Below are 57,671 nucleotides of genomic sequence, written 5' to 3'. Positions count from 1 at the left end.
CATTTTTCCAGGATATTCAAGAAATACAGCAGCACCACCTTTATAAACTTCCTGAACCGCCGCAGGATAAAAGCGGCAGAGCTGCTTCTTCTCGAAAGCGGCAGCTCCATAACCGACGTGGCAATGCAGGTAGGCTTTGCAAGTCTCACCACGTTCAACAGAGTGTTCAAAAGCATAAACGGCTGTACTCCCTCGGAATACAAGAAGCTCTACAGAACAACGGGAACCTCGGAAAGCTTCAAATAACATATCTGACCCGCATACTCGCAAAGCTATATTTTTGCGAGTATAGTTATTATAGCACAAACGTTCTGAAATGTCAATACCTTTTCCGTAAAAACTGTATATCAAAATATTTTTGTAGAAACAAACAAATGAAAGTGCGAATTGTTGTCATATCATACAAAAGCCCGAAGCCTCTGCACGCCGCAAAGCCTTCGGGCTTTTGTCCTTTACCTGTCACCTTCCGAGCGTTTCACCCGTTTAACAGCGTACATCTGCTCATCGCCCAGCTTGAGAAGCTCCTCAAGGGAGGAATGTGCGGAGATGTCCGCTAAATAAACGCCGCAGCTTGCGCTCAGAACGTAAGGCTTGCTTTCGGTGCGGTTAAATTCATCGAGCCCCGCCATCAGCCTGCTTTGGAAAAGTTCAGCCTTCTTCGCGGAATAATCGGGAGCAAAAATATAAAATTCATCGCCGCCCGTTCGACCCGCCGTTTCTTTTTCGGTGCAGCAGCCCGAGATTATGCGTCCCAGCGCCCTGATCGCATAGTCGCCCTCAGCGTGACCGTAAACATCGTTTATGTGCTTGAGCCTGTCCATATCTATCACAATGGCAGCCGCCTCGGCAGGGGATTTTTTTGCTTTTTCAAAGGCAGCCTGAGCATTTTTTTCAAAGCCCCGCCTGTTGAGCATACCCGTAAGCTTGTCGTGGATGCTCTCGCTTTCAAGCTCCCGCATAAGCTGACGGATATTATTTTTATGGAGCAGCGACTCCAGCGAAACTGCAATATTCAGGAGCCAAATATTGTAAAACTCGTTGAAGGGTTCGTCTGAGACCATTTTTATGGCACTGTACCCGAAGCAGTGGCTGCCGAAATGAAGATGTGATATGTAATAGCAGGAGGTGTCATCGCCTGTCTCGGGTGGGAGAAATTCGGAAACGGGGAAAATGCCCCGGGGCCGTTCCGAGGTGCCGTACATATCCATCCATATGGCAGGCAAGGTCTGAGCGGAAGGGGAGTCAAAGGCGTTTTCATATGAAACATTTCCGTTTTCATCGCAGTAAGCAAACAGGAAAAATTTTTCAAAGCCGCCGAAATTGCAGCAGTATCTTGAAAAAGTGTCGGCTATCTGACCGATATCGGAGACCCGGTTCATTTCAAGCATTGCCGCCTCTGTGTCATAAATGTGATATCTGAAATTACGCGACCCGGTAAGAATACCGTTTCTCTGAACACATTCGTCTCTCAGCTTATCTCTGCAGCAGCCGCAGGAATATCCGTAATTATTTCTTGTGGGAAGAGTGACTGTCCTTTCTCGTTTTTTTCCTTTGAGCAGATCGTCAATGATCGAAAGAGCGGCATATGCAGCGTCGGAGACCTTTCTTTCGATGGTGGAGATACGGGGAAAGAATATTTTTCCCTCGTCAGTACCGTCGCAGCCCGAAATGCATACGTCCTCGGGCACTCTTACGCCCCTTTTTTCAAACTCTGTGCAGAGCGAGACCGCCATATGGTCATTGGCGCAGATTATTGCCTGGGGCACACCCCTTTCAATAAAGAAGTCAGCAGCCTCTTTGCTCCTGCCGTACCAGAAATCCCCGTGGAATATCCCTTCGCCCTCCTCGGGGAGACCGTTATCCTTCATGGCGGCTTTGAACGCCGAAAGTCTTTCAACAGAGTCGGGGTGCCCTTCGATACCAGACATATAGCCGATTTTTGTAAATCCGTGGTGCTTAGCGAAATGCTCCACCATTTCCGTAATACCGATCTTATTGTCAAACAGCACCTCGTAAAAATCCTCACAGGGCTGGCTTATAACAACAACGGGGCAGCTGCATTTTGCGACACGGCGATGAATTTTTTTCCTGATATCATCGGAAAAGATGTTGCTGTTTTCAAATATGATGCCGTCGAGGCGGTCGAAGGGGATAATGTCAAGAAGCCTGTCCTCGTATCTTCCGTAATCGTCATATTTTTCGCCTATCCTGCCGATAAAGTTGAATATAAGTACATTAAATCCGAAGCTTTTTGCAGCGATATTTATGGAACAGCACAGTTCTTGTTTGTAATCTCCGCCGATGCCGCATAAAAATACACCGATAGTTTTATGTGAATTTATCATATTATTCATCTCGCTCCGCTTGATTTGTATTATTTGTACAATATTATATCATATGGTGGAATAAATTTCAATACAAAAAGCTAAAAAAAGCTGCCCGAACGGACAGCTTTTTCATATTCATCATTCCTTGACGCCGCCAATCGTAAGACCTGCAACGAAATATTTCTGCAGGAAGGGATACAGGCAGATGATGGGCAGCGAGGTGATGACCGTAGCAGCCGCACGTACAGAGGTGGGCGTTACCATACCGCTGGCGTGTTCCATTGTCTGAGCATTCTGTCCCTTGCCCGAGGTGGTAACAGCGCTGAGCAGCTTCATCAGCTCGTATTGCAGAGTAGTGAGGTTGTCGCTCATACGGTTGTAGAGCATAGCGTCGAACCAGGAGTTCCACTGACCCACAGCGGTAAAGAGAGCGACCGTTGCGATAACAGGCATACAGAGGGGGAAGATTATCTTGATGAAAATGGTCATATGTCCCGCGCCGTCTATCTCGGCGGACTCGCTGAGGCTTTCGGGGAGACCATTCATATATGTACGGATCACCAGCATATTGAATGCGCTGACCATTCCGGGGAGAATGTACACCGCAAAGCTGTTAGTGAGTCCCAGTGCCTTATATACGAGGAACACGGGGATAAGACCGCCCGAAACGTACATCGTGATAACGTAAAGCAGTGAAAGCTGCTTTTTGAATATGAAATTCTTTCGGCTGAGAACATAAGCAAGAAGAGCCGTAACGAATGTAGATGTGACCGTACCGATAACAGTTCTGAGGACCGATATCTTAGCCGCCGTAGGCATAAGCTCCTTGCTCAGCACCGCCTTGTAGTTATCCAGGGTGAACATTCTGGGGAAAAGATGGATACCGCCTCTCAGAGCGTCCGTTCCGTCATTGAAGGAAACAGCCACCGTATTCAGAAGAGGGTACAGCATGGTGATGGTGAAAACTATCATTATGATAAGGTTAACTGTGTCGAAAATAATGTCGCCTGTTGTTCTTCGGCTGAGGAATGGGTTTTTGCCCTTGCCGATGTCCTTTGCAGATTTGACATTATGCTCTATCTGCTTGGGGACCTTGTATTTGTTTGTCATAGCTTGTCTGCCTCCTTCCTTTAGAATAGGTGTTCCTCTCCCATTTTCTTAGCAAGCTGATTTGCTATCACGATGAGGATAAGGCTTACAACGCTCTTGAAGATACCTGCCGCCGTACCGAGGGAATAGTCCGCCTGGCTGATACCATACTTGAGCACGTAGATATCGATGGTCTGTGAAACGCTCTGCACAAGTCCGTTGCCCAGGAGGTACTGTACTTCAAAGCCTGCATTGAGCACATTGCCTATGTTCATAATGAGCAGGATAAAGAAGGTGGGCTTGATACCGGGGAGAGTGATGTGCCAAATTTTAGCAAGCCTGCCCGCACCGTCAATGGAAGCCGCCTCGTAAAGGTCGGGGCTTATGGAGGTGATGGCAGCGAGATAAATGATACTGTTCCAGCCTGTTTCCTTCCAGACATTTGCAAATCCCACTATCCACCAGAACCACTTCGGGTCGGCAAGGAAATTAAAGGGCTTGTCTATGATATGAAGATTTACGAGCAGCTCGTTCACGATACCGTTCTCGGTGGAGAGAACGTCGAAAACGATACCCGTAACAATTACCCAGGAAAGGAAGTGGGGCAGATATGAGATAGTCTGAACAAGCTTCTTGCCCCTGTTGAACCGAAATTCGCTGAGCAGTATGGCAAAAAGGATCGCCGTTACCGTACCCAGCACAAGGTTGATAACGCCCATTGCAAGGGTGTTTCTGATGACCTTTAAGAACTGGTCGTTTGAGAAGAGAAACTTGAATTTGTCAAGTCCCACAAACTGCGAGTGCAGAAGACCCGATTTGGGCTTATAATTCTGGAATGCCATAAGCCAGCCGCCCAGAGGCACATAGCAGAAAATAATAACATAGATTATAAACGGTATTGAAAGCAGGATCAGTACCTTCTGATTTTTGAGCTGCTTCAGACTGATCTTCTGCTTCTTTTCCGCATTAAAAGGATTTCCCATAGCGAATTTTGCTCACTCCTTATTGTAAGCGGGCGGAACCGCTTTTTGGGAAACGGTTCCGCCGGACTTATACTGCCGTATTATTCAGCTGACTTATCAGCTTCCCTGTGCGACCTCAATTCTTCTCTGTACCTCTTCGGTAAGAGCGTTGAGATATGCCTCGGTATCGCATCTGTCATTGTAAACTGTGAGATATTCGCTCCATGCGGACTCGAAATCCTCGGAGATAACGACCTTGGGAAGGTACTCATGCTTTACCTCGTCCATATTTACCTTTGCAAGACCCCAGGGAGTTTCTGTGGTGAATGCATTGGAGTAGGACCACATGGGGAACCAGGGAGAATTTTCTCTTGAAGGATTGAGCATCTGAGTGTAGGTCTGAACGCCGTATGCGTCAAAGCACTTCTTAACGGGTTCGGGGAGAGCCTCATAGAACTCGGAGGGCTGGTTGTTTGCGTTGCAGGCATTGATGCCGTCGTGGTTCATACCCTCATAGTTGGGGAAGTAGGAGTAAGGACACATATTTGCATTGAGGTAAGACTGGTCAACAGCATTCTTGCGCATTTCCTCATTTCTGTAGAAAAGACCGTTCTCGTCAACCAGGTAATCTATGCCTTCCTGACCCCAGTTGCGGAGTGTGAGTATCTCGGGAGAAAGAAGATCGTCGATAAACTTCATAGCGCCTTCAATGTCATCGCAGCTTGTGGTGATACCGATACCGCCTGTTGCGTCAAGAGCGGACTCGCTGTGGTAACGCTCCTCAATGCCCTTGTCGATAACAACGCCTACAGGTACGTATGTGCAGTTGTCAAGACCCTGCTGCTTGATAGCGTTCTCGGCGTCCTGGAAGTTCCAGTGCTGGTCAACCATACCGCAGACACGTCCGGAAGAAAGCTTAGCGATGTACTGGTCATAGTTGAGGGTGAAGGTCTCGGGGTCGATAATGCCCTTCTTGTATTCTTCGTTGAGCTTTTGGAAATATCTCTTTGCGGTGGGGGTGGTGTTGTAGTCGATAGCCTGATGTGTGGTCTCGTCAACTATGCAGCAGCCGTCGTTGGGATAACCGTCAAGGAAGAAGGGAGCATTCTCAAGGCAGAAATATCTCCAGTCATCGGTAAGTATCTCATAGCCGATATTGGGAGTTCCGTCCTCCATTGTGGGGTTAGCTTCAATGTATCTTTCGATAACGTCGAAGTATTCGTCAAGTGTCTCGATCTTGGGATAGCCTGCCCACTCGAGAACTCTTGTCTGTATCCAGAAGGCTTCATCGTTATGTATCGTGCCTGTATCGTACATATAAACATTGCCGAACTGAGGGATAATGTAGATGTGACCGTCAGCATTTCTGATCTGGTTCCATTCGGCGTCGGAGTAGAAATTCTTGATGTTGGGGTAATTGTCCCAGTACTGGTCGATGGGGATAAGTGCGCCTGCGTCGATAAGAGTTGTGCTTCCGCTGGAGCCTACGATAAAGTCGGTGTACTCGCCGCCTGCTATCATAACGCCGATAGCCTCCTCAGCGGTCTGACCCGTGAGCCATGTTTCCTTGCACTTTGCGCCGATCTTCTCGGCAATTACGTTCTGGACTCTGTTGTCCGAGTTCAGCTCATTTCCCGGAACCGCAAAGAATGCTGTAAATTCCTTTATCTCTCCCGAAGAAGCTGTGCTGCCGCCTTCGGAAGATGTGCCTGCGTTTGCGGCTGTTCCGTCACCGTTTCCTCCTGCTGTGCTGCCGCAGCCTGCCATTCCTGCCATCATAAGGAAAGCAAGTGATAAAGCTGCGATTGACTTGATTTTTTTCATTTTTCCAACCTCCATAGTTAAATTAAAAAATGTTGTGACCAAAATAACCAAATCTTGCTTTTGATTTATGATTTGATTATAGCATTATAGATTATATTTGTAAATATCAAAGGCAAAATCAAGCAAAAATTGGTAAATTCTCGTATGGTTTAAACAATATTTGATAAATAGACATATAAGGTTAAAATATCATCGCAATAAATGATTAAAAAGCCGCAAATTTTGGATAGCAATCATTATGAAAAATGTTTATAATAATAATTGCCAATAAATCAATGCACTGCTAATAAAAGCATTGCTAATTCTTTCTTCATTTCTTCTCTTTCTCCTAAAAAACCGAGGGGCTGCTGCTATTTTAAGCAACAGCCCCTCGGTTTTTTGCGGATAAAAATATCATTCCGGTCTGTCGGAAAATCTGCTCTGAAATGATTTCAGGTCGGAGTTCAGCTGCCTTGCAAGATCAAGGTCAAGCAGCCACCCTATTACATGAACAAGGCAGAAAATTATAAGTACGGAAAGAGCAAAGCTTGCGGTAAGAGGGAGATCTTCGGGGTCAAGGCATTGTTTTCCCAGCCCGAAAAATATGAGTATTATCTCTATCGCAATAAGCTGCAGTATTTCTCTTGCGACATACTGCTTTAGTGTAAGCTCTTTTTTTGAGTACGTACAAAGCATAGGGATAAGAGCGACAGCTGCATAGATAAGCGGAGAAAGAAAGGCTTCATATCCGAATTTTTCATCGGGGCGGAATATTTCTCCCAGAATGAAGGTAGCCGCGTTTATCAGCGCAGCAACAATGAAATAAACGGACAGCACCGACCTTAAATGTTCTTTGAAACTCATACTTCATCACCCCTTAATGTCCTTTTCAGCTCGGGCACATATTTGCGTGAGATGATAAGCTCCTCGCCGTTTGACAGAACTGCGCTGAAACGTCCGCCCAGCGCGGGCTTTACGGAGCTTATCTTCATAAGATTAACAAGTGCGGCTTTGGATATCCTCAGAAAATGCTTCGGTTTTAGCTGCTCCTCAAGCTCGTATATCCTCTGCTTTGATTCGTATACCTTTGACGATGTGTAGATAAACGTCCTGTTGTCTACAGACTCGATATACAGTATTTCGGAGACACCGATGCCGTACTGCCTGCCCTCGAGCATTCCCGTGAGCTGTCCCTGCCTTGAGCTTACAAAAGCTGCTATCTCGCGGACGGTGTCGGTTTCCTTGTGGCAGCGTATGTCCACAAGCTCCCTTTCGTCCTCGGGGATCCTGCTGATTTTAACGTCCATATCATGATATGTCGGTGCATTCCTGTACAATAAATTCACCTTCGCCTTTCAGATACCTGTCAAAAAATCCAAGTGTTATACTGTTTACAGTCATCATACATTCGGAAGCGTCCACCGTGCCTGTTCCCAGCATTGCTGCAAGAGGGGGAGAGTACATGGGGAGGTCGGTATAGTTCATATGACCTGTTCCGGGAATGTAAGTCCTGTAGCCGCATACCGTATTATCGTGTACGGTATTGTTTGCATAGGGGATATCTTCTGCTCTCGCCTGCTCTGCGGAGAAATGATGCTCCTCGTTATCGAAGGATAAAAGGGGAGTGGTGTAAGGCTCCTCGTTTATGATATCCCGCTCGTTCTCAACGCCCAGCACCTCTCCTATCATTGTTCCGTCAAGGTCGATGACTGCGCTTATATCGTCTCTCGTCCTGCCCAGAGACACAGCAGCCGCTCCGCCCAGGGAATGTCCCATAACTCCGATTTTTTCGGTATCGGTCACAGAAAGTGCGGCGAGGATATTCTCATTCTGTCCTTCTTCTGTGTACCAGTATTCGGGAAGTGCGCTTTCGCCCGCAGCTGACTTTACCGAATTTATCACAAGATCAATATCGTCGCAGCGGAGCTTCACCCACCGGGAGGATAATTCAAATATAGTCTCTTCGGAGGTGCCCTCTGTATTGATGAGAGCGATGCTGTTTAAAAATTCGGGGTCAACGGTTATGGTATTTCCGCCGGTATCCTTTGTAAAAAGAGAATGATAGGGGTGCTCTGTGCTTATGACCACATAGCCGTTTGACGCAAGCTCGGTGAAGGTGGAGAAATTGCTCTGATTATATCCGAATGCGCCGTGGGAAAAGATGACAAGGGGAAATTTTTCGTTCTCGCCGGCATTTGCGGGATAGTAGAAATAAACGGGTACCTCACGCTTTGAGCCGTCAGCTTCAAATTCTTCTGTCCTGCTCTGGTCAATGAGAATGGCATTTCCCTCTGCTATCTCATATTCCCCCGAAACGGGCAGTCCGCTGTAATCGCTTATCACAAAAGACGGTATCAGGCTGCCCGAGATAAGAAGTACCGAAAGCAGCGCACTGAGTATCATCATTGCGGGGTGCTTGCTTTTTTCCTCTTTATTTCTTATTATCATCATGCCGATAAAGGCAATGATAATGCGGAGCACAAGCAGGATAAACAGCCCCGTAAAACGGAAGCTCATATCTATCCCCGGGGCGATGAGCATAATAAGAAATAATGCCAGCTGACCCCCGCTGCAGATAAGTCTGCCCGTCTGCCAGCCCTTTTTATCCGCTCTGCGGCGTATTGCCGTGAATGCGAAGGCTGCTTCAAAAATGCAAAGTAAAATAAGTAAGATGGTGTTCATAATAGCTCTCCTTTTATGTTGATGTTCTGATTATAACAGCAACGAAAGGGAGAATCAAGCTTATGACGTGTGAAATGCAATTATCCGCTGTGAAATGCAGAATGACTGATTTTTATTATAATAGGCGTTGCGGAGTTTGTCAATATACACCCGGAGCTATATAGTTTCAAAGCTATATGCATATCTGATTTTAATATTTGCCAAAGTATAAAAGCGGTGGTATCATATTATCGGGGAGTTGATGAAATGGCACTGATGATACTTGACCGCATAGCTGTAATGCTTGCCTATATGATACCGGGGTATGTTCTTTATAAAAAAAGAATTATCTCGGACCAAGGCGCAAAGGATATCGGAAAGCTGCTTATCTATATTATCCTGCCCGCTGCTATCATAAATTCCTACAATATGGGATACACCCCTGAAAGAGCCATGGGACTGCTTTTGTCTTTCCTTGCGGCTGCAGCGGCACTTGCATTGTCGGTCATATTGTCGCGGCTGCTTTTCGGCGGAAAGCAGCCCATAGAAAGCTTCGGCGCGGCGTTTTCAAATGCAGGCTTTATGGGGATACCCCTCATATCATCTGTCATCGGACAGGAAGCGGTATACTATGCCGCAGCATTTGTGGCTATCCTGAACATTCTGCAATGGACATACGGCGTGTATCTCATAACGGGGAATAGGTCAGCGGTATCCGCAAAAAAAATTCTCTTAAATCCCGTTATCATAAGCTTTTTCATCGGCGTTATTTTATTTTTCCTGCCCGTAAGGCTGCCTGCTTTCATATCGGATATCCTCGGGACTATCTCGCAGATGAATGCTCCCATATCAATGCTTACAGTGGGAACTTATCTTGCGCAGGTGCCCATCGGGGAGATATTTACCGATAAGAAGGGCTATGCTGTTTCCGCTGCAAGACTGCTTGTTATCCCGCTGCTGACGGCTGTTATGCTTGCGGTGCTGCCTTTTGGCGATGATACTATGAGGCTTACGGTGATAATTCTTGCGGCGGCGCCTGTGGGCTCAAACGTGGCAGTCTATGCGCAGATATACGGGGGAGATCACAAAAGAGCTGTACGCGAGACAGTGCTGAGCACCCTTCTGTGCGTCCTGACAATGCCGCTTGTTATCGGAATTTCCGAGCGTATTCTGCAAAATATCCCATAATGATATCGCGGCAGCTTTTTACCGCTTCGGAGACATATTTATTTTCATTTGCCGCCAGATGGACAAAGCGCTCCATAGGCATATCGGAAACATATCTGAATACGAGACCGTCACAGAAAAGGTCTGCCCATGTGAATTTCGGAACAAAGGCGGCTCCCATATCCATTTTCAGCAGCTCACGCATAAGCGCGGGAGAATCAACATATGCAGAGATATTCGGACGGAAATTTGCATTTTCGCAAAAATGTGATATGATATGATATAGGCTGCATTCCCTGCTCAGACTTAAAAAACTGCATTGCCCGAGATCGCGGCGGCATATCTCGAATTTGCAGGCAAGAGGGTGAGACTCGGGCAGGACAATGCCCAGGGGCTCTCTCATAAGCAGCTCCGAAGAGCCGCTGTGCTCCGCAATATCCGAGTATATCATCAGGTCCGCGTCCTCGCAGCCGCTCTGGAAGATATGGGGCATGATACGGCTGTCCTTTTCGCGTATCTTCTTGATTATCTCGGGGATAAGCAGCGAAGCGGAGCGCACTGAGATATTAACGTCGGATGTCCCTTCCCCCTTTAATTCCTCAAGCTCAAGACGGGCATTTTCAATCGAAGCGGTTATTTCATCGCAGTATTTCAGAAAGACCCTGCCTGCTTTGTTCAGAGTTATCTTCCTGCCCTTCCTGTCAAAAAGAGGGACTCCAAGCTCGTCCTCCAGCCGCTTCAGAGTCTGGCTCAGTGAGGGCTGGGCGATATATAGCTGCTCAGCCGCCTTTGAAATATTTTCTGTCTCTGCGATAACGCGAAAATATTTTATCTGCAAAAGCTCCATATAAAGATCACCTGCTAATATAATTTCAAAGCTATGTAATACCTGATATATTATATCATATAACCAATATAAATTCAATAGGGAGGAAAATAAAAATGACCGACAAGGAGATCAAGGTTGAACGCTACAGAGAGGAAAACAAGACTGCCGTAAAGGGTCAGACCGTTTTCACAGGGTCGTCCCTTATGGAGATGTTTCCCATAAACAAGCTGCTTAAAGAGCACGGAGATGATACGATCATCTATAACCGCGGAGTGGGCGGATTTCTTTCCGACGAGCTTCTTGCAGTCATAGACGTATGCGCCATTGATCTTATGCCCTCAAAGGTATTTATCAATATCGGCACCAACGACCTCAGCTGGTCAACTATTCCCATAAGCAGCCTTATGGACAACTATGACAGGATGATCACAGCTATCGAGAGTGCCGTTCCCCATGTGAAAATTTATCTTATGGCATATTATCCCGTAAATTATGAAGCGGCTGCCGAGGAGATGAAGGAATGTCTCAGGATACGGACCAATGAGAAAATAACCGCCGCCAATGTCTGCGTAAAAGAGCTGGCAGAAAAGCACGGGCAGCGCTACATAGACATCAACCGCAACCTCAAGGACGAGCAGGGCAGGCTCAGGGCTGAGTTTACCATAGAGGGTATGCACATCAACGAGGACGGCTATCGTGCGGTGTACGATGATATTATGGCATATGTGAAGGAATAATTTGGAATAAAAAACGGTATCTCGTCCGCGGAGGAGAGGTACCGTTTTTTTCTCATTAACAACGTTAAGCCCGACTATCCCGGTCATTTTCCTTCTTGGTATTATTTGACATTATATGCACCTTGCTGCAAATGGTTTTTAAAACTATTTACAAAAATAATTTTTTTCTGTAATAAAATGTTGCATTTTGGCGAAAAATAGGGTATAATTTATATAACCAAAAGTTTGGGTCATAAAAATAAGTTAGGGGTATATGTATCATGGCATCAAATAATGAAATTGCCGGGAAGGCGGCGGCTTCTCTCGGCTTGAGCTTTGACAAAAAAAGGGGAGTGGGCTACGGACAGTACGGCGGCTTTACAATGCTCATAAAGCCCTGTGAGCCAAATTCAGCGAAAAATATCATCAGCCTGTATTTCTACGCACAGAAGGACGGTATGGCTGCTGACAGGGACATTGTTGCAGGCGCGGGGCTTCCCGACGGAGTTACATATGATGTAATAGATTTCTTTCATACTTTTGATGTGAAGGTCACATTCAAGTCATCGGATGTAATTCAAAAGCTTGTGCAGACCGCTGAAATATCTGCCGCGGCTCTTTCCTCCGCGGGCTATGTCAACTGCAGCGGCAGGGGCGAGGAGGGGCAGACCGATATTTATTCCCATAAAGGAAGTTATCTTTTCCTGACTCCCGCAAACGCTGCTGAAACAGCTTCCGGGCTCAACAGCGCAAAGACCGAATACGATGAGATAGTTGAAAATCGTCTGATGGGCGTTATCGGCGGACTGGTCGGCTCTCTGGCAGGCGTGCTGGTGATACTTCTTATCGGAAGGCTTGGAAGAGTTTCCATGCTTGGCGGTCTGGTGATGGGCTTTGTATCTATCCTCGGCTACAAGAAGCTGGGTCACAAGCTTTCGGCGGCAGGAGCTGTTATATGCACCGTTATCGCGGTCATAATGAGCTATCTTGCATTCAGGGTAGATACGGCTATCGACCTTTGGGATATGTTCAAGGATGTTGAAGATGCGGCTGATTTCCCGTTTTCCTTTTACTTATTAAATTCCAAGCTCCTCTTCGAGATAGGCGAATCTCTTTCAACATATTACACGAATATGTTCCTCATAATGCTTTCGGGCGCAGGCGGAGCCGCAGCTGCTATCTGGGCTGACCATTTAGAGACTAAAAACAGCTTTAAGCTTGAAAAGCTGGGCGAATAAAAGGAGAATAAATTTATGAACGACAATAATATGAATTTCAAGGAAAAAGTTGACGATATCATAGCCGACCTGCTTTGCAGGATAAAGGATATCACCGACAGAAAGAGCTTCACGCCCATATTTTTCGGAATTGTTCTGGCGCTTGTTATCATAATATTTGCCATTGCAGGCAGCGGCTCAAGAACGCCTAAGCAGGAGATAACATTTACTTCATCGGCTGCAGCGGGATTTGAGGATTACGAAACAGAGCTGAAAAAGGATAAGGTCAAGATAAGACTCAGGATATCCGACATAAAAACACTTGACAAAAAAGGAAATGAGCTGCGTACAAGCAGCGTTTATGAGAATGAATATGACAGGAAAAGAATAATTGCCGATCTTATCATTACTAACAACAGCAAGAACGATATTGATATCGTATCTCCGACATATAGCGGCGGGATCGCTCTGGGCGGACTTATAAATCTGTCCGACAAGCAGGGCAAGGATGACTGCATGGCTCTCGGCAGCTTATATGACAGAAATGAAAATGCTCCCGTAAATAACGGCGAAGCAAGGGTGGGCAGCAAGGAAACAAAGGAGATAACGGTCTGTTTTGATTATCCTGCGGGATATATCAATAAGATAAACACCCTGATGTTCTGTTCGCCATGGGAGGACGGCGCAGGAGAAAAATGGGAGATAGCGGGAGTAGGAAAGCCCTATCTGTATTACAGATTTGAGAATGAAAAGCTTTTCCCCGAGGTCGTGCTTGGAACGGAGGTCACTGAGCCGCCGCTCACCGAGACTGCCCCTGCCGAAACAACAACTGCATATCACGGACAATACCCCTGGACAAAGATAAATGCAGACGACGGAGCGCTGTATTTTTTCAATAATAATGCCTCGGGAGAATATGAGCTTTCCCTTGAGCTCGCCGCGCCGTCATTGGTAAGAAACAGTCTGTATGTTCAGGAAAGCGGATATTCCAACTATCTTGACAGCGAATCTATCGTCGGTATCGTGCCTGAGATATCCAGTGAGGAGAGCGGTACGGAAAGGCTCAGGGTATATTTCAAGATAAATGACAGGCTGAAGGATAACACTCTCGGAACATATACAAAAGTATCCGATGAATTTAAGGGCATCAGGCGTCTTAACGTGTTTATGTATTTTGAAGACATGAATATGCTCCTGCCCGTGGAAACTCATCATGATGAGCAGAATGGACTTGTATGGGCTGAGACCGACAGCTTAGGTACATATGCTCTTGTAGATATGGAGCTCTGGCTTGACGGCCTTGGCATTTCACCCGAGGATGCACTTGAGCAGTAATAATAAAAAAAGCAGATACTTTCCCATAAAGGAGTATCTGCTTTTTATGTTCATACAAGATTATTTTTCACCGCAAAGACCGCCAGCTGAGTGCGGTCTTTAAGCCCCAGCTTTTCGAGCAGTCTTGAGATGTTGTTTCTTACCGTACCCTCCGCAAGAAAAAGCTTTGCCGCTATCTCCTTGTTGTCGCAGCCGTCGCAGATAAGCGCCATCAGCTCTTTGTCCCTTTCGGAAAGCTCAAAGCCTGCGGTACGTGTCTGAGGAGCGGGCATGGTCTGCTTTATTGAGGAAAATACGCTGGCGCCGAATACATTTATGCCGCTGTGAACGGTCTTTACGGCGTTTATTATCTTCTCATTCTCCATTTCCTTGAGGATATATCCGTCCGCTCCGCAGGCAACAGCCTTCTGCACCGTTTCGCTGTCGTCAAAGGTGGTGAGGACAAGCACCTTTATGTTCGGGAAATGGGTCTTTATCTGCCTTGTGCCGTATTCGCCGTCATATTCGGGCATACGCATATCCATGAGCACCACATCGGGGGAGCGCTTTATGCACATTTCAAGAGCTTCCTTTCCGTTGGCTGCCTGCCCCGCAACACTTATCCCGCTGTCCTGAGACAAAACCGCTTCAAGCCCCCGTCTCAGTATCTCCACATCATCGACAATAAGTACCTTTATCATGACTGTGCTCCTTTCTGCGCTTCGGGAACGGGTATTTTTATCACCGCCGAGAAGCCTATCCCCTCACCCGATTTGAAAAGGGCAGTGCCGCCCAGCTCCTCTGTCCTTTCCGATATACCTCTCAGTCCGTTATGGGCGGTTATTTCTTTGCAGCCTCTGCCGTTGTCGAATACATAAAGCTCAAGAGACGTGTCAAGGAATTTCACGATAACATCTATCCTGTCCGCGCCCGAGTATCTTACGCTGTTGGTTATCAGCTCACGAAAGCTGCTGTAAATATTCTGCACGCAGAAGGCATATCTGCCGTCCTCCGTGCCCTGTATGCAAAGCTCGGTCTTAATATCCCTTACAGCGTCGGTCACAGTCTTGACAGCGGCGGTCACGGTGGTCATAAAGCTGTCCTCACGAAGATTGTTTATGGAGCAGCGAAGCTGTGTAAGACCGCCTCTCGCAAGGGATTCCGTTTCGTCCATAAAGCCTCTGAGCTCCGAAAGCTGCGGAGACTCGGGCATTTCGGAAAGTCTGACCTTTGAAAGCTTTGCAAGGGAGCTTATCATGGTAAAGGTGTGTCCTGCGGTGTCGTGGACCTCCTGGGCTATCCTGTTTCGTTCACGCTCAATTGCAAGCTTCTGCCTTGCTCCGGCAAGCTCGTCTGTTTTTTCGATAAGCTGATAGTATCTTGATATGTCCGAAACTATCACCAGCTGAGCAACGGCAATTCCCTTATCGTCACGGCAGTGGTAATGCTTTATCCCCAGGTGAAGTCCGTCCTTTTCTATCTCGGCATAGTCGAAATCCTCTGTCAGAGGGCTTTCCGAAAAGTCTGATATATAGCTTATGAATGAGTCAAGGTCGGTCTTTTCGGAAATATCCAGCATACGCCCTGCCGCACTGCTCAGGTAGGTTATCCTGCCCTGACGGCTGAAAACTATCACGCCCTCCTCAATGATATTAAATGCGTCCTCGAAGGCAACGTCATTAACGTTCAGAAAGCCATAGCGATAGGTAGCAAGCAGCACAAGTATGGCTGACAGCGCCAGGGACAGTGGAGTAAGGGCAAAATCCAGGGTTATCACATTAACAAGGGTCAGCAGATTTATAGACAGGGGTATTGCCGTGGCAAGGGTGAGCAGCACCGCCTGACCCCTTGAACGCTGCTTGTTCTCGAAGCACTGCCTGCAAACAAGTGCGATGCCGCAGAGCATTGACAGGTATATGTATATCTGGCTCACGAAAAACAGGGGACCGTGAGTTACTCCCTGCATTGAAAGCTCGGTATAATAAAGCCTGTGCAGGGGATTTGTGGCGGCGGCGAGGAATATAAGGGAGGAAAAGCCCAGAGTGCCGTACAGAAGGGGCTTTGAAAGCTCCCTGTCCATATAGCTCACCGCAAACAGCAGCCAGCAGCTGCCGATAAAGCTTATTCCCAGATTGCCGATGTCATAGCCTATGAGCAGCTGTCTTTCGCTTTCTGACAGTATTATTATAAACTGTGATATTATCCACAGCAGCAGGGAAAACTGACAGCCCACAAAGCTGAATGTGACCCTGCTGCGGCTGCCCTTTACCATCAGCCATATCATAGATATGCAGATGAGGGCGAGCGCCGCAAGGAGCATAGCCGTAAGGGTACAGAGCATACCTTCGCTCATTTTCCGTAAGTTCCTTTCAGATGTTTTTGTGTGTCAGTATAATTATATATCATATCCGCCCGAAAATCAAGCTATGCAGTGTAATTACCATGTCCAGTCCTCGAAAAATCTTCCTGCCTTTTCTTTAAGCTCTCTGCCCTTTTTGATGAAGTATTCATTTGCGGAGGCAACGGCGATAAGCAGGAGCCCCACGACCAGCAGATACACCCACCAGTCTATCATTCGGAAGAAATCTCTGAAAATATAGAGAGTAAGCCCCGTGAGTGCCACCGACGAAACCGCGAACCAGCGCTTTTTCTTTCGGACAAAGGAGAAGAGAAGGATCACCAGAGAAACGCCGAGAACGATAAGGGTGTTGAACAAATTCTGACGGGAAAGAGCCTCTATTATAAGGCACATAAAGGAAATGCCGTAAACCGCCGCGGAGAAATTTTCCGAAAGCTTCGGATATTTTTTCCATATCTTCGAGAACACAAAGCCGAATATGCAGATAAGTCCCAGGGTTATTTTGAAGGAGAAAAGAGGGTCGCTTACGGTAAGGAAGGGGCGGTTTATAAGAGCGATGGTAAACAGACCATAGCCTGCGGTAAGAAATGCCTTGTTCAGGTCATCGTGCTGCTCTTTCCTTGCAAGGTTTGCGGTAAATATGGCAAGGAGGGTAAGCACGGCGAACACACTTGCATTGCCGCTCAGAACGTCAAGCATGGGGATGCTGAGGATCATACCCGTACAGAAGGTGTCGAGGCGGAAGAGCTCCGCTTCCTTTTCCAAAAGCTTTTTGGAGAAGAACATTCTTGAAGCGATAAGACAAGCCGCCGAAAATGTAACTGCCGCAAGGATATGCACGGCACTGCTGTCCATAGGTTCTGCCATATTCGCGATATTTACCAGGGCGATCGCCGAGCCTGTCATTGTGAGAAGTGAGGGCAGGTTATTTGCCGATCTTCCGAAAAGCCCCGTGAGCAGAACGGTGACAGCAAGGATAAGAAGCTGTATTCCCATAGAGGAGCTTTCTAAGCCGATAAGCGCCATTACGGAAGCGGTGATTGCAAAGGAGTAAAATACTGCGCCCGAGCGTTTTTTGGTTATCAGAAGTGCTGCGGCAATGAGCGCAAGCACAGCGGCATTTACCCCATATTCAAAGCAGTAGGGCAAAGTATTTCCGATCATCGAAGCTGCGGAAAATACCATTCCCGTCACAGGGAGGGGGAGAAGTATGCCGAATATCTTTGCCAAAGAGTTATCCTTCTCGGCAGACTTGATAAGCAGGAGAATGAGGAGAAGTGCGAAGCCGAGAATTTCAAAAATACCTTCATCAGCTGTCTGACAAAGTGAAGAGATCATCACAGCGGCAGGCAGGAAGATATCCGAAAATACGGTTCTGATGGGCTTTGCGAAATGATGTATGAGCGCCGAAGCGAAGAGAATACAAACGAGTATGAAAAGGGGAGCGTTTGTAAATTTGTCATCAATAAGGCAGTAAGCATTATACATAGCAAAGCTGCTTATGACACATTCCGCCGCTTTCAGCAGGCTGTTATTAAAGCGTATTCCCCACACAGCGGTGTACAGAATATACACAGCCGCAGTGACTATGCAGTAAATATCCCAGTCGGTGTTATCAGCTATGAGCATACCTGCCGAAGCTATGGCGGCAGCGATGTTCAGCAGTATTTCCGATACCTTTGCGGCGGGCAGCCATTTTTCGGGAGCCTTGAGGAAGGTCACATCTCCTGCGGCTGTGAAAAGTACGGCAAGCAGCGCCAGAGATAGTATCAGGCATTTTTCTCCTGGCGCAAGCTCGGCAAGGAGAAGGACTGTGAAAATAAGTCCTGTCATATGAGCGAATACTGCCCAGCGCGCTTTTGTATATTCGCTGTGTCCCAGATATGCCATTGCGGTCACAGCCATAGCCATAGCTATGTATATTCCTGCGCAGGCATAGCATTCGTAAGACCAATTGCCGAAGGAATTTATCATCTGACAGCCCGAGTACAATACGCTCGGAATGAAAAGGACAGCTGCGGAGAGGTCAAGGGGAATTATCCAGCCATCGGGCTTTTTAAGGCTGAATGTATAGACAAAATTCAGATAAATCACAGCGAACACGGTCAGGAAGAGAGCAAACTGCAATTCATTTGCCGAAAGCTCGGAAAGGGTGATAAGAGCAAAGGCAATTCCCATAAGCTGTGACAGCACGCCGAAAACCGTTTTGCCGTAAATGTGGTGTCCATTGTATGCCATAATGGTTACGGCGGCGCTCTGAATGATGTAAAGGGCAGCTATTGCATAGCACTCGTAAGACCAATTGCCGAAGGAATTTATCATCTGACAGCCCGAGTACAATACGCTCGGAATGAAAAGGACAGCTGCGGAGAGGTCAAGGGGAATTATCCAGCCATCGGGCTTTTTAAGGCTGAATGTATAGACAAGGTTCAGGTAGATCACAGCGAATAGGGTCAGGAAGAGAGCAAACTGCAATTCATTTGCCGCAAGCTCGGAAAGGGTGATAAGAGCAAAGGCAATGCCCGTAAGCTGTGACAGCACGCCGAAAACCGTTTTGCCGTAAATGTGGTGTCCCTTGTATGCCATAATGGTGACGGCGGCGCTCTGAATGATGTAAAGGGCTGCAATGATAAAGCAGGCGGCGTCCCATTGTCCGAAATTTTCTCCAAGCACGAATATCGAGCATATGGAGCTTATAAGTCCGAGGACCGATGAAGCAATATCCACAGCGCCTTTCCAGCCCTCGGGAAGCCTTGCGGAAACGGAGTAGACTGCATTTACAAGCACGAGGAAAAGCACCGTAAGAATCAAAGCGGCGGCTGCGGCGCTTGCGGATATCTCAGCAACAAGCATTACCGTGAATGCCATGCCCGTAAACATCGAGACAAATGCGGAGGAGGCTTTTTCGTACACGTTATGTCCGTAAACCGCCATAATTCCCACTGCAAAGGAGTTGACTATGTACAGTCCTGCGACCGCAAAGCATACGAAGTTCCATTCGCCAAAGCTTCTGCCGAGTGCGGTGAAGGAGGATATGAGCCCTGTTGCATAGAGCAAAAGTGCGGAGAATTTCACAGAGCCCTCCCATTCATCGGGGATATTTACATTAAGCGTAAAGAAGCCGCCGATGAAAAGGAGCGCGGATATTGTAAGTATCAGTGCGAAAACCTGAAGGCTGTCCGAAAGCTGCCACATCAAAGCTACAGAGAAGAATATTCCCGAAAGAAGGGAGACTGCGGCAGGGAAACGGCTTTTGTATATGCGATGACCCTTAAAGCCCATAACTGCTGCGATGACAGAGCGGAGAGCATACAGTCCGGCACAGGCATATGCCAATGCGGAATTTGTAAACATAGAAGCAGCGCCGCTTATGAGAGCCACGGCATAAAGCACAGCGGAAACCGCTTTCACGGGCTTTTCCCATTTGTCGGATATTCTGATATCAAGAGTGTAAACGATCGTATTTACCGCAAGGGTCAGAAGTGCCATAAGAAGTGCGAACATTCCCTTTTCGTCGGATATATGAATTAGAAGCAGAACTGCGGACAATGCACCGCCCGAAACGGATATATATGCAGCGGAGAGCTTGTTGAAAATGCTCCGTCCTCTTGCGGACAGAAGGCAGATGATAAGTGCGGCGAGGGAGAAAAGTATGAGATCTCCGCCGCCCGTTACGGAAAGATAGCTTCCGAACAGTCCGAAATATCCTGCGGTCAGCAGAGTTATCGCAGAGAAGAATGTGCCGAGATTGAAGAATGCAAAGGCTGTGCTTTCGAGCTTTAGCTTTTTATGTGCAAATGCGCTGATGCCGAAAAACAGAGCGGTTATTATTCCCACAGCGCAGGTCCTGCCAAGCTTGCCCAGATTTACCCATACGGCTGTGGAGAAAACCAGTCCTGCAAGTATTACGAAAATAACGCCAATGGTCATAAGTACGGACATTGCGCCTGCACGCTTGTTTGTATCGCGCTTTTGGGCGGGGGCAGCCTTGAGGGGAGAAGGCTGTCTGACTGCTTTTGCCGTTTCCTCGTCTCTGAAAACAGGCTTTGCAGGCTGTACGGGAGCGGCACTGCTTTTTTCGGGAGCATTATGTACAGCGGGTCTCGGCTGCCTGAGGGTATTTGCAGTCCCTTCGTCTGCGAGCACAGGACGTGCAGGCTCTGCGGGTGCAGGCTGCTTTACGGGCGTGATGACCGTATCGGGAGACGGCGCTTCCCTATGTACGTCAGCCGCAGTGACAGGCTTAGCGGGAGCTTTGCTGTGTTCATGACTGTCGGAAAAAACGGGAGCGCTTTCCGAAGCGGTTTTCAGTGAAGAAACGGGAGCTTCTTTTTTGACGCTCAGGTCCACGTATTCCGAGCAGCTTATCCTGCCGCTGTTGTAAAGCTCGGTAATAAAGCTTTCAAGCTTTGATTTTCTTTTGCTGCTTATTATTGTGAGAGGGATAAGCACGATGGGTGACAATATCCATGCTATGATAAACAGATATACCATAAGACCGCCTCCGTATTTAGCTTATACTAATAACCAATTGTTCTATGGATAAAGACGGTGGATAGAATACGACAAATCAAGGAAAACGACCGCAGGCGGGCTGTCGCCCGGCAAGGGAGTTTGACGCAGAGTTGGCGTATTATAGCCGCCGTATTTTGTCCATAGGTTAATTGGTTATTAGTATTAGTCAAATTATACCATTATTTTCCGGGTCGGAGCAATATGCCGTTTGTAATTATCGGAGTGACATTTGTCACTTTTTTTCGGATATACAAAAAAAGCAAGTCCGCAACAGGCTTCGGACTTGCTTTTATTTCACTTTGATGATTTTATAAAAATGCTGTCAAAAACATCGCAGGGAACGGGCTTTGAATAGTAAAAGCCCTGAGCAGCATTGCAGCCGCATTCATAGAGAAACTTTGCCTGATCTCCCGTCTCAACGCCTTCTGCAATAATATCAAGACCGATATCTCTCGACATTGAAATGGTGTGGGAAATGATCTTCCTCCCCCTGTCGGACTCCATAAATTCCGAAAGGAAGCCTCTGTCTATCTTCAAAACGTCAAACTGAGTGGTCTTGAGCATATTGAGGGAGGAGTAGCCCGAACCGAAATCGTCCATAAGCATTGTGAAGCCGTTGTCCTTGAACTGCTTGACGATGCTCTCCACGCCGTCCGAGTCTACCGATTCGGTTATCTCAAGCTCCAGAAGCTCAATGGGGATATCGTACTTTGCCACAAGCTCCTTGAGGACCTTTATGGACTCGTCACCGTTTAAGTATTCACGGGAAATGTTCACCGAGATAGGCACAGGCTCAACGCCCTTGTCTATCCAGTCTCTTATCTTGCGGCACGCCTTTTCCCAGATTATCCTGTCAAGCTTGACGATAAAGCCGTTTTTCTCAAATACGGGAACAAATTCGGCAGGGGAGATAAGACCCTTCTGGGGGTGTATCCATCTTGCCAGCGCTTCTGCGCCGATTATCCTGCCGGTGGAAATGCAGTATTTCGGCTGGAGATACATTGCAAATTCATCGTTTGCGACAGCCTTGTGCATATCCTCCTCGATTATCTGCTTATGGCGGATATCGCTCATCATCCGCTCCTCGTAGAAGCATATATTCTGAAGCGCATTGCCCTTTATAGACTGCCTTGCCATTGCTGCAAGGTCGCCGTAATATCTTGTGTGCCTGCTCCTGTCATCTACAATGGAAACACCGAAAATAAAGCGGTAATCCATTCCATTGTAGCCGCTGAGCCTGCTTTCGATACGGTGGATAAAATCAAGTATCTCCTGCTTTTCGTTAAAGCACATCACGACCATAAATACGTCTGCCGTAAGGCGGCAGAAGGGCTGCTCGGGGGTGCAGATAACGTGCATGGAATCATTGAAAAATTTTATCAGCTCGTCGCCTGTTTCATTGCCGTAGGTCTGGTTTATGAGCTTGAACCGTTCAACATCAAACTGTATAAATGCGATATTTCTGTCCGGATTGTTTTTTAATAGATCGGCAACTATTTTGCCGTATATACCGGGGTTTTTATCCGATGAGAAGCTGTCCAGGATCTGCCTGTCAAAGTCCTCCTTTTTGGTAAAGGGACGGATATTGACAAGGACTTCGTTTATCCTGCCCTTTTCGTCTCTGAGGAAAAGGTTATATATATGACAGAAGCGAAATTCATCATTCTCATCAAAGCGCATTTTAACGTCCAGAGGCAGCTCGCCGTGTTCTATACCCGAGGAAATGCCTTCCTTCACGCTTGCGCGGAAAACATCGAACACAGGAAGATGCTCGGGCGCGATAAGCCCGTGCCGGCAGATATATTCATAGGGATCTTCCGCATCATTGCCGATGATATGCCTGCCGCCCATATACACAACGGTGTTCTCCCGGCATTTCCAGAGGAAATGAGCGGTCTCCACGTCATTTCTGAAAATATTTTTTATTGCTTCCATATAGTTTCCATTTTCATTTGCGACGTTCATTTTATCACCGCCTGCGTAAAGTTTATATGTTAATTATAACATATATGGTAATGCATTTCAAGTAAAATTGTATAATGTATACAATTTTCTATATTTTCAACAAATAAAGTACCGCCTGTTAGTCAACATATATCATTAAACGTTTTCAAAAATTCACAAACAGGACGCCCTGTCCGTTTTTTGGGGGACAGGGCGCAGGGATTATTCATATTGTCATATCAAAGCTGATCGGCAATATTGTAAATAAGCTTTTCCGACTTTTCCCAGCCCAGGCAGGGGTCGGTGATGGACTTGCCGTAGGTGCCTTCTTCCACCTTCTGGCAGCCGTCCTCGATGTAGCTCTCTATCATAAAGCCCTTTACTATGCTGCGGATATCGCTGTTGTGGCGGCAGCTGTGGAGGACTTCGTTGCATATCCTGATCTGCTCAAGGTACTGCTTGCCCGAGTTTGCGTGGTTCGCGTCGATGATAACAGCCATATTTTCAAGGTTCTTGGCGCTGTACATATCGTAAAGACGCACAAGGTCCTCATAGTGGTAGTTGGGGTGAGAGTTGCCGTGCTTGTCCACATAGCCTCTGAGAATGGCGTGGGTAAGGGGATTGCCCTTGCTGCGCGCTTCCCAGCCTCTGTAGAGGAAGGTGTGCTGTGACTGAGCGGCGATGATGGAGTTGAGCATAACTGAATAGTCGCCGCTGGTGGGATTCTTCATACCAACGGGTATCATAAGACCGCTGGCGGTAAGGCGGTGCTGCTGGTTCTCAACGGAACGCGCGCCTACCGCAACATAAGAAAGGATATCCGAAAGATATCTGTGATTTTCGGGGTAGAGCATTTCATCTGCGCAGGCAAGACCTGTTTCGGTAAGTGCTCTTGTGTGGAGCTTTCTGATGGCGATAAGACCCTCAAGCATATCCTCGGACTTTGTGGGGTCGGGCTGGTGTACCATGCCCTTGTAGCCCTGACCTGTGGTACGGGGCTTGTTGGTGTAAATTCTGGGGATAATGATTATCTTGTCCTTGACCTTGTCCTGTACCTTTGCAAGGCGGTTTACGTAATCGAGAACGCTGTCCTCTCTGTCGGCGGAGCAGGGACCGATTATGAGCAGGAACTTATCCGATTTGCCCGTAAATACATCGGCTATCTCCGCGTCGCGCTCAGCCTTGACCTTTTTTACCTCTTCGGGAATGGGGAACTGCGCCTTTATATCCTGAGGGATAGGCAGCTTTCTGACGAAATCCATATTCATCATAACAAAAAACAAACTCCTTTATATTTTCCGCTTGTAAGGGGCGGACAAAAATTTATGTATATCTACCGCAGAAATAATTTACTGCTTTAAAGTACGATATATCCACTTTGACATTATATCATATAAAAATAAGTTTGTCAAGAAAAAATCGTAATAATTCCCGATGATATGCCAAAAAAATTTTCGGAGCATAGGTATGCCTGTTTATTTACGGCGGTCAATTAGCGAATGATTTAAGGAGCGATTGTTGAATATTTATAAATTATGCATCTGCCTATTGTGCATATCGTCAAATATTGTGAAAGGCTATTGACATTGGGACACATCAGTGTTATAGTTAGTTACATAAGTAATTAACCAATTATCTAAGGAGGTGCCTGAATGTATCTTGATCTGGACGGCGACAAGCCTATCTATGTGCAGATGGCGGAGTGGATAGAGGAAAATATCCTTTCGGGAACATTTCCCGAGGAGTCGCAGATCCCCTCTACCACCGACATTTCGGCGCAGTACAAAATAAATCCCGCAACTGCGCTGAAGGGAGTAAACATTTTAGTTGACAAAGGGATAATCTACAAGAAAAGGGGTCTGGGTATGTTTGTGTGCAAGGGCGCGGAGGATAAGCTCCGCAGCGAAAGAAAGCAGGAATTTTTCGAAAAGTTCGTAAAGACACTTCTCAGCGAGGCGGAAAAGCTCCACATCACCAAAAGCGAGATAGTCGATATGATAGAGAAAGGCAGTGATGATAAATGAGCGTTATCGAGATAAAGAATATTTCCAAAAGCTTCGGTAAAAATCAGGCGCTGAGCGATGTTACCCTGACCTTAAAGGAAAACTGCATTTACGGACTTCTCGGCAGAAACGGCGCAGGAAAATCCACCCTGATGAATATAATAGACAACCGTATCTTTGCGGACAGCGGCGAGATACTCATTGACGGAGCCCCAAACCGTGAAAATGACAAGGCTCTCGGCAAGCTCCATATGATGAGCGAGCAGCTTCTTTATGCTCCTTCTCTCAAGGTAACGGATATGTTCAAGGCGGCTGCCTGCTTTTATCCCGAGTATGATATGGAGTATGCGCTGAAACTCAGCCAGGAGTATAAGCTCAACACAAAGGCAAAGCTCCAGAAGCTCTCCACAGGCTACCGTTCCATTGCAAAGATAATAAACGCTCTTGCCTGCAACGCACAGGTGGTTTTCCTCGATGAGCCTGTTCTGGGACTTGACGCAAATCACCGCGATATGTTCTACAGGCAGCTTATTGAAAAATACAACTCCCGTCCCGCTACCTTTGTAATATCCACCCATCTTATCGAGGAAGCCGCAGGACTTATAGAAAGAGCCGTGGTCATAAAGGACGGCAGGCTCCTTCTTGACGAGGACTCGGAGGCCATCCGCTCAATGGGCTACAGTGTTTCCGGCAGGGCAAGCCTTGTGGACGAATATGTTAAGGGAAAAGATGTTATGAACGAGGAAACTCTCGGAGGTCTCAAGACCGCATACATAAAGGGCGACCGCACTCAGGCGGATATCCCTCCGGAGCTTGATGTACAGCCTCTCAGTCTCCAGTCCCTGTTTATCCATCTTACAAATTCATAATGAAAGGAAGGTCATATATGACAAAGCAAGGCTTTATTTCATCATATAAATATCAGCTCCGCAGGATAATCCTTCCCCCGCTGATATCCATTGCTTCGGCAGTTGCGGTAATGCTTTTTACGGTGGGACTTGTGAATTACAGCTTTGACGGTGAATTTACCTTTGAGAACGGAGGAATATTCTGTCTTGACGCTCTTGAGGCATTTATGTTCTTCCTTTACGGCTGTATCTACATACCCGAATTTATGAACGCAGGAGCCGCAAACGGTGTTTCCAGAACTACCACGCTTATTGCATCAATGGCGTCATATTTCACAAGCTCGGCAATTTGCTCGGCGGCAGTCTCGGTCATCTCACCGCTCGTCAATCTCATTTGCGGCGACGGCAGCGGCGATGTTTTCCTTCTTGAAATATTATACGGCGAAAGAAGACTTTATATGTTTTACGGCGAAAACGCATTTGTTGTCAGAATAAGATTATTCGTAATGATCACATTCTTCTGCTTCCTCTTCGCCGCTGTGGGAATGGCATTCTCCTCAATTTATTACAGGCTCCCCAGAAAGGGCAATGTGATCTTTTCGGTAATACTTATGGTGATCTGCTTCTTCGGATATCCATTCTCAAATATGATGCTTGAAGAGCGGGGAATCGACATTGACGAGATACTCAACCAATTCTTTGACGGCTTGGGAAGGCTTCTGGGAATGGCTCATGTAAACGGAAGTATGGCAGGAAACTGCGTTCAGGGTGCGGTCATGATGTTTGTATTTGCCGCAGTATTCGGAGTTATCGCATGGCTGTTTGTACGTCGGGCAAGCGTCAAGCCTGCGCCTATCAGAGGAGAATAAGGGGGAGAGAATATGAAAATACATAAGCTTATCCCTCTGCTCCTTGCCGCTGTTTGCTTTACAGCCTGCGCACAGATACCACCTGTCAAGGACATCGTTCCGACCGAGCAGCAAAAAACTGTTGCTCCGCCCGAGGACGGCTGGACGGCGGAGAAAATAATGAGCGTATCCTACATAGGCGGCAATCAGCTTGAGTATCCTCTTACGCTCAGAAGTCTGGGTGCAGGAGTAAGCCTGACCGATATTATGTGGAGCGGCGAGGACGAAAATGAAAGAGCGTATTTTCTGGAGGACGCTTCGGATTCAAGCGCCGTATGGATTGGAACGACCTATGCAGAGGTGGAGTTCGGCAAGGAATACTCTCAGATAACCGCAGACGATCCCATGACAAAAATAATGTTTTACGGAGAAGAATTTTCCGTAAACGGCATAAAGAAAAATGCGTCTGCTGACGATGTTGTCAAAGCCTTCGGTGACCCCGATAATATAACGGAGGTCGGAAAAGTGCGGACGATATACGCTTACAGCGACAGGGAAAGCGGAGAGGAATTTATGACGGTGGCACTTGATAACGATAAAAAAGTGCTGAGCATAAATGTGGATCTGTAAAATAAAAACGGCTGAGCCTTCTTCGGTTCAGCCGTTTTAATGTATATAGATCATTCGGTTTCCTGAGGTTCTTCCCTTTCGGGTATCTCCACATCAAGATAAGATTTAAGGTAATCTATCTGATACTGAAGATCGTCTATCTGAGCCGCATAAGCCGCTTCCTTTTCAGCCTGCTTCTTTTCGAGCTTGTGGGTGTTTGCGAGGTTGATGGTGTAAAGAGCGGTGACAACGACTGCAAATGCGGTAAGCAATGCGGTAAGGGGATTGAGCCAGCCCTTGCTTTCTTCCTTTTCGGTGATAAAGGAGGCAATGCCTGTATGAGACAGAGCCTTTGAGAGGGCAAAGTAAAGGGGAATTGCGATAACGCAGGCAAGAACGCCGTTGATGGTCGATGTTATGGCATTAACGCTTGTGAGCTTCAGTGCTACAGATGCAGGCTCACCCAGAAGGAGCTGACTGATAAAGGTCTTGAGAAGGTAGAGAACGATGTACACAAGCTGTCCTGCAACTGCGCCGATACCCGATGCAAGACCGCCTTTAAGTCTGCCGAACAAGAGACCTGCCAGCAGGCACATGGAATTTCCCAGATGTATTCTTGTGACCAGTGTGCCGTTGGGTATCTTTATCTGCAAATAGTTTCCCGCATAAACGAGCGCCGCCATAAGTCCCACGATAACAAGGGAATAAAGCTTTTTGTTCCCTGCGGTGCGCTGAATGGATCTTTCTGACATAATAAGTATCCTCCCATAAAAATTTTCCGTATATCATATTACTCCCATAGGATAAAAAAATCAATCCCTGCATTTTTTGGTAACAAATTTCCTGAAATGTGCAGACTGTACTATTTATAATAGGTATATAGTTGTATTTTTGACTTTGCACACAAAAAAATTCTCCGAAAAATCACAAAATGATCCCTCTCACGAAAAAATAGATAATTTTTCATGAGAGGGATTTGCCTAATATGTGAAATATGCCGATATGAGGATTTAATCATTCATTAACATCTTCCGAAAGCTGTTCGGATACCACTGCAGTTTCGGGGACGGTCTCAGCCGATGTCCCGGGAATTTCCGCATAGTCTGCGCCGCCCGTATCTTCACGGACAGCCTCGGAAATTTTTCTCGTTATCCCTGCAAGACGGGCGGTGGGGCGCTCGGTGAGTGACGCGTCTATCACAAAAACGTGCCCCTCGGAAAATGCGGAAAGCTGTGAGGACAGCTCGCTGTCGATATCCGATGATTCAAGGGGATGGGCAAGGAGTATTACCTGTGGGTCGGCGGCAAGAAGCTCCTCGGGGGTAAGGGTGAGAGAGGTGTTCCCCGCGGCGATATTCCTGCCGAAATGGGCTGCAAAGTCTCCCGCAAAGGAGTCGCCTGTGGCTGCGGAAAAGCCGTCATCGGTGATATTCATTATAAACACAAGACTCTCGCAGGAGCCTTTAGCTTCACTGAGAGCCGCTCTCAGGTCTTCCGTTGCCTTGTCGGCTCTTTCTTCGCCCTCAAGGCTGCCCGAAAATATCAGGGAAAGGGAGCGGTAATTCTCGGTCAGCTCCTCTGCGGAACGGGGCGCGGGAATGCTGAGGACCGATATCCCTGCCTGAGAAAGACGGGTGATGTCCTTGTTTGCGATAGGGCTCTGGGTAATGAGCAGGGCGGGGGAGAGCTTTATTATCCCGTCAATGTCGGGGTTAACGGCAGACCCTGCCGCAGGGATATTCTCCGCCTCTTCGGGATAGCAGCAGTAGTCGCTTCGGCAGATGAGCCTGTCGCCGTATCCCAGCTCAAAGAGCATTTCCGTCACCGCAGGGGACAGGGAGCCCACGGTCTCGGGTGAGCTGTTGAAGGTAAGTCCCCCCACCGTAACGGGATAGGGAGCGGCTTCGGAAACAGAGACGTCCGCCATTACAGCCTCGTCCTCCTCGTTTTCGGTTATCTGAGTGCAGCCGCAGAGGAATACTGCCGCCGCCGAAAAAATAAGTATAAGTTTTTTTATCATAGTTCATCTCACTGATTTTTGTATTGAAAATATGGTGTTACAAGAACCTATTTCATTATACCACATATCCGCAGGATTATGTGAACAAACCGTTAAATCATTTATTTGGTGAATTTTATTTCCAATAATGCTTGACGAAAAAAAAGGATTGTAATATAATATATTTATATGCGGATCAAAATTCGTAAATTTACCGAAAGGTCGTGAAGAGGAATGATACGTGCTGCTGAAGCAATGGTTAGATGTCTTAGATCGGAGGGCGTCAAGGTCGTCTTCGGCTATCCCGGCGCGGCAATTTGTCCTTTTTATGACGAACTGTACCGTTCAGATATACATCACGTGCTGGTAAGGCACGAGGCAAACGCAGGCCACGAGGCAAGCGGATACGCAAGGATAACCAACAAGCCTGCGGTGTGCATAGCCACATCGGGACCGGGTGCCACAAATCTCCTTACAGCAATAGCTACCGCCTATGCCGACAGCGTTCCCCTTATCTGTATCACAGGACAGGTCTCCACAGACCAGATAGGCTGCGACGTTTTCCAGGAAGTGGACATTACAGGCGCCGCTCAGCCCTTTGTTAAGCACAGCTATCTTGTCAAGGACGCTTCAATGCTTCCCCGTATATTCAAGGAGGCATTTTATCTCGCAGGCACGGGCAGAAAGGGTCCCGTTCTTATCGACGTTCCCATTGATATACAGAATACGCTCATTGATTTCGAGTACCCCGAGACCGTTTCAATGCGTACATATAAGCCCACCGTCAAGGGCAATCCCATGCAGATAAAGAAGATCTGCGAGGCTGTTGAAAATGCAAAAAGACCCCTTATCTGCGCAGGCGGAGGAATTTTCCTGGCAGGCGCCGAGAAGGAGCTTATCGAATTTGCGGAGAAGGCAAAGGTGCCCGCTGTTTCCACTATGATGGGACTGAGCCTTTTCCCCACCGACCACCCATTGTATCTGGGCATGCTGGGTATGCACGGCGTTAAGTCTGCAAACCGTGCTGTAACCGAGTGCGACACTATGATACTCATAGGCGCAAGAGTGGGCGACAGAGCGGTAAAATCCCCCACCTTCCTTGCGGAAAACAAGCAGATAATCCATATTGATATAGACCCTGCGGAAATAGGCAAGAACATTCCCGTTGATATCCCTCTTGTAGGCGACTGCAAGACGATACTTTCAGAGCTTGCCGAAAAGATTGGCGAGGTAAGCCACGATGAATGGCTCTCCGAGCTTGCGGAAATCAAGAACGATGTTCCCGAAAATGAGGAAACAGAGGGGTTTATCAATCCCAAGGTGTTCCTGAGAAAGCTTTCCGACAGAATGCCTGCGGACACCGTTTGCGTTGCCGATGTGGGACAGAACCAGATATGGTGCTGCAACAACTACGGCATAAAAGAGGGCGGCAGATTTATGACCTCGGGCGGAATGGGCACAATGGGCTACTCCGTTCCCTGCGCGATAGGCGCAAAGATGGCTGCTCCCGAAAGACAGGTGGTTGCGGTTTGCGGCGACGGCTCCTTCCAGATGCAGATGATGGAGCTTGCCACCATTATGCAGGAGAAAATTGCCGTCAAGATAATCGTTATGCGCAATAATTACCTTGGTATGGTAAGAGAGCTCCAGACTAAGGGCTACGGCGACAGACAGATCGCGGTAAGCCTTGACGGAAGCCCCGATTTTGTTGCTCTTGCCCGTGCATACGGCATTGAGTCCGAGAGAGTTTCCACAATGGCTGAGGCTGAGGAAAAGATTGAAAAGCTGGCTTCCTCGGACAAGCCCTATCTCCTTGAATGCGACGTTTACAGCCTTGAGTCCACACTCTGATATTTCTGAAAGGATAGATACATATATGAAACACACAATTTCCGTTCTCGTTGAAAATCACGCAGGCGTTCTCTCCCGTGTGTCGGGACTGTTTTCACGCAGAGGCTTCAACATCGACAGCCTTGCTGTGGGGGAGACAGACGACCCTGCTATCTCCAGAATTACCATAGTTGCCGACGGCGACGAGCACACCGCTCAGCAGATCGAAAAGCAGCTCAACAAGCTTGTGGACACAATGAAGGTACGCACCCTTGCTCCCGATGAGCTTCTTGCAAGAGAGCTTCAGCTTATCAAGGTGAATGCAACTCCCGCTCAGAGAAGCGAGATACTCACCATCTGCGAGATAATGGGCGCAAAGATCATTGATATGACCTCCAATACCCTTACCATCGAGATCTCCGACTCCACCGTTCATCTGAAGAGAATGCACGACCTTCTCGAGGGCTACGGCATAAAGGAAATTGTCCGCACAGGCGTTATCGCTATCCAGAAGGGCAGCGTTACCATCAAGTAACCAAGCTTTTAAGGCTATGTGCCTTGAAATATACTTAATTTATCCATAATATTCTATAGGAGGAATTTAAAATGGCTAAAATTTTCTATCAGTCTGACTGCGATCTCGGCAGACTCGACGGCAAGACCGTTGCTATCATCGGTTACGGTTCTCAGGGTCATGCTCACGCTCTTAACCTCAAGGACAGCGGCGTTAACGTTGTTGTAGGTCTTTACGAGGGCTCCAAGAGCAAGGCTAAGGCTGAATCTCAGGGTCTCAAGGTAGTTTCCGTAAGCGAAGCTGCTAAGATGGCTGATGTTATTATGATCCTCATTCCCGACGAGAAGCAGGCTGACGTTTATGCTTCCGATATCGCTCCTTACCTCACCGCAGGCAAGACTCTTGCTTTCGCACACGGCTTCAACATTCACTTCGGCTGCATCGTTCCCCCCAAGGACGTTAACGTTATTATGATCGCTCCCAAGGGCCCCGGTCACACCGTAAGAAGCGAATACCAGGCAGGCAAGGGTGTTCCTTGTCTTATCGCTGTTGAGCAGGACGCTACAGGCGACGCTCAGGATATCGGTCTTGCATACGCTCTCGGTATCGGCGGCGCAAGAGCAGGCGTTCTCGAGACTACATTCAGAACTGAGACCGAGACAGACCTCTTCGGTGAGCAGGCAGTTCTCTGCGGCGGCGTTTGCGCTCTTATGCAGGCAGGCTTCGAGACCCTCGTTGAGGCAGGCTACGATCCCAGAAACGCTTACTTTGAGTGCATCCACGAGATGAAGCTCATCGTTGACCTTATCTACCAGTCCGGTTTTGCAGGCATGAGATACTCCATCTCCAACACAGCTGAGTACGGCGACTATGTAACAGGTCCCAAGATCGTTACAGAGGAAACCAAGAAGGCTATGAAGAAGGTTCTTTCCGATATTCAGGACGGTACATTCGCTAAGGAATTCCTCCTTGATATGTCTCCCGCAGGCAGACAGGTTCACTTCAAGGCTATGCGCAAGCTCCACGCTGAGCACCCCTCCGAGGTCGTTGGCGAAGAGATCCGCAAGCTCTACAGCTGGAACGGCGAGGACAAGCTTATCAACAATTGATTTAACTGAAAAGATATCTTTACGGGGACTGCTGTACTATCTGTACGGCAGTCCTTTTTCACATTTGTACCCGTTTTGTCATATGATAAACTCGGAGGTAAATGAGTATGACTTCCACTGAGCTTATAGTGTCCATAACCGCCGCAGCTGCTGCCATAGCCGCCGATATCCCCGACAATGCCCAGCTTGCAGTTGCAGCCGCCGCTTTCGTTCAGCTGGGTGACACCCTTGCGGTCATAGCGGCTCAGAGGGACCTCTGCGGCACACAGAGCGGCGAACCGCACAAATAAAATAACTGCTTTCGGCTTCAATACTACGAAAGCAGTTATTTTTAGCTTGTTAAATTGATAAAGCTTAGTGAGGGATAATGCTCAGCAGAACGCCTGCGGCAACTGCGGAACCGATAACTCCCGCAACGTTGGGACCCATAGCGTGCATGAGCAGGAAGTTTGTGGGGTCTGTCTCCGCGCCCACCTTCTGAGACTGTCTTGCAGCCATAGGAACGGCGGAAACGCCTGCGGAACCGATGAGGGGATTTACCTTGCCGCCTGTTACGAGGCACATAAGCTTTCCGAAGAGAACGCCCGAAGCTGTTCCGACGCTGAATGCGATAACGCCGAGAACGATGACCTTGAGGAAATCGAGGGAAATAACATTCTGAGCAACTGTTGTAGCGCCAACGGAAATGCCGAGGAAGATGGTAATAATGTTCATAAGCTCATTCTGAGCGGTCTTGCAGAGACGGTCAACCACGCCGCTCTCCTTGAAGAGGTTTCCGAGCATGAGCATACCTACCAGAGGAGCTGCGGAGGGAACCAGAAGAGCGATGATAACTGTAACTGCAATGGGGAAGATTATCTTTTCTGTCTTGGAAACGGTCCTGAGCTGCGCCATCTTTATCTTACGCTCCTTTTCGGTGGTGAGGAGGCGCATGATGGGGGGCTGGATAAGGGGAACGAGTGCCATATAGGTATATGCCGCAAGGGCGATCGTTCCTGTGCTTACATTGCACTTGTCATTAAGAAGCTGGCTTGATACGTAAATTGCCGTAGGACCGTCCGCACCGCCGATGATAGCGATGGAGCCTGCTTCAACAGCGCTGAAGCCAAGAGCGGCTGCACCGATGAAGGTGAGGAAGATACCTGCCTGTGCGGCAGCTCCGAGAAGGAAGCTCTTGGGATTTGCGATAAGTGGAGCAAAGTCCGTCATACAGCCGATGCCCAGGAAGATAAGTGCGGGATATATCTGGAGCTTAACGCCGATATACAGGTAATCCAGCAGTCCGCCGTTTGTGATGACATTGCCGAAATCAACGTGACCCGCTTCATCAAGCACCCAGAGCTCGGGGTGATACATTCCCGTGCAGGGCAGGTTTGTAAGGAGCATACCGAATGCGATAGGGAGCAGGAGCAATGGCTCGAACTTGTGCTTTATCGCAAGATACATGAATAAGAAGGAGATAAGGATCATTACCACGTTCTGCCACTGGAGAGCGGCAAGACCCGAGCTTGCTATCAGATCCTTTATCGTGTCTAAGAAAATTGATATCATAGGAACTTTCCTTTCCTTTTAAAATGCACGGGTGTTTTCGCTGCGAGCGGCTCTTGCCCAGGAGTTGCCTGTGCCCACACCGCCTGCGCGCTTAATGCTGCGTATTCTGAGGGGCTGACCCATTTCCTCGCTCATTGCTGCAACTGCTGCGGCGATGACTGCGATTATCTCGCTGTCGTCCTCCGCGTCCTGCGAAATGGGAGCAGGCTCCTTTTTCAGCTGAGGTGCGGGAGCAGTCTCAACAGTCTTGCCGCCCTTATCGGATTTGCCCGACTTTAAAGCGGTGAAGAGCTTTCCCATTATCCACACAGCGGCGATGAGCAGGATAAGGGCTACGAAAACTATGACAAGACCCGAAATAACAACAGCGCCCACATAGCTCCAATCCATCTGCATTTCCATAAATTTGCTTCAATCCTTTCCTTGAAAGGCAAAACCTTCCGAAATTCAAAACTTATCACTATTATACTATATTCCGCAAAAAAATGCAAGAAAATTTTATATCATTTCTTTTCCGTATTTTTAACATATCAAAAATTTTTTTATACGCAGAAAAATTCACAAAAATTATTGACACATAGAAAATAATATGGTATAATTTGCTTAGAATATTTAACAGTATTAAATATTTACTCTGTTAACTTTTTGGGAGGTGTTCCGGGTGGATGAGAATAACAGTGTACTTGTCGCAAAGCTGTTTGAACAGCTCAAAGAGCTGTATTTCAGCAGGTCTCCTCTTGGCTTTGAAGAGTTTCTTCGGGGGGAGATGAAGGTACTGTCATACATATGCCTGGAGGGCGGAGAGCTTCTCCCGGGGCAGCTGGCTTCTTCCTTGGAAATGACGGGGGGGAGAATTGCGGGGATACTGCGCTCCCTTGAGAAAAAAGGGTATATTACACGAAGGACGGACGAGCTTGACAGGCGGCGTGTGCTTGTGAGCATTACCGAAAGCGGCAGCAGGTATATCGTGAGCCGCTCGGAGGCGCTTGAAACGAGGCTCGATATGCTTGTGACCGCAATGGGACGGGACAATACAATAAAGCTTATCGACTCTCTGAGTCTCTTTGTCAGGACTTCCGAAAGCGTTTTTGAAAATGACGGCGGCACTTGTCCCGATGAATAAATAAAAGGAGATATTCCATTATGGATATGCACGAATTTTTTATGGGAAACGTCTTTGACGCATACGATTTCTTCGGCGCTCACCCCGATTATACGGGAACGGTCTTCCGCACCTTTGCGCCCTCGGCTGTAAGAGTCTCTATCATTGGCGAATGGAACGGCTGGAAGGAGGAGCTGATGCAGAAAAACGGGCAGGTGTATTCCTACCACTCTCCCGACGCGCGCAAGGGTATGATGTACAAATATGTCATCTACTCCTCAAGCGGCAGAAAGGAGCACTGCGACCCCTACGGCTTTGCAATGGAGCTTCGCCCCGCCTTTTCGTCCATCATAACCGACCTTATGGACTATAAGTTCACCGATATAAAGTGGATGCAGAAGCGGTCAAAGAACTATGATACGCCCATGAACATATACGAGGTGCATCTCGGCTCGTGGCTCAGAAATCCCGATAATGAAAACGGCTGGTTTACATATTCGGAAATTGCGGACAGGCTTATTTCCTATGCAAAGGAGCACGGCTACACTCACATCGAGTTTATGCCTCTGAGCGAGCACCCTGCGGACTGCTCCTGGGGCTATCAGAATACGGGATTTTTTGCGCCCACCTCAAGATACGGCACTCCCGCGCAGCTTATGGAGCTTATCGACAAGTGCCACAACAGCGGCATCGGCGTTATAATGGACTTTGTTCCCGTTCATTTTGCCATTGACGATTACGCTCTGGCGAAATATGACGGCACCTGTCTTTACGAATATCCCAACGGCTCGGTGGGCAACAGCGAATGGGGTACCTACAATTTTATCCATTCAAGGCGGGAGGTCTGCTGCTTTTTGCAGTCCGCCGCAAACTACTGGCTGTCCGTATATCACTTTGACGGGCTGAGAATGGACGCCATCAGCCGCGCCATTTACTGGCAGGGAGACCCTTCAAGGGGCGTAAACGGCTGTACGGTGGAATTTTTAAAGAAGATGAACGAGGGGCTTCACAGGCTCCACCCCACGGCAATGCTCATTGCCGAGGACTCCACTTCCTTCCCGAAGATAACCGCTCCTGTAAATTACGGCGGTCTGGGCTTTGACTACAAGTGGGACTTAGGGTGGATGAACGATACCTTCGATTATTTCCGCACGCCCCCCGAGGAGCGAAAATACCATCACGGAAAGATAACCTTTTCAATGATGTATTACTACAATGAGCTGTATCTCCTGCCCATATCCCATGACGAGAACGTTCACGGCAAAGCCACCGTCATTCAGAAAATGTGGGGGGATTATGATGTGAAATTCCCGCAGGCAAGGGCGTTTTATATGTATATGTACTCCCACCCGGGAAAGAAACTCAACTTTATGGGCGGAGAATTTGCACAGTTTCGCGAATGGGACGAAACGAGAGAGCAGGACTGGGAGCTTCTCAAATATCCCATGCACGACTCCTTCAGGCGATATATTACCGACCTTTCAAGGCTATATGACAGCCGCGTCTCACTGTACAGCGGCGAATACAATCCCGACTGCTTCAAATGGATACTTGCCGATGAAAGCGAGACCTCCGTATTCGCATACAAGCGCTGCGCAGAGGGGGAGACTACAGTTATCCTGCTCAATCTGTCTGACAAGGAGCAGAAGGCGGTCATTCCTGCGGAGGGCTTCAAGCGGCTGCGAGAGCTTATAAATTCGGACAGCACCATCTACAGCGGCAGCACCCCCGTTGAGCCAGATGTAATAATTGACCCGGACAATGAGACAAACAGCTTCAATGTGCCCCTGGCGCCCTTCTCGGGCAGGATATTTGAGGCATAATTTTTCCGCCCCCTGCATATATCTGTAAAAAATGCAGGGGGCGGCGTATGAGAAGATCGAAAAAATCGGCAAGGCGGAGGGACAGACTTATTACCGCAGGGCTTTCCCTGCTTTCGGGTGTAGGAGCGCTGACTATTGCCGCCGCCCTGCTTTCGGCGGCGGCAGTTTACGGCGACCTTTCGGACAGCGCGGTCAGGGGAATGTCGGGCGTTGCGCTGGCGGCAGGCTGCTTTGCCTGTTCCTTCTGCGCGGCGAACAGACGAAGGAGAAACGGCCTTGCAACGGGCTTTTTCTGCGGCATTGCCGTATTCTGCGCCGTTCTTATCATCGGGGCGGCGACTGTCAGGATATTTTCCGCCGCAGGGGTGTTCACAAAGCTGCTCATCATCGTTACGGCTTCGGCTCTGGGGGGCTTTAAAGGGGTGAATACCCGTCCCGTATTCAGAGAATAATGTATTGTTCACGAAAAATTTCGAATGGGCAGCGGTCAAAATTGTGTAAAATACCAAAAAAATCGATAAATATTGAAATTCGCCGAAAGCCGTGTTATAATGAACATATATTATTTTTGGGGAGGATACTCAGATGAAGCACATTAAGACCATCAACAAGGCTAACCTCAAGCAGACTGCTGCAAAGGGCGGCTGCGGCAAGTGCCAGGCTTCCTGCCAGTCCGCTTGCAAGACTTCCTGCACAGTTGCTAACCAGAAGTGCGAGAAGTAATTTTGACTATAGGTTAAAGTCATCAGAGGATAGAGGTCAGACTAATTCTAACCTCTATCCTCTGACTTATATTTACAAAAGAAGTCGAAAGGATCTTTAAAAAAATGATACATAAATATAAGCTGAACGGATATAATATTGTGCTTGACGTACACAGCGGCGGCGTTCACATCGTGGACGAGCTTACCTATGATATGCTCGACAACATCGCTCCTCCCTTTGCAGATGAATGTCCCGCAAATGTTATTGAAAAGCTGTCCCGATTTTATAACAGGGAGGAGATAATCTCCTGCTATGAGGAGGTAAAGGAGCTTTACAACGAAAAGATACTTTTCTCCGAGGACGATTACGAGAAATTTGCAAAATATTCCGTTGCTTCCCCCATCAAGGCAATGTGCCTGCTGGTAACTATGGACTGCAACCTGCGCTGCGAATACTGCTTTGCTTCCCAGGGCGACTATGCTATGGGCAGAAAGGTAATGAGCTTTGAAACAGGCAAAAAGGCGCTTGATTTCCTCCTTGAAAATTCCGGCGACAGGGAAAATCTCGAGGTGGATTTCTTCGGCGGCGAGCCCCTTATGAACTGGGACGTTGTCAAGAAGCTGGTGGAGTACGGACGCTCCAGGGAAGAGGAGTATCACAAGCATTTCCGCTTCACCGTCACCACCAACGGTCTGCTCCTGGACGAGGAGAAAATGGACTTTATCAACAAGGAAATGTCCAACGTGGTACTGTCCATCGACGGCAGAAAGGACGTTAACGACCGCGTGAGAAAGCGCGTTGACGGCTCTGGCTGCTATGACCGCATCATCCCCAGGTTCAAGGAGCTTGCGGAAAAGAGAAACTATGAGAATTACTATGTGAGAGGCACCTTTACAAAGTATAACCTTGACTTTGCAAGCGATGTTTTCCATCTGTATGATTTAGGCTTTGAACAGATATCCGTTGAGCCTGTTGTATGCGACCATGACGAGAAATACGCCATTACCGAAAGAGACCTGCCTGCCGTATTCTCCGAGTACGAGAGACTGGCTCAGCTTATGCTCGTGAACGAGAAAAAGGGTAAGCATTTCAACTTCTTCCACTTTATGCTTGACCTTGACCAGGGTCCCTGCGCTATAAAGCGCCTGAGAGGCTGCGGCTCGGGCAACGAGTATGTTGCCATCACCTCCGACGGCGATATTTATCCCTGCCATCAGTTTGTGGGCATTCCCGAATATCTTATGGGAAATATCCACTCGGGCGAGTTCAATACCGAGATAAAGAAGGATTTTGCTGCGGCTCATATCTACAACAAGGAGGACTGCCGCAAGTGCTGGGCTAAGTTCTACTGCAGCGGCGGCTGCAACGCCAATAATTTCATCTACACAGGCAATATCCTCACCGCTCACAAGCTCTCCTGCGAGATAGAAAAGAAGAGACTTGAATGTGCAATAATGATAAAGGCAGCTCAGGCGGAGGCTGCCGCTCAGGAATAACAAGTTAAGGAGTCCGACAAATGGCTAAAAAGAAAGAACCCAAAAGCCACAGCCCTGCTCCCGCTCAGAATGCCTATATCGCAGGCAGCGGAGTAGTGGTGGAGGAGAAGATAACCGACACTCTTGAAAAGAATTATATGCCCTATGCTATGAGCGTTATCGTTTCGAGAGCGCTCCCCGAGATAGACGGCTTCAAGCCATCTCACCGAAAGCTTCTCTACACCATGTACAAAATGGGTCTGCTTACGGGCAACAAGACAAAATCCGCAAATATCGTTGGTCAGACAATGAAGCTAAATCCCCACGGCGACGCTGCCATTTACGAGACAATGGTGCGTATGGCAAGGGGAAACGAGGCGCTTCTTCACCCCTATATCGACAGCAAGGGCAACTTCGGCAAGGCGTATTCGAGAGATATGGCATATGCGGCTCCCCGATACACCGAGGCTAAGCTTGCTCCCATCTGCGCCGAGCTTTTCAGGGATATTGACAAGGACACGGTGGATTTCGTTCCCAACTACGATAATGAGACCGTTGAGCCTACGCTGCTGCCTGCCACATTTCCGTCTATCCTTGTAAATTCAAATGTGGGAATTGCGGTGTCCATGGCGAGTGCGGTATGCTCCTTTAATCTGACTGAGATATGCGAGGCGACTATCGGGCTTATCAAAAATCCCGATTATAACCTGTTCTCCGTTCTCAAGGGTCCCGATTTCCCCGGGGGCGGCGAGATGATATATGATGAGGCGGAGCTTGAGAAAATTTACCGCACGGGACGGGGCAGCGTTAAGATACGCTCAAAGTACAGCTATGACCCCGACGCTCACTGCATCGAGATAACCGAGATACCTCCCACCACCACCATCGAGCAGATAAAGGACAAGATAGTGGAGCTTGCAAAATCGGGCAAGGTAAGGGAGATATCCTATATACGGGACGAGTCCGACCTTAACGGTCTTAAAATAGCCATTGACATCAAAAAGGGCACCGACCCCGACGCCCTTATGAAGCGGCTTTACAAGCTTACCCCCTTGCAGGACACCTATTCCTGCAACTTCAATATCCTTGTGGGCGGCTATCCCAAGGTAATGGGAGTTTACGAGATACTTACCGAATGGACGGCATTCCGCAAGGACTGCGTCAAGAGGAGAGTATACTTTGAGCTGAGCAAGAAGAAGGAAAAGCTTCATCTGCTCTTAGGTCTCAAAAAGATACTCCTTGACATTGACAAGGCGATAAAGATAGTCAGGGAGACCGAGGACGATAACGAGGTGGTTCCCAACCTGATGATAGGCTTCGGCATTGACGAGACTCAGGCGGAATACGTCGCCGAGATAAAGCTTCGTCATCTCAACAAGGAATATATCCTTAATCGTCTCGCTGAGACCGACCAGCTCCAGAAGGACATTGCCGAGATGGAGGAAATTCTGGGAAGCAGCAAAAAAATTCTTGATATCATCATCTCCGAGCTGAAGGAGGTCATCAAGAAATACGGTCAGCCCAGACGGACGCAGTTCTGCTATCCCGATGAAAGCGATGATGTGGATATCGAGGAGGAGATCCCCGATTATCCCGTTAACCTGTTCATAAGCCGAGGGGGATATTTCAAGAAAATAACTCCCCAGTCTCTCAGAATGTCAGGCGAGCATAAGCTCAAGGACGGCGACGTTATGGAGGCTTCCTTTGAGGCTACAAACCGCACCGAGCTGCTTTTCTTTACGGACAAATGCCAGGTATACAAGAGCAGGGCTTCCGAATTTTCCGAGACAAAGGCTTCGGCTATGGGCGATTATATTCCCGTCAAGCTGGGATTTGAAGCCGACGAGAATGTGATATCTATGATACCCACTGCCGATTACTCGGGCTTTATGTTCCTTGTGTTTGAAAACGGCAAGGCGGCAAAGGTGCCCTTGAACGTATTCGAGACCAAAACCAACCGCAAGAAGCTTACCAAGGCATTTTCGGACAAGTCAAGGCTTGTGCGTATGTTCTTCATTGCGGACAATGCGGATATTATGCTCACCTCTACCAAGGGACGGGCAGTTATTTTCAACACCGCTCTTGTGCTGCCAAAGACTACCCGTGACACCATCGGCGTTCAGTGTATGACCCTTAAAGCGGGGGCTTTGGTTGAGAATGCCTACATCGTTCCCGAGGAAAAGCTTTCCGAGATGACCAAGTATGTTATGAAGTCTATCCCTGCGGCAGGCTGCCTTGCAAAGGACATCACCGACCCCGACCAGCTCACTTTGTAATTCCCGAACAAAACTGAAAGGACGTGTAAAAATGGCTGATATGAAAATGCTCATAAATATTTTCAGGCACCTGAAAACCGTCGGCACCCACCGCAGACAGGTAAGGATAAACTGCTTCAAGGCAGGTCTTTACTGGCAGGGACTTACTCACGACCTTTCAAAGTACAGCCCAACCGAATTCTGGATAAGCTGCAAAATGTATCAGGGCGACCGCAGCCCCAACGAAGCCGAGCGCGAAAAAAAGGGCTACAGCACCGCCTGGATGCACCACAAGGGCAGAAACAAGCACCATTTTGAATACTGGACGGATTATGATCCCAGGACCAAGAAAATGGAAGGCGTGAAAATGCCGCTCATTTATGTGGCGGAGATGTTCTGCGACCGTGTGGCGGCGAGCAAGGTGTATATGGGCAAAAATTACACCGACTCCTCACCTCTGGAGTATTTTCACAGAGGGACGGCGATAAGGCTTATCCACCCCGATACGGCAAAGCTGCTTGAAATGCTCCTCACCATGCTTGCCGAGGAGGGCGAGGACTACACCTTTGCTTATATCAGGCATATCCTGCACAGATAAATTATTCGAGCCTGTCTTTACGAGCTGTAAGGACAGGCTTTTTTATTCAGTAAAATTATTAACAAGTTTTCACAAAATATTATGTAAAAAATCTCTGATTTGACTATTGACATTTAGGAACTTTTGTGCTATAATTATCACATAATATTTGAATTGTAAAATATACCAAAAAAATAAGCAGGTTTTGTAAGATGTCACAAAAATTATGACCGTATGAAATATTTTCCTTTAGTCGATTGTTTTTATATTAAAAGCGTTTTTATGCGCACAATTTTATTCTGAAAGGAACGATAGGAAAATGAAAAGAAAGATAGCCGCACTTATGGCAATAGTTATGGCAGCGGGGGCTGTTCAGTCAGTACCCTTCACCGTTTTTGCGGAGAGCGAGACAGCTTCGTCTCAGTCCCAGTCCGCAGATAACGGCAAAAAGGAGACCTCAGAGGAGGAACAGATGAAAAACGCTCTTGCTCTTGTTAAATCAAGGATAGATATCCCCGAGGAATACAGCAATTTCTCATACAGAACAGGTGTAAATCAAGGTATGAAGACCTATAGCTTTACCTGGACAGACCCGACGGGAAACAAGTCATATTCCGCTCAGGTGGAGGGCGGTATCATCACAGACTTCAATGCTCCTTATGAGTACAGCTGGAAGCCTGCCATCTCATCTCAGAAGCCCTCTTATTTTGTCAACAAGGCTATGAGCTGGGTGTACAAGGTAAATCCCTCTATGAAGGGCTTTCTTACCAAATCAAGCGTAAGTCTCAGCATTACCTCAAGCAATGTTTCGGTGCAGTTCAAGAGAAGCTTCGGCGGTATCCCTGTGGGCAAAAACAGCGTAAGTGTCAGCATTGACAAGCTTACGGGCGAGGTCACGTCGTATTATGCAAACTGGTGGCAGGACGCTGAATTTGTAGCGCCATCGGATGTTCTTTCACAGGAGGAGATAAAGGAAATTTACTGCGGCGAGGTGACTATAAAGCCCTGGTATCATATTTACAATGACAGCGCTACGGGAAAGAAAAAGACCTGTATCGTTTACGAGCCTCAGAACAGCTATGTTTATGACGCTCTGACGGGAAAGCATTCTTCGATGGACGATGATTATAATAAGTTTATGGATACGGACAAGTATGACCGCGGAGAAGCCCTTGACGCTGATGTTTGTGAGGAAGAAGCAATTGAATGCGAAGACGATATGGTTGAAGCGGGAACAGCTGCAATTCCCGCTACGGGCGTAAGCTTAACGGAGGAAGAGCTTGCTGCTGCGGCAGACCTCAGCACTATGCTCACATCGGAGCAGTTCAAGGCGCTTATTGTCAAGGACAAGTATATGGACGTTACCGAAAAATATCTTGTTCAGAATTTCGACATCAGCAGAAATGATGACGCGGAGTGCGGCTATGCCATTTCCTGCAATATGATGATAAACAACAAGACGGACAACAGGAGCGTGAACATTACCGCCGACGCAAAATCGGGAAAGATAATGAGCTTTTATGCTTATGACTATGACCGTAATGAAAATAAGGCTGAGCTTAATGTGAAGAAGGCAAACACCCTTGCAAACGCTGTTCTCAAATATTATTTCGGTGATATCTCGGGCGAGTACAAGGCTGATACGGATAATACCGCTCCCGTATCGGACAGCGGCAAGAACAAGCAGACAAGCAGAGGTATGAAATATAACCGCTATGTGAACAACATTCAGGTGGCAAGCAATAATATTTACATTACAGTAAATTCCGCAGGCAAGGTCACATCGGTAAGCTGCAGCCACGACAGAGATGTTGATTTCGGTGACGGTCTTATCATCAACAAGGAAACTGCTCTCAAACTCCTCTGCGAGCAGCAGGATATGACTCTCAGATACAACGGATTTATTGACCTTGAGTCCAAGCCTCATACATATTTGCAGTATTCTATGGACAGATGGACCTTGAACGGCGTTACGGGCAAGCTTTGCGATCATAACGGTCAGCCTGTTGCTAAGACAGAGGAACAGCCGGAAAACTGCCCCTATACGGACATCTCCAAATCTCCCTACAAGAAGGAGATAGAGGCTCTTTACGAGCATAACGTAAGAATTTACGAGGGCAAGGAATTTAAGCCTGCCGAAAAAATGACATTCAGCGAGTTTGAAAGACTTCTTGACATCATTACAGGCTATGGTTATGAGCCTATGCCCTTGGAGGATATCCCGGAAGAGGAGGGAGAAATGTCCGCCACAGCCAAAGCACCCGTTGGTGAATTTTTCACAAGAATGACTCTTGCAAAGGAATTTACAAGAGCCGCAAAGGTGGATAACTGCGCTAAGTACACCTCTATTTTCAAGTCCCCCTTTACGGACGTGAGCGCAAAGGACAAGGATATGGGATATGCCGCTCTTGCATACGGTATGGGCGCGATAAGCTGCGGAAAGGACGGAAAATTCTATCCGAACGCTTATGTTACAAGGGAATACGCTTACCACTGCGCTTATAATTACATCAAAAATTCTATGGAGAGCTGAGAAAGACAAAAAATACGGTCTGCCGCAAGCGTTTTTTGCGGCAGACCGTAACTGTCTATGCGAGTATGGGCTGGATCTGTCTGCCCTGCAGAGCTTCCTCTGCGGCGGCGGGTATCAGAGAAAAGTCCGCCACAGCCGAGCGGGGCTTTTTTATGAAATCGTCCTGTCTGAAAGGGACGAAGTATATGTTCTTTGTGTTAAGTAGTGCTCCGATATTCTTTGCGGAAGCGGAAAGGGCGTCATTGGTGGAAACGGCTATAAGCACGGGTCTGCCGTTTCTCAGATGTGACTTGACCGCCATTGTTACAGGTGTGTCGGTAATTCCTGCGGCAAGCTTTGCAAGAGTATTTCCCGTACAGGGGCATACTATGAGAAGGTCGAACATTTTCTTCGGACCTATGGGCTCCGCAAGGGGTATGGTATTTATGACGCCCCTGCCGCATATGCTTTCTGCGGTCATAATGTTTTCCTCCGCTGTTCCGAAACGGGTGTCCAGCGTTGAGGCGTGGTATGACATTATGGGGGTAAGCTCCGCTCCTGCCGCTTTAAGCTTTATCATCTGCTCAAAGGCTTTGGAGAATGTGCAGAAGGAGCCGCACATTGCTATGCCGATCTTTATGCCTTTAAGCGATGCTGTCTCACTCATTCGGTATCACCGCCTTTCATTAAAAGAGGTTATCTATCTTCGTTTTTCGTGAAGAATGTTTTCAATGGTCTGCGCTATCATTCTGCCCGAGCTTACGGGGGCGGTCTTTCCGGGGAGCGAAAGCGCCCATATGGCTCTGAGACCAAGCCTGCCTGCGGCTTCCATATCCATTCCGCCGGGCTTTGAGGCAAGGTCGATTATCAGGCAGCTTTTATTGCAGCACTTTAACAGGTCTTCGTTAAGTATAAGATGGGGGACGGTATTGAATATGATATCGGCTTTGCTGAGTGCTTCGCAGTTTTCAAGCTCGGATATCTCTGCCGCTTCGCAGCCGAAAACCTCTGCCCATGCCAGATCCGAATATTTTCTTGCCGAGACGGTAATGTGTGCGCCGAAGCCTTGAAGTATCCGTATGAGGGACTTTGCTATCCGCCCCATTCCCAGGATAAGCACATTGCTGCCCGAAATTATGACAGGCTGCTCCTCAAGGGCTATCTGCAGCGCTCCCTCGGCGGTGGCAAGGGCATTGAGCACCGCAAGCTCCTCGCGCTCAAAGTAATCCACCACCTCAATTCCCTTTGACGAGAACATTTCTCTTACCCCGGGGGATATCCTGCCGCCGAAAACTATCCCGTCCTTTTTCACGCAGCTCGTAAGCTCGGATAGGGATACTGTGCCGCTGTAGAACGGGGCGTTCAGGGTTATCCCGTCCGATGACACGGGAAGGGGCAGGACAAGGCAGTCGGCACGGTAGGGGACTGACATAACGCTTTCCGCGGCGATTATCCTTTCGCTGCCGAATATGTTCTTGTCAAAGCCTACGGTGCAGACCCTTGCTTTTTCCGAAAGCTGCTCTGCCAGCGCCGAAAAACGCATATCACCGCCTGCAATAATATATCTTTCACTCATAAAAGCGTTTCCTTTCATTATTTAACAGGCAGGAGCTGCTGCCCTTACATAATTATATGATTTTTTCTTCTGCGAGGTTCTTAAAATAATGTTGTTTTTCAGGTGACAATGTGGTATAATATGTTTGTCCGTAAATTTACGGGCGGAATTTTTTTGAGAAAGACGGTAAATATATGAAAACTCTTGAAGAAATAAGAGAAATATTTAAAAACGACAGATTTGCCACCGAGAATTTTGCGGTAATTGAAGAAGCAAGGGAGAAATACGCCAAATGCTCCGTTAAGCTTACTGACAGACATAAAAACGCCATGGGCGGCGTTATGGGCGGAGTACACTTCATGCTGGCGGATTTTGCCTTTGCGGTGGCGTCCAACTGCGAGCATATGGGAGTTGTGTCGGTGAGCAGCAATATCACCTTTTTGAGCGGCGTCAAGGGGGATATCCTTTATGCCGAGGCAAAATGCATAAAGGACGGCAGGACTACCTGCTACTATACCGTTGACGTTTATGACGACAGGGGAACAAAATGCGCCGCAGTTACCATTACGGGCTGTCATGTGGGATAAAGGGGTCAACCGAGGGCAAACTTCGTACTTGACAATGCCCTTGCTGCTGTGGTATAATTTTCTCATGACCTTGGCTTCATACTTCTGAAAGACGGTATTATATATGGAACTTACACAGCTGAAATATTTCTATGCCGCAGCCGAATGCGGTCATATCACTAAGGCGGCGGAAAAGCTTCACATCGCTCAGCCTGCCCTTACCCAGTCTGTCCGCAGGCTGGAAAACGAGCTTGGAGTTAAGCTTTTTGTCAGACGGGGAAGGAGCATTGCCCTGAGCCCCTGCGGAGAGTATCTTTACAAGCAGCTCGGGGGAGTCCTGAAAACTCTTGACCGCGTTCCCGTCGAGCTTTTAAAAATAGCCGAGCTTGAGGAAAAGACCATAAGGGTCAATATCATCGCCGCTTCTCTGCTGATAACAGAGCTTATTATCGAGTACAAGCGGCTTCACCCCGATATAAAATTTATCCTTCATCAGAGCGCCGACGCCGAAAACTGCGACTGTACAATATCCGCAAATCTCCCCGGCATTCTTCCGAATATGCCCAAAAGCTGCTGTCACAGAAGCTTTACCGAGGAGATAAAGCTGGCTGTGCCCGCAGGCTCGTATTATTCGCGGCTCTCCTCAATACAGCTTTCGGATACAAAGGATAACGGTTTTATAAGCCTTTCGGGCTCAAAGCCATTTCATAATATCTGCGAGACACTGTGCAGAATGGTGGGCTTTACTCCCGATGTGGTATTTGAGAGCGACTCGCCCTCCACCGTAAGAGGGCTTATCGGCGCAGGAATGGGGATAGGCTTCTGGCCCGCATACACATGGGGCAGCATAAACGCCGACAATGTGGTGCTCCTGCCTATATCATATCCCGACTGCCGCAGAGAGCTTACCGTTATCTGCAACAATACCGACTCATCTGCCGCCGGTGAATTTTATGAATTTCTCTGCTCAAGGCTTGAGGAGATTTCCGCACAGGCAGAAAAAATATAATAACCGACAAAAGACCTTTCAGACTTTTCTGCAAGGTCTTTTCCGATAAAGGGGATATCATTTTGAAAAACAGCTTTACATTATATGCCATCACCGACAGCTCATATACGCGCCTGCCGCTTTCCGCACAGACCGAAGCCGCGATTTCGGGAGGAGCGGATATTATCCAGCTGAGAGAGAAAAACATCTCCGAAGAGGAGTATGTAAAAAAAGCGGAGGAAGTCCTTGCGGTCACAAGAAAATACGGAGTTCCGCTCATAATAAACGATAATGTAAACGTGGCACTCAGATCGGGAGCGGAGGGAGTACATCTGGGACAGACCGACGGCGACCCTGCTTCGGCAAGGAAGATACTGGGTGCAAACGCCATTATCGGCGTGACCGCAAAGACCGTTTCCCAGGCGAAAGCGGCAGAAGCGGCGGGAGCGGATTATCTTGGCAGCGGAGCGATGTTCGTATCGCCCACAAAGCCCGGTGCAAAGGCGCTTTCAATGTCGGAGCTGCGTGAGATATGCTCCTCGGTAAGCATTCCCGTATGCGCTATCGGCGGGATAAACGAGGAAAACGCAACAAGTCTCAGAGGCAGCGGCATAAGCGGTATCGCCGTTGTTTCGGCAGTATTCGGCTCGGAGACAACAGAGGGCATTGCCGCCGCAGCAAAAAGACTCAGAGCAGCAGCGGAGGATATCATAAAATGAAAGACATCAGAAAAATACTTTCCTGCGCAGGCTCGGACTCCTGCGGAGGGGCAGGCATACAGGCGGATATAAAAACCATTTCGGCTCTGGGGCATTTTGCCATGACCGCCGTTACCGCACTTACGGCCCAGAATACAACAGAAGTGAGCCTTGCGCAGGCGGTTTCCCCCGAGATGATGAAGGCTCAGCTGGATATGGTCTTTACCGATATTTTCCCCGACGCGGTAAAGGTCGGAATGCTTATGAACGGCGAAAACGCTGCCATAATTGCCGACAGACTTGAGTTTTACAAGGCTGAACATATCGTCTGCGATACGGTAATAATGTCCACCGGCGGCAGACAGCTCCTTGACGATGATGGGATAGAAGTATTTATAAATAAGCTTATGCCCCTTGCGGAGGTGATAACTCCCAATATCCCCGAAGCACAGCGGCTGTGTAAGATGAAGATAAGCACCCCCACGGATATGGAAAATGCGGCAAGGGCGCTTTCCGGCATAACAAAGGGGGGCGTGCTGATAAAGGGCGGCCATCTTGAAGGAAATGCTCTCGATATACTGTTGTACAAGGGGAAATTTTATTATCTGGAAAGTCCTCGGGCAGACAATCCCAACACCCACGGCACAGGCTGTACACTTTCATCAGCAATTGCCTGCGGACTTGCGGAGGGAATGAGCGTTCCCGAGGCGGCAGAGTATGCAAAGAAATACATTACAAAGGTTATCTCAGCAGGACTGGATCTAGGCAGGGGAAACGGTCCTATGTGGCATTTTGTATAATTATTTTATAGGTATATTGGCTAAATATCCAAATATTCCCTTTTTGTGTAACAAAAATGAATGCAAGATTGTTTTAATATCAGAACAGCCCGAAAGGACGGTCGAATAAATGGAAAGAAAAGCAATGACAGCAGTGTATTCCATTGCACATTTTTTTGTGGATATGTGCTGTGCGTTTCTTATGATGAGATTTGTGAGAGGCGGGGAAAGCGAATGCTTCCTGTTTTATAATTTCTGCGCCTTTGCCCTTCAGATGCCTATAGGAATAATCCTTGACAAATGCGGCGGAGGGCACCGTGCCGCCGCAGCAGGCTGCGGACTTGTGTTCCTCTCATATTTTGCCGCCATCGGAGGACTGCTTTCTCCTGCCGCCATATGTGCGGGAGTGGGAAATGCCCTTTTCCACGCAGGGGGCGGAGTGTATGTCCTGGATAAATTCAGTAATTCGGGTGCCCTTGGAGTATTCGTCTCTCCGGGAGCCATAGGACTTTACCTGGGAACAGTTCGGGGAAAGGGCGACGGGGTCTCTTACATATTCCCGATGCTGATAATGCTTTTTGCGGCGGCGTTCATATTTGCTTCTCCCTATATTTTCCGCTGCGATGATAAAAAGGGAGCAGCTGCGGAGAACTTTTTCTCATTTAAAATGTCAGCACCTCTCTGCACAGCGGCAGTGCTGTTCTTTGCGGTTGTCGTTATCCGCAGTCTTGGAGGCTTTGCGCTGTCATTCCCATGGAAAATAACCCCAGCGGCGGCATTTGCGGCTGTGCTTGTTACAGCAGGTGGGAAGGCTTTGGGCGGCTTTGCTTCGGACTTTTTCGGAAAGGAAAGAGCGGCGGCTGCGTCAATGCTGGGAGCGGCGCTTCTGTACCTTTTTTCGGACAATATCATCTGCGGACTCATGGCGATACTCCTTTTCAATATGTCAATGCCCATGACCCTCAGAGCGGCGGCGGATATTTTCAGGGGCGGCAGGGGATTTTCCTTCGGACTTCTCACCTTTGCCCTGTTTCTGGGATATGTGCCCGTTTACACCTCAAAGAGCGGTATGCAGATAGGCAGAGAGACCATGACGATGCTCTGCATGATCTCTGCGGCAATGCTCCTTGCAGGCTTTGCGCTCCAAAGGAGGACTGAACGTTCAGATGACCCTTGCAATAATTAAAGCAATGGGCATTGCTCTCCTGCTGACCATACTCCTTGAAGGGCTTTTCGGGGCAATATGGGGAGTAAGGGGCGGCAGGAACTACATAATAATGCTCCTTGCAAACCTGCTCACAAACCCTCTTGTGAACGTTATCCACAGCTATTTCGCATATGAGCTGCGGTTTTACGGGATCATCATGGTGATGATAACGGCTCTTCTTGAAATAAGCGCCGTCACTGCGGAATGGCTTGTTTACAAAAGCAGGACGGATATAAAAAAGCCATTCTTATTTTCACTTTGCGCAAACGGTTTTTCCTTTCTCTGCGGTATTCTCATAAATTTGCTGAGGTGACATTATGAAGCTGAAAATCATTTTCTGTACGATTCTTGCAGCGCTTTCCCTGCTTGCATTTTCGGGAGCTTCTGCATATGCGGACGCCATAGCCGAGCCTGTAAATCAGTTTTATTGGGACAATCCGAGAGCTTGTGACTATATAAACTGGCGTTCCTTTGAGGTGCTTGAGGACAGCAGCATTCTGGATAGCCCCATAAACGGCAGGACAAACGGCAGTATCCGGGCAGGAGAGACCGTGCAGGTCGGCTTTGCATATACAGATGATGAAGGCGTAAAATGGGGCTGCTGTTCATTTTTTGATGATGACAGGCAGGACGGCTGGGTGGAAATGAGCAAGCTCAGCGAAATATACAATGTTTTCACCTTCCTTGACGAACACGAGAGCGAGCTCAGAGACTACAGCGGCGAGCTTGACGAATATATCCCGAAAGAAAGAGTTGTGCTGTGGAAATATCCCTTTTCCGAGGAATGTGTTTCCGTAAAAGCGGAAAGGTGGTATACAAAGGCAGATTATCCCTATACAAATGAAATTGCCGACAAATGCTGGACAGATGAAAACGGAAATGTGTGGGTATACAGCGGAAGATGGGTAACAAAAGACGCATACACATACGATAGCTTCTGGGTATTCCTCCCCGCCCCCGAATTGACCGACCTTTCCTCATTCGGCATCGACATTTCCGCAAACGAAGGAACGTCAGTTTCGGGACAGCTTATGACCGATGAAGAAACGCTGGCGGCATACAATGCGGCGGCAAACTCCCTTAACGGCACAGAAAGCGCATATCTCCTGCCCCTTTGCCTGTCTCTCGGAGCGGTAGTTGTCTCAGCGGCAATGATAAAGCTGATGAAAAAGAAAAACTGAGATATTATGAGGTGACATTATGAAGCTGAAAAAACTTTTCTGTACGATTCTTGCAGCGCTTTCACTGCTTGCCTTTTCGGGAGCGTCAGCCTTTGCCGATGTGCTTGTAGAGCCTGAAAATAAATTCTATCGGAACAATACGAGAGATTGTGAATATATCGAATGGCGTTCCTATGAGGTGCTTGAGGACAGCGACCTTTTAGAAAATCCCCTTGACGAAAAAACAAACGGCAGTATCCGGGCAGGGGAGACTGTACGGGTAGGCTTTACCTATACGACTCATACGGGGGTTATATGGGGCTGCTGTTCATTTTTCGACAGCGACAGGAAGGACGGCTGGGTGGAAATGACTAAGCTCAGCGAAATATACAGCGTTTTCACCTTCATTGACGAGCATAAGAGCGAGATTAAAGACTACAGCGGCGAGCTTGACGGTTATACACCAAGTGAAAAGGTAGTGCTTTGGGATTATCCATTTTCCGAGGAATATACTTACATCGAAGCCGATAAATGGTACACCGATGTAAAGGAAGTATACCCATATAGGGGTGAAATTGCCGATAAATGCTGGACTGACGAAAATGGAAATGTGTGGGTATACAAATCAAGATGGAGCGATAAGGACGGCTACAGATATGATAACGGCTGGGTATTCCTCCCCGCCCCCGAATTGACCGACCTTTCCTCATTCGGCATCGACATTTCCGCAAACGAAGGAACCGCAGTCTCGGGACAGCTTATGACCGATGAAGAAACGCTGGCTGCATACAATGCGGCGGTAAACTCCCTTAACGGCAGAAAAAGCAGCTATATCCTGCCTCTGTGCCTTGCCATAGGCGCAGTTGCTGTGTCGGCGGTGATGATAAAGCTTATGAAAAAGGAAAACTGAATTATATTTCGCAGAAGCCGTAAAATAAAGCGGCTTCTGTTTTTTTTGAAAAAATTTTAAAAAACAGTAGCAATTTCGGAAAGAATGTGATATAATTATCATATATACGGCTCCCCGCAGAAAGGATTGATAATAAATGGCAGTAACGGAAAACGCCGTTCGTCTCAAGGAATGGATAGACAGCTCTGATAATATAGTATTTTTCGGAGGAGCAGGAGTTTCCACCGAAAGCGGCATCCCCGATTTCCGAAGCGTGGACGGACTTTATAATATGAAATATAAATACCCTCCCGAAACAATTCTCAGCCACAGCTTTTTCTGCAATCATATAAGCGAGTTTTACGAGTTTTACAAGGATAAGATGCTCTATCTTGACGCAAAGCCCAATAAGGCTCACCTTGCTCTTGCGGAGCTTGAGCGCAGAGGAAAGCTGAAGGCGGTCGTCACACAGAATATAGACGGACTTCATCAGGCGGCAGGCAGTAAGACCGTTTTTGAACTTCACGGCTCCGTCCACCGCAACTACTGCGTCCGCTGCGGCGAGCTCCACGATGCCCGGTATATAAAAAATTCCCCCTTTATCCCCGAATGCTCCAAGTGCGGCGGACTTTTAAAGCCCGACGTGGTGCTTTATCAGGAAGGTCTTGACCAGAAAACGGTGAATGCCGCAATTGAAGCTATAGAAAACTGCGATATCCTCATTATCGGGGGAACGTCCCTGTCCGTATATCCCGCCAGCGGACTTATCGAGTATTATCACGGCAATAAGCTTGTGCTCATAAACAAGAGCGCCACCCAGTACGATGACAGAGCCGACCTGCTCATACCCGAGAGCATCGGAGAAACTCTGGACTATTGTGTAAATTAAATCGACCTGAAAGGAAAGAATAAAATGCTTTTACCCGAATTTTACGTTGATGATGTAATAAAAAGAGCCTTGTCCGAGGACATAAACTACATAGACCTTGCCACCGACCTGCTTATCCCCGAGGAGGAGATATCAACAGCCGAATTTGTCTCCAAAGCAGAGGGTGTTCTTGCAGGCATAGACTGCGCCCTCAGGACATTTACATTTATTGACAGCACCGTTAAGTGCGAGATATTCATTCATGACGGCGAAAAGGTTAAAAAGGGCGACGTTATCGCAAGAGTTGAGGGAAAGACCCGTTCGATACTGAAAGCGGAGAGAACATCTCTCAATATCTTACAGCATATGTCAGGCGTTGCCACCGCCACCAATAAGCTTGTAGAAGCCTGCGCAGGCACAAAGGCCTCCATTGTTGACACAAGAAAAACTCTCCCGGGACTTCGCGCCCTTGAGAAATACGCCGTGACCGCAGGCGGCGGAAGAAACCACCGCTACAACCTTTCCGACGCCGCAATGCTCAAGGATAACCACATCGACGCATACGGCTCCATCACAGGCGCAGTTTCCGCCCTCAAGCAGAAGATAGGTCATATGGCAAAGATCGAGGTGGAGGTCAGAAACAAGGAGGAGCTGAAAGAGGCTCTGGGCTGCAATGTGGACGTAATAATGCTTGACAATATGACCCCCGAGGAAATGACCGAGTGCGTAAAGATCGCAGACGGAAAGGCAGTCCTTGAGGCTTCGGGAAATATAAGCATCGACACCGTTGCCGCAGTTGCAAAAACAGGCGTTGACATTATTTCCGTCGGCGCAATAACCCATTCGGTAAAGGCGTTTGATATTTCGCTTAAAATCAGGAAGTAAAGAGAGAAGAATAGCCTTGAAAAGTCTTACCTTTGTCTATGCGGTGCATAGCAATCTGTATATAAACCTTACAAACCGCTGCCCCTGCAACTGCACCTTTTGTATAAGACACAACGGCGACGGAGCATACGGCAGCGACAGCCTTTGGCTTGAAAGGGAACCCACCTGCGAGGAGGTCCTTGCCGAATTTGAGAAATATGATATGTCAAAGGTCGGCGAAATAGTTTTCTGCGGATACGGCGAGCCTATGGAAAGGGCAGAGGACGTTTCCTATATCGGAAAAGAGCTTAAAAAGCGTTATCCCGATGTCCAAATTAGGCTCAATACCAACGGACTTGGCGATAAAATAAACGGCAGACCCACCGCAATGCTCCTTGAGGGCGCTGTGGATATCGTTTCAATAAGCCTTAATTCGGGAAACCGCGAGGACTACAACAAAGTCACCCGACCCGGATGGGAGGACAGCTTTGAAGCAATGCTCACATTTGCTGAGGAATGCAAAAAATACGTCCCCAAGGTAATGTTCACAGTAGTTGACGTTATCTCCGAGCGTGAGATAAACGAGAGCAAAGCGCTTTCGGATAAGCTGGGGATACCTCTCAGGATACGCGCATACGATACTTAAAATAAAGGAGTTTTTACAATGGAGCTTTATGCAAGAAAAGCCATACACAAGGGCGCAGAGGTAGTTGAGCTGGCAGCAGGCGGATATTACGCAATAGTTGCACACGGACTCGGCTCCAACGTCCTTCGTTTCAGAGACAACAAAAGGGGAATGGAGATATTCCGCTATAACGGCAGCGTTTCAATGGGCGAGATAATGAACGCTCCCGAGATATGGGGACTGCCCACCCTCTACCTTCCCAACCGCTTTGAAAGCGGACTTCTCCGCACCTCCGACGCACTCTACCGTCTCCCCGTAAACGAGGAGCGCTTCGGAAACCACCTTCACGGCTTTATCCAGAAAAGAGCCTACACCGTCAAGGATATGGCTGTCAAGGGCAAGACCGCATATGTTGAGAACGAGTATGTCTATGACGAAAAGGACTTTTTCTACAACTGCTTCCCCGTAAAATTCACCGTTCGGATAAAGATAGAGCTTTCCGATAAGGGACTTACCCATACCGTTACCCTTATAAATCAGTCGGATAAGATGATGCCCGTATCCATTGCCACCCACACCACCATCAACGCACCCTTTGTGGATGGCGGGCTCCAGGAGAATATCAGGCTTCAGGTGCCTGCCGAGGAGCATATCCTCTTTAATAAGTCGAAATGGCTCCCCACTGGCAAGAGAGCAAAGCTTTCTGATTATGATAAGCAGTATGTTTCGGGAACCTGCCCCGTTTTAAAGGATATCTGCAACGATATGTATTCGGGCGGCACCCTTACCCTTGACGGCAAGCCCTTCCACGGCACCATCATGACAGATACGGACAGCGGAAAGAAGATATGCAACGAGGTTGACGATAAATACAAGTTCTGGATAGTATGGAACCACAACGGTTTTATGAATTATTTCTGTCCCGAGCCCATGACAGCCCAGGTAAATGCTCCTAACCTTGATATGCCCGCAGAGCAAAGCGGCTATGAGGAGCTTGCCCCGGGAAAGACCTACACTGCCACTCAAAGATTTTTTACAATGGGATAACGCAGTGTAATAGATATTTTAATAAATTCTGCTGTATAATTATCTTGAGTGTGTAATTATACAGCAGTTTTCTTTTGACCATCGGGTCAGAAGCTTATACTAATCTCTGACCGTTCTGAAGACAAAGGCGGCAGATAGAATACAGCCAATCTAGGAAAGCGAGCGCAGCAAGGCTTGCCGCCTTGCAAGGGAGCTTGACGACGAGTGGCTGTATTATAGCTGTCGGATTTGTCTATAGGTTGGTTAGAGATTAGTATAAATAATCAGAAAGGTGTATATCATATGGCATATTGTACAAACTGCGGCGGAGAGCTTTTTGAAACAAGCAAATTCTGTCCGCACTGCGGAACGCCCGTCCTTGAGGTGGCAGCCCGTTCAGATGACGCAAAGCCCAAGGAATATGATACGGAAACAGCATCGGGTGATGTTGAGGGACTTCCCGAGGTAAACACAGGCGTGCTTACCCCCGAGGAGCAGGCAGCTGTTCTTGAAATGGCGGCTGAAAATATTCTTGAGGATATCCCCGATATCAAAAAGCTTGACAGTGAGCCTGTTTCCGAAAACAAGCTCGAAAAAACTCCAGAGGCACCCGAGGAGCCTGAAAAGCAAGAGATACATAAGGAAGAAGCGCCAAAGCCCGAGCCCCCAAAGCCCGCGGAGGAGACAAAAATCGAAAAAATACCCGAGCCCGAGCTGATATCCGAGCCTGAGCCCGAGACAGTAAATATCCCTGCAGAACCGAAGAAAAAGGGAAAGGGCGGGATTATCGCAGTTATCGCAATACTTGCCATAGCGGCAATAGGCGGAGCGGTTTTCTTCCTCGGACAAAGGAGCGAGCCTGTCAATAACGTTATTGAGGAGACCGAGCTCACTGTTACCGAGATGACAACAATGCCCGAAGCCGAGACCGTTCCCGAAAGCGAAGCTGTTTCCGAAACGACGGAACAGTCGGTTGCTTCCGAAGCAGTCACAGCCGCCGAAACAGAGCTTTCCTCCGAAACGGCTCCCACCTCCGAAACTCCTGCCGAGACTGAAATATCTGCCGAAGAGACGGTTTCCGAAGAAGTTTCCGAGACAGTCCTTTCCGAAGCGACAGCAGCCGAAGGACTTCACACTGCCGATGAGCTTGCTCAGGGTATCGTTATCGAACCCGAGCATCAGACAGCAATGGGAACAGGCATCTCCGCCGAGATAAGCCTTTCCGCCGAGGGTATCGGCACATCTATCCTGTCAAGCGGAGTTCTTTTCCTTGCGGAATATACCAGCACCGCGTCAGCCCCCGCAAATCTCACCCCTGCCGCAATGGTGATAACCATTGGCACTACTCCCATTGAGGTCACAGCCACCTCCTGCTCCGAAGGAATGGTGATCTTCGAGTATGATGTTATGACAGCCTCAGTTGAAGCAGCAGGATTTACTGCCGCAGATATAGATTCTGTTGCAATAAAAAGCACAGGAGTTCCCATTGACGTATTCAGAATAACCATCCTTCAGGAATGATGACCAAGAGCGCAGAAGCTGCCGCACCGTAAGCAGTTCCTGCGCTCTTGTTATATTATAGCACATCTGTGCCTTGGCTTGTCGATAAAGCGGATAAATAAAAAAAGTTGCACAAATAAACACAACACTAAAAGTTTCGCTCAAGCCTTTTCCAAAGGCTTGCAGGTTTCCAAAGGGAGGGTCTTGTATACAAGACCAATGCCCTTTGGTCGCCCTCCGCAGAGGGCGAAATCTCCTTTATCCTTCCAAAACGGAGAAAGGGG

53 protein-coding genes (1 of these 53 running past the window's edge) are annotated in these 57,671 nt (G+C 48.0%); 34 read left to right on the top strand and 19 right to left on the bottom strand.

Annotated elements, in window-relative coordinates:
- Positions 1-246, top strand: partial view of an AraC family transcriptional regulator gene (locus tag ACI4J0_RS00655; RefSeq protein ID WP_439763885.1) — the end only. The gene continues 618 nt to the left of window position 1, outside the view; the window shows 246 of its 864 coding nt (coding positions 619-864); its start codon lies beyond the left edge, outside the window; the stop codon is at positions 244-246.
- Positions 247-452: 206 nt separating this feature from the next.
- Here ACI4J0_RS00655 and ACI4J0_RS00650 read toward each other — a convergent pair whose 3' ends face one another.
- The 7 genes from ACI4J0_RS00650 to ACI4J0_RS00620 form a co-directional block, all read right to left on the bottom strand.
- Positions 453-2,345 carry a substrate-binding and GGDEF domain-containing protein gene (locus tag ACI4J0_RS00650; RefSeq protein ID WP_439763884.1) on the bottom strand — a complete coding sequence of 631 codons (1,893 nt, stop codon included), beginning with the start codon at positions 2,343-2,345 and terminating at the stop codon, positions 453-455.
- Between the two features lie 120 nt (positions 2,346-2,465).
- A complete protein-coding gene (locus ACI4J0_RS00645) occupies positions 2,466-3,299 on the bottom strand; it encodes a carbohydrate ABC transporter permease (protein WP_439763889.1) in 834 nt (277 codons plus the stop codon).
- 158 nt (positions 3,300-3,457) lie between these two features.
- The gene (locus ACI4J0_RS00640; RefSeq protein WP_439763883.1) at positions 3,458-4,399 is read right to left on the bottom strand and encodes an ABC transporter permease; all 942 of its coding nucleotides are present in this window, start codon (positions 4,397-4,399) and stop codon (positions 3,458-3,460) included.
- 96 nt (positions 4,400-4,495) lie between these two features.
- On the bottom strand, positions 4,496-6,202 hold the full coding sequence (locus ACI4J0_RS00635; protein ID WP_439763882.1) for an extracellular solute-binding protein: 1,707 nt from the start codon (positions 6,200-6,202) through the stop codon (positions 4,496-4,498).
- 393 nt (positions 6,203-6,595) lie between these two features.
- Positions 6,596-7,045, bottom strand: a complete 450-nt coding sequence (locus ACI4J0_RS00630; RefSeq protein ID WP_439763881.1) for a hypothetical protein — start codon at positions 7,043-7,045, stop codon at positions 6,596-6,598.
- Positions 7,042-7,518: a LytTR family DNA-binding domain-containing protein gene (locus ACI4J0_RS00625; RefSeq protein ID WP_439763880.1), complete on the bottom strand. Its 477-nt coding sequence runs from the start codon at positions 7,516-7,518 to the stop codon at positions 7,042-7,044. The genes ACI4J0_RS00630 and ACI4J0_RS00625 overlap by 4 nt, the downstream gene beginning before the upstream one ends.
- Positions 7,490-8,863: an alpha/beta hydrolase family protein gene (locus ACI4J0_RS00620; RefSeq protein WP_439763879.1), complete on the bottom strand. Its 1,374-nt coding sequence runs from the start codon at positions 8,861-8,863 to the stop codon at positions 7,490-7,492. The genes ACI4J0_RS00625 and ACI4J0_RS00620 overlap by 29 nt, the downstream gene beginning before the upstream one ends.
- Positions 8,864-9,109: 246 nt before the next feature.
- On the opposite strand from ACI4J0_RS00620, the gene ACI4J0_RS00615 reads away from it, so the two are divergent.
- A complete protein-coding gene (locus tag ACI4J0_RS00615; RefSeq protein WP_439763878.1) occupies positions 9,110-10,030 on the top strand; it encodes an AEC family transporter in 921 nt (306 codons plus the stop codon).
- Here the strand turns inward: ACI4J0_RS00615 and ACI4J0_RS00610 are convergent.
- Entirely contained in the window at positions 9,990-10,856 is an 867-nt protein-coding gene (locus ACI4J0_RS00610) for a LysR family transcriptional regulator (protein ID WP_439763877.1), read from the bottom strand. The genes ACI4J0_RS00615 and ACI4J0_RS00610 overlap by 41 nt on opposite strands.
- Before the next feature lie 95 nt (positions 10,857-10,951).
- On the opposite strand from ACI4J0_RS00610, the gene ACI4J0_RS00605 reads away from it, so the two are divergent.
- From ACI4J0_RS00605 to ACI4J0_RS00595, 3 genes are all read left to right on the top strand, one after another.
- A complete protein-coding gene (locus tag ACI4J0_RS00605) occupies positions 10,952-11,575 on the top strand; it encodes a GDSL-type esterase/lipase family protein (protein ID WP_439763876.1) in 624 nt (207 codons plus the stop codon).
- Between the two features lie 260 nt (positions 11,576-11,835).
- Entirely contained in the window at positions 11,836-12,792 is a 957-nt protein-coding gene (locus ACI4J0_RS00600; protein ID WP_439763875.1) for a hypothetical protein, read from the top strand.
- Positions 12,793-12,807: 15 nt separating this feature from the next.
- Positions 12,808-14,106 carry a hypothetical protein gene (locus ACI4J0_RS00595; RefSeq protein ID WP_439763874.1) on the top strand — a complete coding sequence of 433 codons (1,299 nt, stop codon included), beginning with the start codon at positions 12,808-12,810 and terminating at the stop codon, positions 14,104-14,106.
- A 50-nt stretch (positions 14,107-14,156) separates the two neighbouring features.
- Here ACI4J0_RS00595 and ACI4J0_RS00590 read toward each other — a convergent pair whose 3' ends face one another.
- The 5 genes from ACI4J0_RS00590 to ACI4J0_RS00570 form a co-directional block, all read right to left on the bottom strand.
- Positions 14,157-14,786 carry a response regulator gene (locus ACI4J0_RS00590; protein WP_439763873.1) on the bottom strand — a complete coding sequence of 210 codons (630 nt, stop codon included), beginning with the start codon at positions 14,784-14,786 and terminating at the stop codon, positions 14,157-14,159.
- On the bottom strand, positions 14,783-16,438 hold the full coding sequence (locus ACI4J0_RS00585) for a histidine kinase N-terminal 7TM domain-containing protein (protein ID WP_439763872.1): 1,656 nt from the start codon (positions 16,436-16,438) through the stop codon (positions 14,783-14,785). The genes ACI4J0_RS00590 and ACI4J0_RS00585 overlap by 4 nt, the downstream gene beginning before the upstream one ends.
- Positions 16,439-16,522: 84 nt before the next feature.
- Positions 16,523-20,938, bottom strand: coding sequence for a hypothetical protein (locus ACI4J0_RS00580; protein WP_439763871.1), 4,416 nt, complete (start codon positions 20,936-20,938; stop codon positions 16,523-16,525).
- A gap of 315 nt (positions 20,939-21,253) precedes the next feature.
- Entirely contained in the window at positions 21,254-22,924 is a 1,671-nt protein-coding gene (locus ACI4J0_RS00575; RefSeq protein ID WP_439763870.1) for a putative bifunctional diguanylate cyclase/phosphodiesterase, read from the bottom strand.
- 218 nt (positions 22,925-23,142) lie between these two features.
- Complete coding sequence (locus ACI4J0_RS00570; RefSeq protein WP_439763888.1) at positions 23,143-24,171, bottom strand: 3-deoxy-7-phosphoheptulonate synthase; 1,029 nt, start codon at positions 24,169-24,171, stop codon at positions 23,143-23,145.
- Positions 24,172-24,555: 384 nt separating this feature from the next.
- On the opposite strand from ACI4J0_RS00570, the gene ACI4J0_RS00565 reads away from it, so the two are divergent.
- The 4 genes from ACI4J0_RS00565 to ACI4J0_RS00550 are packed head-to-tail and all read left to right on the top strand — an operon-like array spanning position 24,556 to position 27,232.
- On the top strand, positions 24,556-24,927 hold the full coding sequence (locus tag ACI4J0_RS00565) for a GntR family transcriptional regulator (RefSeq protein WP_439763869.1): 372 nt from the start codon (positions 24,556-24,558) through the stop codon (positions 24,925-24,927).
- Positions 24,924-25,775, top strand: coding sequence for an ATP-binding cassette domain-containing protein (locus ACI4J0_RS00560; RefSeq protein WP_439763868.1), 852 nt, complete (start codon positions 24,924-24,926; stop codon positions 25,773-25,775). The genes ACI4J0_RS00565 and ACI4J0_RS00560 overlap by 4 nt, the downstream gene beginning before the upstream one ends.
- Before the next feature lie 17 nt (positions 25,776-25,792).
- On the top strand, positions 25,793-26,623 hold the full coding sequence (locus ACI4J0_RS00555) for a hypothetical protein (protein ID WP_439763867.1): 831 nt from the start codon (positions 25,793-25,795) through the stop codon (positions 26,621-26,623).
- Positions 26,624-26,635: 12 nt separating this feature from the next.
- On the top strand, positions 26,636-27,232 hold the full coding sequence (locus ACI4J0_RS00550; RefSeq protein WP_439763866.1) for a hypothetical protein: 597 nt from the start codon (positions 26,636-26,638) through the stop codon (positions 27,230-27,232).
- 50 nt (positions 27,233-27,282) lie between these two features.
- On the opposite strand, the gene ACI4J0_RS00545 is transcribed toward ACI4J0_RS00550, so the two are convergent.
- Both ACI4J0_RS00545 and ACI4J0_RS00540 read right to left on the bottom strand, forming a co-directional pair.
- Positions 27,283-27,963 carry an ECF transporter S component gene (locus ACI4J0_RS00545; RefSeq protein WP_439763865.1) on the bottom strand — a complete coding sequence of 227 codons (681 nt, stop codon included), beginning with the start codon at positions 27,961-27,963 and terminating at the stop codon, positions 27,283-27,285.
- Positions 27,964-28,225: 262 nt separating this feature from the next.
- Positions 28,226-29,230: an ABC transporter substrate-binding protein gene (locus ACI4J0_RS00540; RefSeq protein ID WP_439763864.1), complete on the bottom strand. Its 1,005-nt coding sequence runs from the start codon at positions 29,228-29,230 to the stop codon at positions 28,226-28,228.
- A gap of 213 nt (positions 29,231-29,443) precedes the next feature.
- On the opposite strand from ACI4J0_RS00540, the gene ilvB reads away from it, so the two are divergent.
- From ilvB to ACI4J0_RS00520, 4 genes are all read left to right on the top strand, one after another.
- Positions 29,444-31,060, top strand: coding sequence for a biosynthetic-type acetolactate synthase large subunit (gene ilvB, locus ACI4J0_RS00535; protein ID WP_439763863.1), 1,617 nt, complete (start codon positions 29,444-29,446; stop codon positions 31,058-31,060).
- A gap of 25 nt (positions 31,061-31,085) precedes the next feature.
- The gene (ilvN, locus tag ACI4J0_RS00530) at positions 31,086-31,574 is read left to right on the top strand and encodes an acetolactate synthase small subunit (RefSeq protein WP_439763862.1); all 489 of its coding nucleotides are present in this window, start codon (positions 31,086-31,088) and stop codon (positions 31,572-31,574) included.
- 71 nt (positions 31,575-31,645) lie between these two features.
- Positions 31,646-32,662, top strand: a complete 1,017-nt coding sequence (gene ilvC / locus ACI4J0_RS00525; protein ID WP_439763861.1) for a ketol-acid reductoisomerase — start codon at positions 31,646-31,648, stop codon at positions 32,660-32,662.
- 107 nt (positions 32,663-32,769) lie between these two features.
- Positions 32,770-32,952: a DUF6774 domain-containing protein gene (locus ACI4J0_RS00520; RefSeq protein WP_439763860.1), complete on the top strand. Its 183-nt coding sequence runs from the start codon at positions 32,770-32,772 to the stop codon at positions 32,950-32,952.
- A gap of 64 nt (positions 32,953-33,016) precedes the next feature.
- Here ACI4J0_RS00520 and ACI4J0_RS00515 read toward each other — a convergent pair whose 3' ends face one another.
- Together ACI4J0_RS00515 and ACI4J0_RS00510 are read right to left on the bottom strand one after the other, a co-directional pair.
- On the bottom strand, positions 33,017-34,213 hold the full coding sequence (locus ACI4J0_RS00515) for a sodium ion-translocating decarboxylase subunit beta (protein WP_439763859.1): 1,197 nt from the start codon (positions 34,211-34,213) through the stop codon (positions 33,017-33,019).
- An 18-nt stretch (positions 34,214-34,231) separates the two neighbouring features.
- Entirely contained in the window at positions 34,232-34,615 is a 384-nt protein-coding gene (locus ACI4J0_RS00510; protein WP_439763858.1) for an OadG family protein, read from the bottom strand.
- A gap of 259 nt (positions 34,616-34,874) precedes the next feature.
- Here ACI4J0_RS00510 and ACI4J0_RS00505 point away from each other — a divergent pair, with 259 nt between their 5' ends.
- From ACI4J0_RS00505 to ACI4J0_RS00470, 8 genes are all read left to right on the top strand, one after another.
- On the top strand, positions 34,875-35,336 hold the full coding sequence (locus ACI4J0_RS00505) for a MarR family winged helix-turn-helix transcriptional regulator (RefSeq protein WP_439763857.1): 462 nt from the start codon (positions 34,875-34,877) through the stop codon (positions 35,334-35,336).
- Positions 35,337-35,356: 20 nt separating this feature from the next.
- On the top strand, positions 35,357-37,138 hold the full coding sequence (glgB, locus tag ACI4J0_RS00500; RefSeq protein ID WP_439763856.1) for a 1,4-alpha-glucan branching protein GlgB: 1,782 nt from the start codon (positions 35,357-35,359) through the stop codon (positions 37,136-37,138).
- Positions 37,139-37,185: 47 nt separating this feature from the next.
- The gene (locus ACI4J0_RS00495) at positions 37,186-37,590 is read left to right on the top strand and encodes a TIGR04086 family membrane protein (RefSeq protein WP_439763855.1); all 405 of its coding nucleotides are present in this window, start codon (positions 37,186-37,188) and stop codon (positions 37,588-37,590) included.
- A gap of 133 nt (positions 37,591-37,723) precedes the next feature.
- Entirely contained in the window at positions 37,724-37,861 is a 138-nt protein-coding gene (gene scfA, locus ACI4J0_RS00490; protein ID WP_178726230.1) for a six-cysteine ranthipeptide SCIFF, read from the top strand.
- Positions 37,862-37,965: 104 nt separating this feature from the next.
- Positions 37,966-39,339 (top strand): thioether cross-link-forming SCIFF peptide maturase, encoded by a 1,374-nt coding sequence (gene scfB, locus ACI4J0_RS00485; protein ID WP_439763854.1) that lies wholly within the window; start codon positions 37,966-37,968, stop codon positions 39,337-39,339.
- A gap of 20 nt (positions 39,340-39,359) precedes the next feature.
- A complete protein-coding gene (locus tag ACI4J0_RS00480; protein ID WP_439763853.1) occupies positions 39,360-41,594 on the top strand; it encodes a DNA gyrase subunit A in 2,235 nt (744 codons plus the stop codon).
- Positions 41,595-41,625: 31 nt separating this feature from the next.
- Positions 41,626-42,171, top strand: a complete 546-nt coding sequence (locus tag ACI4J0_RS00475; protein ID WP_439763852.1) for a DUF5662 family protein — start codon at positions 41,626-41,628, stop codon at positions 42,169-42,171.
- 298 nt (positions 42,172-42,469) lie between these two features.
- The gene (locus tag ACI4J0_RS00470; protein ID WP_439763851.1) at positions 42,470-44,683 is read left to right on the top strand and encodes an S-layer homology domain-containing protein; all 2,214 of its coding nucleotides are present in this window, start codon (positions 42,470-42,472) and stop codon (positions 44,681-44,683) included.
- Positions 44,684-44,738: 55 nt separating this feature from the next.
- On the opposite strand, the gene ACI4J0_RS00465 is transcribed toward ACI4J0_RS00470, so the two are convergent.
- On the bottom strand, positions 44,739-45,329 hold the full coding sequence (locus ACI4J0_RS00465) for a dipicolinate synthase subunit B (RefSeq protein ID WP_439763850.1): 591 nt from the start codon (positions 45,327-45,329) through the stop codon (positions 44,739-44,741).
- 33 nt (positions 45,330-45,362) lie between these two features.
- Positions 45,363-46,238, bottom strand: coding sequence for a dipicolinate synthase subunit DpsA (dpsA, locus tag ACI4J0_RS00460; RefSeq protein ID WP_439763849.1), 876 nt, complete (start codon positions 46,236-46,238; stop codon positions 45,363-45,365).
- Between the two features lie 173 nt (positions 46,239-46,411).
- Here dpsA and ACI4J0_RS00455 point away from each other — a divergent pair, with 173 nt between their 5' ends.
- The 13 genes from ACI4J0_RS00455 (at position 46,412) to ACI4J0_RS00395 (ending at position 57,408) form a co-directional block, all read left to right on the top strand.
- Positions 46,412-46,804 carry a PaaI family thioesterase gene (locus ACI4J0_RS00455; RefSeq protein WP_439763848.1) on the top strand — a complete coding sequence of 131 codons (393 nt, stop codon included), beginning with the start codon at positions 46,412-46,414 and terminating at the stop codon, positions 46,802-46,804.
- 103 nt (positions 46,805-46,907) lie between these two features.
- Positions 46,908-47,792, top strand: a complete 885-nt coding sequence (locus tag ACI4J0_RS00450; protein ID WP_439763847.1) for a LysR family transcriptional regulator — start codon at positions 46,908-46,910, stop codon at positions 47,790-47,792.
- Positions 47,793-47,854: 62 nt separating this feature from the next.
- Positions 47,855-48,490, top strand: a complete 636-nt coding sequence (gene thiE / locus ACI4J0_RS00445) for a thiamine phosphate synthase (RefSeq protein WP_439763846.1) — start codon at positions 47,855-47,857, stop codon at positions 48,488-48,490.
- The gene (gene thiD / locus ACI4J0_RS00440) at positions 48,487-49,269 is read left to right on the top strand and encodes a bifunctional hydroxymethylpyrimidine kinase/phosphomethylpyrimidine kinase (protein WP_439763845.1); all 783 of its coding nucleotides are present in this window, start codon (positions 48,487-48,489) and stop codon (positions 49,267-49,269) included. Before thiE ends, thiD begins: the two co-directional genes overlap by 4 nt.
- Before the next feature lie 109 nt (positions 49,270-49,378).
- Positions 49,379-50,434 carry a hypothetical protein gene (locus ACI4J0_RS00435; protein ID WP_439763844.1) on the top strand — a complete coding sequence of 352 codons (1,056 nt, stop codon included), beginning with the start codon at positions 49,379-49,381 and terminating at the stop codon, positions 50,432-50,434.
- Positions 50,415-50,768, top strand: a complete 354-nt coding sequence (locus tag ACI4J0_RS00430) for a hypothetical protein (RefSeq protein ID WP_439763843.1) — start codon at positions 50,415-50,417, stop codon at positions 50,766-50,768. The genes ACI4J0_RS00435 and ACI4J0_RS00430 overlap by 20 nt, the downstream gene beginning before the upstream one ends.
- A 4-nt stretch (positions 50,769-50,772) precedes the next feature.
- The gene (locus ACI4J0_RS00425; RefSeq protein ID WP_439763842.1) at positions 50,773-51,636 is read left to right on the top strand and encodes a hypothetical protein; all 864 of its coding nucleotides are present in this window, start codon (positions 50,773-50,775) and stop codon (positions 51,634-51,636) included.
- 19 nt (positions 51,637-51,655) lie between these two features.
- Positions 51,656-52,525: a hypothetical protein gene (locus ACI4J0_RS00420; protein WP_439763841.1), complete on the top strand. Its 870-nt coding sequence runs from the start codon at positions 51,656-51,658 to the stop codon at positions 52,523-52,525.
- 136 nt (positions 52,526-52,661) lie between these two features.
- Positions 52,662-53,393 (top strand): NAD-dependent protein deacylase, encoded by a 732-nt coding sequence (locus ACI4J0_RS00415; protein ID WP_439763840.1) that lies wholly within the window; start codon positions 52,662-52,664, stop codon positions 53,391-53,393.
- A 24-nt stretch (positions 53,394-53,417) separates the two neighbouring features.
- Positions 53,418-54,257 carry a carboxylating nicotinate-nucleotide diphosphorylase gene (gene nadC / locus ACI4J0_RS00410; RefSeq protein ID WP_439763839.1) on the top strand — a complete coding sequence of 280 codons (840 nt, stop codon included), beginning with the start codon at positions 53,418-53,420 and terminating at the stop codon, positions 54,255-54,257.
- A 16-nt stretch (positions 54,258-54,273) separates the two neighbouring features.
- Positions 54,274-54,882, top strand: a complete 609-nt coding sequence (locus ACI4J0_RS00405) for a TIGR04100 family radical SAM protein (RefSeq protein WP_439763838.1) — start codon at positions 54,274-54,276, stop codon at positions 54,880-54,882.
- A gap of 18 nt (positions 54,883-54,900) precedes the next feature.
- Positions 54,901-55,908 (top strand): aldose 1-epimerase, encoded by a 1,008-nt coding sequence (locus ACI4J0_RS00400; RefSeq protein ID WP_439763837.1) that lies wholly within the window; start codon positions 54,901-54,903, stop codon positions 55,906-55,908.
- A gap of 282 nt (positions 55,909-56,190) precedes the next feature.
- Positions 56,191-57,408 carry a hypothetical protein gene (locus tag ACI4J0_RS00395; protein ID WP_439763836.1) on the top strand — a complete coding sequence of 406 codons (1,218 nt, stop codon included), beginning with the start codon at positions 56,191-56,193 and terminating at the stop codon, positions 57,406-57,408.
- Positions 57,409-57,671 lie beyond the last annotated feature (263 nt).

The sequence above is a fragment of the Huintestinicola sp. genome, assembly GCF_051882455.1.
In the GTDB taxonomy this organism is placed as follows: domain Bacteria; phylum Bacillota; class Clostridia; order Oscillospirales; family Ruminococcaceae; genus Huintestinicola.
Note: the sequence above shows the minus strand (reverse complement) of the source record. Positions and strands in the feature narration are given on the sequence as shown.

What these genes read in the sequence shown, in the direction of transcription:
- ACI4J0_RS00650 (WP_439763884.1), bottom strand. Translation starts at nt 2,345, where the DNA reads ATGATAAATTCACATAAAACTATCGGTGTATTTTTATGCGGCATCGGC.
- ACI4J0_RS00645 (WP_439763889.1), bottom strand. Translation starts at nt 3,299, where the DNA reads ATGATAGTTTTCACCATCACCATGCTGTACCCTCTTCTGAATACGGTG.
- ACI4J0_RS00640 (WP_439763883.1), bottom strand. Translation starts at nt 4,399, where the DNA reads ATGGGAAATCCTTTTAATGCGGAAAAGAAGCAGAAGATCAGTCTGAAG.
- ACI4J0_RS00635 (WP_439763882.1), bottom strand. Translation starts at nt 6,202, where the DNA reads ATGAAAAAAATCAAGTCAATCGCAGCTTTATCACTTGCTTTCCTTATG.
- ACI4J0_RS00630 (WP_439763881.1), bottom strand. Translation starts at nt 7,045, where the DNA reads ATGAGTTTCAAAGAACATTTAAGGTCGGTGCTGTCCGTTTATTTCATT.
- ACI4J0_RS00620 (WP_439763879.1), bottom strand. Translation starts at nt 8,863, where the DNA reads ATGAACACCATCTTACTTATTTTACTTTGCATTTTTGAAGCAGCCTTC.
- ACI4J0_RS00615 (WP_439763878.1), top strand. Translation starts at nt 9,110, where the DNA reads ATGGCACTGATGATACTTGACCGCATAGCTGTAATGCTTGCCTATATG.
- ACI4J0_RS00610 (WP_439763877.1), bottom strand. Translation starts at nt 10,856, where the DNA reads ATGGAGCTTTTGCAGATAAAATATTTTCGCGTTATCGCAGAGACAGAA.
- ACI4J0_RS00605 (WP_439763876.1), top strand. Translation starts at nt 10,952, where the DNA reads ATGACCGACAAGGAGATCAAGGTTGAACGCTACAGAGAGGAAAACAAG.
- ACI4J0_RS00600 (WP_439763875.1), top strand. Translation starts at nt 11,836, where the DNA reads ATGGCATCAAATAATGAAATTGCCGGGAAGGCGGCGGCTTCTCTCGGC.
- ACI4J0_RS00595 (WP_439763874.1), top strand. Translation starts at nt 12,808, where the DNA reads ATGAACGACAATAATATGAATTTCAAGGAAAAAGTTGACGATATCATA.
- ACI4J0_RS00590 (WP_439763873.1), bottom strand. Translation starts at nt 14,786, where the DNA reads ATGATAAAGGTACTTATTGTCGATGATGTGGAGATACTGAGACGGGGG.
- ACI4J0_RS00585 (WP_439763872.1), bottom strand. Translation starts at nt 16,438, where the DNA reads ATGAGCGAAGGTATGCTCTGTACCCTTACGGCTATGCTCCTTGCGGCG.
- ACI4J0_RS00580 (WP_439763871.1), bottom strand. Translation starts at nt 20,938, where the DNA reads ATGGTATATCTGTTTATCATAGCATGGATATTGTCACCCATCGTGCTT.
- ACI4J0_RS00575 (WP_439763870.1), bottom strand. Translation starts at nt 22,924, where the DNA reads ATGAACGTCGCAAATGAAAATGGAAACTATATGGAAGCAATAAAAAAT.
- ACI4J0_RS00570 (WP_439763888.1), bottom strand. Translation starts at nt 24,171, where the DNA reads ATGAATATGGATTTCGTCAGAAAGCTGCCTATCCCTCAGGATATAAAG.
- ACI4J0_RS00565 (WP_439763869.1), top strand. Translation starts at nt 24,556, where the DNA reads ATGTATCTTGATCTGGACGGCGACAAGCCTATCTATGTGCAGATGGCG.
- ACI4J0_RS00560 (WP_439763868.1), top strand. Translation starts at nt 24,924, where the DNA reads ATGAGCGTTATCGAGATAAAGAATATTTCCAAAAGCTTCGGTAAAAAT.
- ACI4J0_RS00555 (WP_439763867.1), top strand. Translation starts at nt 25,793, where the DNA reads ATGACAAAGCAAGGCTTTATTTCATCATATAAATATCAGCTCCGCAGG.
- ACI4J0_RS00550 (WP_439763866.1), top strand. Translation starts at nt 26,636, where the DNA reads ATGAAAATACATAAGCTTATCCCTCTGCTCCTTGCCGCTGTTTGCTTT.
- ACI4J0_RS00545 (WP_439763865.1), bottom strand. Translation starts at nt 27,963, where the DNA reads ATGTCAGAAAGATCCATTCAGCGCACCGCAGGGAACAAAAAGCTTTAT.
- ACI4J0_RS00540 (WP_439763864.1), bottom strand. Translation starts at nt 29,230, where the DNA reads ATGATAAAAAAACTTATACTTATTTTTTCGGCGGCGGCAGTATTCCTC.
- ilvB (WP_439763863.1), top strand. Translation starts at nt 29,444, where the DNA reads ATGATACGTGCTGCTGAAGCAATGGTTAGATGTCTTAGATCGGAGGGC.
- ilvN (WP_439763862.1), top strand. Translation starts at nt 31,086, where the DNA reads ATGAAACACACAATTTCCGTTCTCGTTGAAAATCACGCAGGCGTTCTC.
- ilvC (WP_439763861.1), top strand. Translation starts at nt 31,646, where the DNA reads ATGGCTAAAATTTTCTATCAGTCTGACTGCGATCTCGGCAGACTCGAC.
- ACI4J0_RS00520 (WP_439763860.1), top strand. Translation starts at nt 32,770, where the DNA reads ATGACTTCCACTGAGCTTATAGTGTCCATAACCGCCGCAGCTGCTGCC.
- ACI4J0_RS00515 (WP_439763859.1), bottom strand. Translation starts at nt 34,213, where the DNA reads ATGATATCAATTTTCTTAGACACGATAAAGGATCTGATAGCAAGCTCG.
- ACI4J0_RS00510 (WP_439763858.1), bottom strand. Translation starts at nt 34,615, where the DNA reads ATGGAAATGCAGATGGATTGGAGCTATGTGGGCGCTGTTGTTATTTCG.
- glgB (WP_439763856.1), top strand. Translation starts at nt 35,357, where the DNA reads ATGGATATGCACGAATTTTTTATGGGAAACGTCTTTGACGCATACGAT.
- ACI4J0_RS00495 (WP_439763855.1), top strand. Translation starts at nt 37,186, where the DNA reads ATGAGAAGATCGAAAAAATCGGCAAGGCGGAGGGACAGACTTATTACC.
- scfA (WP_178726230.1), top strand. Translation starts at nt 37,724, where the DNA reads ATGAAGCACATTAAGACCATCAACAAGGCTAACCTCAAGCAGACTGCT.
- scfB (WP_439763854.1), top strand. Translation starts at nt 37,966, where the DNA reads ATGATACATAAATATAAGCTGAACGGATATAATATTGTGCTTGACGTA.
- ACI4J0_RS00480 (WP_439763853.1), top strand. Translation starts at nt 39,360, where the DNA reads ATGGCTAAAAAGAAAGAACCCAAAAGCCACAGCCCTGCTCCCGCTCAG.
- ACI4J0_RS00475 (WP_439763852.1), top strand. Translation starts at nt 41,626, where the DNA reads ATGGCTGATATGAAAATGCTCATAAATATTTTCAGGCACCTGAAAACC.
- ACI4J0_RS00470 (WP_439763851.1), top strand. Translation starts at nt 42,470, where the DNA reads ATGAAAAGAAAGATAGCCGCACTTATGGCAATAGTTATGGCAGCGGGG.
- ACI4J0_RS00465 (WP_439763850.1), bottom strand. Translation starts at nt 45,329, where the DNA reads ATGAGTGAGACAGCATCGCTTAAAGGCATAAAGATCGGCATAGCAATG.
- dpsA (WP_439763849.1), bottom strand. Translation starts at nt 46,238, where the DNA reads ATGAGTGAAAGATATATTATTGCAGGCGGTGATATGCGTTTTTCGGCG.
- ACI4J0_RS00455 (WP_439763848.1), top strand. Translation starts at nt 46,412, where the DNA reads ATGAAAACTCTTGAAGAAATAAGAGAAATATTTAAAAACGACAGATTT.
- ACI4J0_RS00450 (WP_439763847.1), top strand. Translation starts at nt 46,908, where the DNA reads ATGGAACTTACACAGCTGAAATATTTCTATGCCGCAGCCGAATGCGGT.
- thiD (WP_439763845.1), top strand. Translation starts at nt 48,487, where the DNA reads ATGAAAGACATCAGAAAAATACTTTCCTGCGCAGGCTCGGACTCCTGC.
- ACI4J0_RS00435 (WP_439763844.1), top strand. Translation starts at nt 49,379, where the DNA reads ATGGAAAGAAAAGCAATGACAGCAGTGTATTCCATTGCACATTTTTTT.
- ACI4J0_RS00430 (WP_439763843.1), top strand. Translation starts at nt 50,415, where the DNA reads ATGACCCTTGCAATAATTAAAGCAATGGGCATTGCTCTCCTGCTGACC.
- ACI4J0_RS00425 (WP_439763842.1), top strand. Translation starts at nt 50,773, where the DNA reads ATGAAGCTGAAAATCATTTTCTGTACGATTCTTGCAGCGCTTTCCCTG.
- ACI4J0_RS00420 (WP_439763841.1), top strand. Translation starts at nt 51,656, where the DNA reads ATGAAGCTGAAAAAACTTTTCTGTACGATTCTTGCAGCGCTTTCACTG.
- ACI4J0_RS00415 (WP_439763840.1), top strand. Translation starts at nt 52,662, where the DNA reads ATGGCAGTAACGGAAAACGCCGTTCGTCTCAAGGAATGGATAGACAGC.
- nadC (WP_439763839.1), top strand. Translation starts at nt 53,418, where the DNA reads ATGCTTTTACCCGAATTTTACGTTGATGATGTAATAAAAAGAGCCTTG.
- ACI4J0_RS00400 (WP_439763837.1), top strand. Translation starts at nt 54,901, where the DNA reads ATGGAGCTTTATGCAAGAAAAGCCATACACAAGGGCGCAGAGGTAGTT.
- ACI4J0_RS00395 (WP_439763836.1), top strand. Translation starts at nt 56,191, where the DNA reads ATGGCATATTGTACAAACTGCGGCGGAGAGCTTTTTGAAACAAGCAAA.